The sequence below is a fragment of the Vagococcus changpingensis genome (assembly GCF_058211775.1).
This window is the reverse complement of record NZ_JBYVZB010000002.1, coordinates 346027-403697: the sequence shown is the minus strand read 5'-3', so window position 1 is coordinate 403697 and position 57671 is coordinate 346027. Positions and strand designations below refer to the sequence as shown.

Sequence of the window (57671 nt, the reverse complement as noted above, 5' to 3'; positions counted from 1 at the left end):
AATCTATCTTCTATCTCTATAGCAACGATAAGTATATCGCTTAATTCATACTTAACTTAGAACATCCAATGAAAAGAAAACTAAAAAACTTTGATTTTATTGACCTAAAATCAATTTTTATGCGAATTGTCTTTTTTTATAAAACAGATTATACTTGTTTCACTAGTATGTCTGATTTATTTTCTTGAAAGGAATGAAATCATTGATTGATTTATTACTTGAACCCAAAATAAAAATGACTATCTCTGTCATTAATATCATTTACAATCATTACGATTGGACACAAACGTCCTACCTATCTAAAGAATTAACGATTTCTGAAAGGACAGTCCAACATTACATAAAAGATATTTTAGAAAGAAAAAAAGAGTATGATTTAATAACAGATAATCAACTTTCTATTGATTATCTAAAAATGAAAGGAATAAAAATTACTGACTATTCAAATGACTTTGAAGATTTTAAAAAATTCGTTGTTCAAAGTAGTCAAACTATGATCCTATTAAATGACATCATTAATCAACAAATCGTCTCCGTAACAAACTATTGCCAAATGCATTTTTTAAGTGAAACAACAGTTAGAAAAAATCTCAAACGAATTAGAGAAACCTGTCATGTTTATGGAATTGATTTAGTTCATTTAAAATTAGTTGGTGATGAACGTAAAATAAGATATTTCATTGCTTTATTTGATACAATGGTTAATCGAAATGCTTATTTTTTACTCGACGGTATAAATTATGAGGAACTAAAACAGAACTTTGATGATTTTTTTAAAAAAGCAAATTTCCAAATATCTGGTGTTAAAAAGCAAAAAACGATCAATATTTTTTTAATTCATTTACAGAGGATTAGTTTTAGTCAACTTATTATCATTAGTGATAAATTAAATCGCTTTGTAGCTTCTCATCCTATCTATCCTTATGTTGAAGAATTATTCCAACATTATTACGTTTTTAATCAAAAAGAAATTGCTTATTTTTTCTATATTATGACACTTGATGAAGAGCTAAATAGAAAACAGAACACCAATCTTGTTTACAATTTTTTTAATGAAAATCAATTAGAACTAATGACGATAACTGATTTAATTTTTTGTGATTTATTTCCATTATTTCGCCCCTTATCAGATGAGGATATTTACTTAATAAAGAGAGATATTTTCTATACTGGTTTTGTTACAATGGTATTTAATCAATTAGTATTCGAATATAAATATGGTGTCACTGTTCACTATAATTTAGAACAATACCCTATTATCACTGCAAAATTTACAAAGGTTATCAAAAAACATTTGATTGAAACAGGCTTTATTTCGAATAGTCAACTAACGATTCTTTTACAACAATATTTTTTTCGTTTTCTTTATTTTGTGGATTCAGAACACCTATATAAAGTCGTATCGATTCATATAGAACCAGCGTTTGACTATCTGCACCAAAAGCAAATAAAAGACTATTTGGATTTATATTTTAATCATCAAATAAACTATCAAGACTCTTACTCAAAAAAGCAGACAGATATTGTCTTAACGCCATTTCATGAAACGAGTAAACATTCACTCTACAAAGATACACCCATTATTATGGTAAAATTTCCACTTAACCTAACCTTTCTTCAAAAAGTAGAGACTATCATTAAAGAAAAACAAAAAAAAGACGAAGAATGATTTCATTCTCCGCCTTTTTCTTTTGCGTACTGTTCAATGACTGCTTCAATTTCTAAAAACGTGGGATGTGTCAAATAATCTTTTTTTAAAAAATAAAATAAACGTTTATAATTCATACCCAATTCTTGATAGGGCATATGTTTAGGGACTGACACACGTGAAATAATACTTTTTCCAATCCCTTTTTCAAGTAATCTCACAATCATTTCATTATTTTTTACACATAAACGCTGTGGTTGAATGTTTTCTTGTAAAAAATATCGCTTGGTATAATGATATACACCTGAAATATCTTCCCGGCACAACCACAGATCACTCTCAAGATTACCAGCAATCACCAACTCATCTGTTAAAAACTCTTTTCGGCATACAGGACCTGTTTCCAATGGTTTTTCAATAAATCCAAAATGCGCTCGATGCTGTAAGACATTTTCCAGAACTTCTTCGGAATTATGCATATCAAGTTCAAAATATACCTCAGGAAATCTCTTAACTAACCGACTCATTAAATCAGGTAAGTAATAGATAGAAAAAGTATTCGATGCACTAATAACACATTTTACTGGATTATTTCCAACCTGTTTAATCAATCTCTTGGTTTCTAACCAGTCATCTTCTAAATTTAATAGCCTTGTATACAGGATAGTTGCTTCTTTTGTTGGAGACATCTCTTGTTTCGTTTTTCTAATAAACAATTTACAATTTAGTTCTTCTTCTAATTGTTTCATTTGACTAGAAACAGCTGGTTGTGAAATGAATAAATTTTCAGCCGCTTTTGTAAAGTTTCTCGTCTCATATGCTTCTTTAAATGTTAAAAACAATTTAAACATCTTTACACCTACTATTTGTTTTTATAATAGTTAATATTCTAACTATTTATTTTTAAAATGTAAACTAAACCAGTATAATCAAATTATGTTAACTTTGGAGGAATGAATATGAAACAATTGAAACAAACTATCTACCCTGGTCTTCTCTTATCCCTAGCGATTGCTAGCTTATCAAAAATACTCGCCATATGGTTACCGTCACTCGGAGCTGGAACCATTGCTATTTTATTAGGTATTTTATTAGGAAATCTTTTTTTTAATCAATCAGTTTGGCAAAAGGGAACTAAATTTTCAGAAAAAACACTATTGGAATTATCCATTGTTCTACTTGGAACTACCGTAACCTTTCAAACTATTGTACAAATTGGGGGTTCTGGTATTCTATTTATTATGTGTCAAATGACACTAACGATTCTATCAGCTTACTTTATTGGGAAAAAATTAAAATTTAACCAGACGATGTCATTACTGATGGCAGGAGGAAATGCTGTATGTGGTTCATCAGCTATTGGTGCAATCGCACCAGAAATTGGGGCTAAAGATAAAGAAAAAGGACAAATTATTACCTTAGTCAATTTATTAGGAACTGTGATGATGCTGACTCTTCCTATTATTGGTGGTACAGTTTTTACAGATAATGTGATGGCTAAAAGTGCCTTAATTGGTGGAACGCTTCAATCAGTCGGTCAAGTTATTGCCAGTGCCAATATGGTTAGTTCACAAGTTGTAGAAATGGCAACTTTATTTAAAATTTTACGGATCATGTTCTTAGTAGTCGTTGTATTTGCTTTTGGAAAAATTGCTAACCAATCAACAGACAACAACCTAACAATACAAGAAAAGGCTAAGAAAAAATTTCCGCTTCCTTGGTATATCATTGGCTTTATCATTTGTTGTGTCTTAAATAGTGTCATTCATTTTCCAACTATATTAAGCCAAACAACGCACTCAATTAGTGGCTGGTTTGAAATTACTGCTTTAGCAGCTATTGGATTACGTATTAACGCAAAAGAATTTTTTAAAGAAGGCCCTCGATTTTTAGCGTATGCTGGAAGTGTAGGAATTGTTCAAACGATTGTTGCCATTACTTTAATAAAATTATTATCCATTTAATAAATAAAAAGCAAGCCCTAAAATCATAGGAGCTTGCTTTTTGATTTAAACAATTGTCGCACCAAGCGTATTTTTAAAATGGCCTAAAGCCCATTTATGGCCAACCTGATCAAAGCTTTGGACAGCTTTTTCGTGAATTACAATATTGTATCCTAAATTATAAGCATCGATAGCGGTATGTAACACACAAATATCTGTACACACTCCTACTAAATGAACTGTATCGATTTTTCTTTCTCTTAATCGAATATCTAAATCTGTGCCACTAAAAGCTGAATAGTGACGCTTATCTATCCAATACACCGTATCTTTTTCCTTATTTTTTTGATACACATCATTTAATCCTTGATACAATTCTCTTCCTTTTGTTCCAATAATATTATGAGGAGGAAATAAAGTGTTCTCTGGATGATACTTATCTGTGTCATCATGACAATCAATAGCAAAAACAACGTAATTTCCATCGTCAATAAATTGGTTAGTTAAACGGACCATCTCTGTTTCAATGGCTTGACCGAATTCACCAGTCGTTAATTTTCCATCACTTGCAACAAAATCATTTGTATAATCTATTGATATCAAAGCTTTCATGTCTTCTCTCCTTAGTTTAATTGTTTCACTAATTCAACGACCATTTCAGCAGATTTTTTTCCTGCTTCAATAATAAACTCATCAAAATTTACACTAGCATTTTCATCGCCTACATCACTAATGGCACGAATCACAACAAATGGACACTTATATTGATGCGCCACTTGAGCAATCGCCGCGCCTTCCATCTCATTAGCTAAAACGTCAGGAAAATGTTTTTTTATGTGGGCTATTTGTTCTTGACTATGGACAAAGGTATCTCCTGAAACAATCAACCCAATGTGTGTTGCTAATTGCTTATCCTCAGCTGCTTTTATCGCTACACTCATGAGTTGATTACTTGCTTCATAAAATAATGGCATCTGTGGCATTTGCCCATATTCATAACCAAATGCTGTAACGTCCGAATCAAAATAAGCTAATTTATCAGAAATGACAATATCTCCAATCGATAAACCTTTACCAATACCACCAGCAGATCCTGAATTAATTAAACAATCAACATGATAATGACTAATTAGTAACGTCGCTGTTAACCCAGCTAAAACTTTGCCTATACCTGATTGTGTTACTACAATTTCATGTGTTCCAATACTTCCTGAATAAAATGACACACCTGCTTCATGCCATTCTTTTTTATTTTCTAGTTGGTTTTTTAATAACACAACTTCTTGTTCCATTGCCCCAATGATTCCAATTTTCATACATAAACTCCCTTACAGTTTAAAAATAGCATACAACATAATGACTAATAAGATGACGATAATCACAATCGCTCGGTTTAACCATGTATTACGTTGTTCGTTTTTATTATGTTCTCTTACACGACTTCTTGTTAAAATTTGTTTTGACGTTGTTTCTACTTTCTTTTGTTTTTCTTTCGACATGATAAACTCCTTATTTCATTTGCATTTCCCATAATAGAATAGCATATAATGTCTTAGCATCACAAATTGTACCAAGACGAATGTACTCTTTCACTTCCTCTAAAGATAACTCCACGATATCTAAAAATTCATCCTCATCTCTTGGTAAAGGATTATCGGCTTTTTTGATACCATTAGCTTGAAATAAGACCATTCTTTCATTACAAAAACCTGGAGATGTAACAAAATCGGCCACTTCAACCATTGAATCACATTGATAAAAGGTTTCTTCCTCTAGTTCACGCTTAGCTGTTTCTAACGGGTTATCTTCATATGCTTCAATTTTTCCTGCTGGTATTTCTAAAATACTTTTTTCTATTGCTTTACGAAATTGTTTGACTAACACAATGCGATTCATCGGTGTAATGGCTAAAATACCAACTGCTCCTTTATGAAAAACCAATTCACGTTTTGATGTTTTCCCATTAGGTAATTCAACCGTATCAACACACACATCAATCACTGATCCTTTGAATACCTCTTTTCTTTCGAGCGTTTCTTCATTAAATTTATCTTTCATTCATGCCTGCTCCTTGTCAATTCACTTATTTATGTTTATGATACCTTTAAAGAGTCGTTATTTCAACAAAACTCGCTGTATCCTTAATACTTATTTATAAATCAAACTTAGGACTGATAATGTTTTTACTTCCTTATGCTAAACTAATACTATACAAAAAATACTTGAAAAGAGGAGTGACAAAATGAAGAGAATGAAATACACAATCGTCGGTGTTATTGGTTTTTTAATAGGAATGTGCGTTTTAACGGATATTAATGAAAATCTTGGTACCGTATTTATCTTAATTGCTATAAGTTGGATAATTTATCGAAAGATTTCTAAACGAAAAAACAAAGAAGTCGTTCCTGAACTGACTAGAGAAAAACAAGAACATTATTATGAAGCTGGCATGTCTGACAAAGAGATTGTTTTTTTTAGAACAACGCTATCAGAAACAAAAGGACAAATTGATCAATTAGAAAAAAACTTCTATAATATTCCGAAGCTAAATGCCATTAACTTGAGATATGACACATTGAAAGTAGCAAAAGCGATGTTCAAAGAAATTGTTAAAGAACCTAAAAAACTTCATTTGGCAGATAAATTTTTGTATACTCATTTGCCTAATCTGGTTGAAATGACGAATAAATATGCAGACATTTCTAATCATGAAATCAAAAGTAAAGCGACATATGATACACTAAATAATAGTATTGGTGCAATCGAAAATGTCTCTCGTCTTATCATAGAAGATTATGAAAATTTTGTTTCAGATGATATCGAAGATTTAGAAGTAGAAATTTCAATTGCCAAACAAAATGCTAATAAAGAAGCCTTTAAACACAATATATCTGATGATCAGGAGGAATTGTAATGTCGGATGAATTAAAAAAAGCTGAACCCATTGATAATACTTTAGATGATTTACTAAGTAATCCATTTTCAGAATTGGAACAATCTGACTTATTAAATCAGGCTGAAAAAAAACAACAAGTAACAAAAGCCCAAACGTCAACAAAAGTCATTGATAGACTATCAGATGAACGAAAACAACAAGCACAAGAATTAGCCAATCAAATCGATACAAATGATAGCCAATCCATTTTAAGCTATGGTGTTGCGGCACAACAAAAATTAAGTGAATTTTCACATACCATGTTGAATCATGTTCAAACACAAGATATTGGTCCAATGGGAGATTCTCTAACTGAATTAATGTATCGTTTAAATGAAGCAAGTCCTAGTGAACTTGAAGCAAAAGATGGCAATCTATTTAAACGCATGTTTGGAAAGGTAAAGCAATCCATTTATGAAACAACAGCAAAATATCAAAAAATTGGTGCTCAGATTGATAAAATAGCTGTTAAACTAGATCATGAAAAAAATGGATTACTTGAAGATAATAGCATGTTAGAACAACTCTATCATAAAAATAAGGACTACTTTGATGCCTTGAATATCTATATTGCAGCTGGGGAATTAAAAATTGAAGAACTTCAAACAAAAACGATTCCAGAAGCAATGGCTTTAGCTGAAAAAACTGGTGACCAAATGGATACACAAATTGTGAATGACTTAAACCAATTTGTTGATCGTCTTGAAAAAAGAACATACGACTTAAAACTAGCGAGACAGATTACGATTCAACAAGCACCACAAATTCGTTTGATTCAAAATACAAATCAAGCACTAGCTGAGAAAATACAAGCTTCTATTAATACAGCCATTCCTTTATGGAAAAATCAAGTGGCGATTGCTTTAACTCTTTTAAGGCAAAAAGATGCGGTTACAGCTCAGCGTCAAGTATCTGAAACAACAAATGATTTGTTAGCTAAAAATTCTGAAATGCTAAAAATTTCAGCTATTGAAACAGCAAAAGAAAACGAACGTGGCATTGTTGATATTGAGACACTACAAAAGACACAAAATGATTTAATTGAAACCATCCAAGAAACACTTAAAATTCAACAAGAAGGCAAAGAAAAACGCCGTAATGCTGAATTAGAATTAGCGATGATGGAAGAAGATTTAAAAAATAAATTACTTGATATGTCAGGTAATAACTAATAAAAAAGTCCATACTTCTCATAAAGAGAAATATGGACTTTTTTATATAACCTCTTCTTCTAATTTTTGACAATCTGGACAAATACCATACATTTCTAAACGATGATCATTTATCTTAAAACCAGTTAATTTTTCAGTAGCCGCTTCAACATCACCCAAGCCAGGATAATTAACATCTACTACTTTTTTACACTTTTCACAAATGGCATGATAATGTTTCTCCGTTGTAAAATCAAACCGACTTGAAGAATCACCATATGTCATTTCGATAACAAAACCAATCTCAGTAAACAATCTTAAATTGTTATAAACAGTCGCCACACTCATGTTTGGAAAACGATGTTCCAACTCTTTATAGATATCATCTGCCGTAGGGTGTGTGTGACTTTCGATTAGATATTCCAAAATAGCGTATCTCTGTGGCGTTATTCTTATATCAGCTGCTTTTAACTTTTCAATCGCTTCGTCAACTAAGTGATCCTTTGACATATAGCATCATCCTCACAAATTATATTAATTCCATTCTACTACTCTTTATTGATTTTCGCAAGATACTCATCTATGAGACTTTTCTTCATCAAAAAGTAGAATATAAATAAAGATGCACAAAACACCAACAACTAAAAAAATATCTGCTACATTAAAAATTGGAAATCTAATAAACTCTGTTTGAAACATATCCACCACATACCCTTGTCTAAATCGGTCAATGAAATTACCAATAGTTCCACCAATGACAAAACTTAGCCCCACTGTTAACCATTTATTTTTATATCTATGTTTATATAGTAGGTAAGAAAAAATACCTAAAGCAATCACTCCAACTAATAAAAAAAACCACATATGGCCTTCAAATATACTCCAGGCTCCTCCTTCATTTCTGATATGGGTAATGGATAAAATAGGATTAGTCATCGTTGTATCATACAAATCTAAATGTTGTACCACCATCAATTTAGTTAATTGATCTAAAATAATACTCCCTATAATAATAAAAATATAAAGAAACATTGGTTCATCTCCCTCATCGATAAATAATATCTTGTAATCTAGTTAAACAATAAGTACAGTATATAACATTTTTTTGAAAGAACAAACTTTATTTCTAGATGCTTTTGTATAAATTTTTGTTATTTGACGAATATTCGTTCTAAACGTATAATAATCAGTATGAGACAAGAAAAAACCTGGAGGAATGTGAAATGAAACAAGGTTTAGTGAAATGGTTTGATGTAAAAAAGGGATATGGATTCATTATTTACGATCAAGATGAGGAAATCTTTGTTCATTTTACTGCAATAGAACAGGATGGGTTTAAAACACTTTTTGAAGGACAACAAGTTAAATTTGATATTAAAGAAGGAGCTCGCGGCTTACAAGCATCGAACGTTTCTGTTATAGATGAAAAAAAATGAGTTGATTAATCGTCAACTCATTTTTTATACCCATTTACCATGCAAGATAACTGGGCTGACTCTTCTAAATGATGAATAAAATTCGTTTTAGATGATGGAAGCATTAAATAAGAACGTTCATGTTGATTTGTGACTAGTGTAAAGCCATATTTCCCCACTAACACTTTTTTTATTTTACTAATATCTATCGTGTATTCATTTTTTTTTAATACCGCATTCACTTTAATCTGCTCTTGAGTTAAGATTAATTTTCTCCTTGTTCCTAAATAGAAAAAAAATAAAAAAATAAAAAATGTCACAATACTAAATAGATTAATCCGCCCTTGTTCTTCTAATAAACCGATCATACTGGCAAAAAATAATACAAAGGTCAACGACCAATAAATCACTGTATCAGCTAGTATTGGTTGGTATCTATATATGTGAATTTTATTCTCACTCATCACTAACCTCCGTTACAATCACTTTACTCTAGGATATAATCTTAACACAATATATACGAATAAAAAAATGAAATGAGGAATTTTATGATAAAAATTAATACTGATGCTTCAACACATCCTAAATACCAAGTAAGTGCTGGTTGTTTTATTATAAAAAAAGAAAATCAGACAATCGTAGAAACATTTCCTTTAGATGCGACAGATAACCATATAGCAGAATTTCAGACCATGATTCTATCTTTAGAATACTGTCTACAAAATAATTGGCAAAAAGACTTAATTTTTATTTATTCTGACAGTAGGATTGTGGTTGAATCATTTCATAAACGTTATGTAAAAAATGATCGCTTTCTACCTTTATTATCAAAATTACTTGTTTTAAGTCAGGAATTTAGCGATTTAATGATTGAATGGATTCCACAAGAATCAAATAAAATGGCTGACCATCATGCTAAACAAGCACTAAAAAAAGAATTAAAACGTCAAAAAAAGAGTCCTAAATAATTAGCTAGGTATATCGCTATTTTTTTGCTAAAATAAAGTATCAAAGAAAGGGGTATATTCATGAGTGTCCTGTTAATCATTTTATATTTAATCAACTTACTATTTGCTCTGTTTTTAATATTTTATAGAGAGCGTGATACTAGTGTTACTTGGGCGTGGTTATTAGTCTTTATGTTTATCCCATTTTTAGGATTTATTTTATATTTATTTTTTGGTCTTGGGCTAAGTAAAAAGGAACGATATGAAATTAAAAATCAAATTACAATGGATTTTAGCTCGCTAGATGATATTTACGATCCAACATCGCAATTATATGATGATACACCTTCAGATAATAAATATGCTCAGCTTGCCTACTTCATGTCTAATTTAAATTATACACCTTTAACGCACCATAACAACGTCACCATATTAACCGATGGAGAGAAAAAATTAGAAGCATTATTAAATGATATTAAACACGCTAAAACGTTTATCCATATTGAATATTATGCTTTTGTGACAGACAAAACGGGTATGAGAGTAGTTGATCTATTAACTGAAAAGGTAAAAGAAGGGGTAGAAGTTTGCCTATTATATGATGAATTAGGCTCTAAAGGAGTTAAGAAAACAAAGTTTTCTAAATTAATTGAAGCTGGTGGACGAATCCAAACTTTTGTTACCAGTGAGAAGGCTATTTTAAAATTTCGTGTCAACTATCATGACCATCGAAAAATCGCTGTAATCGATGGAAAAATTAGTTATGTTGGTGGATTTAATATCGCAGATCAGTACGTTGAAACAACTAAAAAATTTGGCTACTGGCGTGACACCCATCTTAGAATTGACGGCCCCGCTACTTCTATCTTAGAATTACGCTTTTTATCCGATTGGAATGTTTCCGTCCCTGATGATAAAAAACTTATTGGAAAGCTTGATTATTTATATCATGAAAAACCAAATGAGAAAGCCACAACTGATATTCAAATTATTGCTAGTGGACCACATGATGAGAAGCAACAAATTAAATTAGCTTTTACAAAACTTATCACCAGTGCTAAAAAACGGATTTGGATTCAAACACCATACTTTATACCAGATGATACAATTCTTGATGCTTTAAAAATTGCTAAACAGTCCGGTGTAGATGTACGAATTATGATTCCAAATAAACCAGATCATCCTTTTATCTATAGGGCAACACAATATTTTGCTCAAGTGATTATGAAACATGATGTTGATGTCTTTATTTATGAAGGTGGATTTCTTCATTCTAAAGTTCTTATTATGGATGATGAAGTAAGCATCGTGGGTTCAGCTAATCAAGATATTCGCAGTTATAAACTGAATTTTGAAGCGAGTGCTGTTATGTATGATAAATCTATCAATAGTGCTTTATCTCATTATTTTACAGAAGACTTAAAGCAATCCAAAGAATTAACACAGCAAATGATTGATGACATGTCTATTTGGTTGAAATTCAAACAAAAAACAGCACGATTATTTTCACCAATTATGTAATAAAAAATAAGTGATAACAATTATTTTTTTTTAATTGTTATCACTTATTTTTTATTACTAAGAGTCATAAATAGAAGCACCCAAATTTAGAGTCTTTTTTGTTAAGACTAGTTTAATCAGACATAAGTTGTTATACTAGTTGAGATATTACCAGACAAGGAGGAAATACTATGCCTCGTTTAGAGTTTTCGTATATGAAATTAAAGCACCTAAGCACTCGGTACATTAACCAACACCTTTCGAGTATCCAAATTATTTTTCTATATTATGTGTTAATTACAACTGTCGCTTACTTTTTACTTAATTTAACATTTTTCCATCAAGATAATGCTAATTATTCAACCTTTGATATGATTTTTATGGCTATTAGTACGGTTAGTGTGACAGGCTTAAGTACTTTCAATATTAATGAAGTATTTAACCAACGTGGGATTATTTTACTTGAAATTCTCTTTCAAATAGGTGGCTTTGGTATTATGATGGTGTCAACTTTTTTCTTCATTTTATCAAAGAAGAAAATTTCTCTAAAGCGTCGACAATTAATCATGACTGATATGAACTCTCCAAAGCTTAGCGGAAGTATTCGATTAATCAAAAATACTATGCTGACTGTATTAGTCATACAATTGCTATTTGGTCTTGTTTTTTCTACCCATTTTTATTTTGCCGAACATCATCTTGATTTAGTTGATTCGTTGTTCCATGGATTTTATCAATCCATCTCAGCAGTAACAAACTCTGGGTTTGATGTAACAGGTGAGTCGGTCACCCCTTATAAAAACGACTTTTTCTTTTTACCTATTTTGATGCTACTTATTATGATTGGCGGGATTGGGTTTCCAGTCTTAATGGAAGTAAAAGAGTGGTTATTTTATAGAAGAGACAATCATAAGTTACCTTTTCGTTTTTCCCTATTCAGTCGATTAGCGATTAGTATCTATATTGTATTATTTATCGTTGGAACAATTTTAATCTATTTATTAGAAAAAAACCATTTATTTATTGATATGAGCGAACAACAAAAATGGCTGACGTCTATGTTCTATTCTACTACCACACGAAATGCTGGTTTACAATTAAATAATCTAAATGATTTTCAAACACCTACCCTATTACTTTTTTCAATGCTAATGTTCATTGGTTGTAGCCCCAGTTCTGTTGGTGGTGGTGTGCGAACAACAACCGTTGCGATATTAGGATTATATATGTATAGCTTTATAAAAGGACAAGAAAATGTCACTATATTTAATAGAAGAATTGATCGAACAGACATAAAAAAAGCCATCGTTGTGTTTAATTTATCTGTCTTTATGTGTTTTTTGTCTATTATGATACTAACGATTACAGAAAATGAAACAATGATTGCGTTAATTGTAGAAGTCGCTTCTGCCTTTGGAACAACAGGATTATCACTAGGCATTACCTCTTCTCTTTCCCCAATTGGTAAAATTGTTATTGCCATTTTAATGTTTGTTGGACGTATTGGCATGCTTTACACCTTAATGATTTTTATTCCAAAAGAAAAACATGACCGTGGCTATATTTATCCAACTGAAAAAATTATTATTGGCTAATGTCACTACTTAGAACATATTTTTTCATGTTCTAAGTAGTTTTTGTTATCTTATCATAGAATCTTATGTATTTTTTTAATCTTTCAATTCTTATTTTATGGTATCATGATTAAGTTAATGTATACACAGGAGGAATGTATATGAGTTTTAAAAGTGGATTAGCGACAACTGTTGGTAAATCTTCACAATGGCTATTAAAAACGTTTTTCAAAGGTGGCAGTAGCTTACCTGGAAAATTGGCTTTAAAAATAGATCCAACAATTCTTTCAAGTTTAGCAAAAGACTATGATGTGATTGTTGTGACAGGAACAAACGGTAAAACATTAACTACTGCTTTAACCGTTAATATATTAAAAGAGGAATTCGATTCTGTTGTTACGAACACAACAGGAGCAAATATGTTACAAGGTATTGTATCAACCTTCCTTCAAGGAAAGAAAAATAAGCATGGCAAAAACGTCGCTGTTTTAGAAATCGACGAAGCCAGTTTAAATAAAGTGACAGAATTTTTAACACCTGAGTTATTCTTATTTACCAATATTTTTCGCGATCAGATGGATCGCTATGGGGAAATTTACACGACTTATCAATTAATCGTTGATGGGGCGAAAAAAGCACCAAATGCACCTATTTTAATGAATGGTGATTTACCGATATTTAACTCTATCGACACTATCAACCCAAGAGAATATTATGGATTTAGTCATGCTGATGATGAAGAACAGATGGCTCATTATAATACTGATGGTGTTCTGTGTCCTCATTGCCATCACATTCTTCACTATAAAATGATTACTTACAGTAACTTGGGTGATTATTATTGTCCAAATTGTGACTTTAAACGTCCTGCACTTAATGTTTCTTTGACTGATATTAAGCACATGACCAATGTCTCTTCTACTTTTACTATTGATTCACATGATTATCAAATTGAAGTAGGTGGGATGTATAATATATACAATGCTCTAGCCGCTACTGCTGTTGCTAAGCACTATAATATTTCATCTGATAAAATTAAAAAAGGGCTATCTTACGATGAAAAAGTATTCGGTCGTCAAGAAGTTATTGAAATTGGCGATAAAAAGTGTACCCTTGTTTTAGTAAAAAATCCTGTTGGGTTAAATCAAGTGATTGATACGATGAAATTATCTCCTTACCCATTTTCACTTGCTGCACTACTAAATGCCAACTATGCTGATGGAATTGATGTTAGTTGGATTTGGGATAGTCAACTAGAAGAGTTAGGTGAATTAGATATTCCTAAAGTCATTTCTGGTGGAGAACGTCAGAGTGATATGTCACTTAGACTTAAAGTCGCAGGAATACAAGAAAATAACTTAATTGAAACCTCTTCACTAAATCAGGTGATTGAAGAAATCAAAACAGCTCCTACTGAACATGTTTATATTTTAGCTACTTATACTGCTGTATTAGGCTTAAGAAAAGAATTAATTCAGCAAGGTTTTATTAAGGAGGATGCCTAATATGTCAGACTTTCAATTAAATTTTTGCCATCTTTATGGAAATTTACTTAATACGTATGGTGATAATGGTAACCTACTTCTACTAAATTACTACGCAAAAAAATTAGGTATTTCGATAGAAACAGAAATTATCAGCGTCTTTGAAGACTTTGATGATACAAAATATGATTTCGTTTTTTTCGGTGGAGGGCAAGATTATGAACAAAAAATTGTTTCTGAAGACATCCAATCAAAAAAAGACTCTATCACTCGTTACATCGAAAACGATGGTGTCATGCTAGCTATTTGTGGAGGTTTCCAACTACTTGGTGAGTATTATATTGGGGCTAATGGAGAGAAAATTAATGGTATTTCTGCTCTTCCACACTATACTTTAAGTCAAGACAATAATCGTTTTATTGGTGATATCGAGATCTATAATAAGGAATTTAATGAAACTTATTATGGTTTTGAAAATCATAACGGTATGACTTTTTTAGGTGATGGTGAAAAAGCTCTTGGAACTGTTATTAAAGGCTATGGAAATAACGGACAAGATAAAACGGAAGGCGTTATTTATAAAAATGTCATGGGGTCATACTTCCATGGTCCACTACTAGCAAAAAACAAACAATTAGCACTTAGAATACTTAATATGGCTATGAAAAGAAAATATGAAATAACGTTTTCTTTGGATGATTTGAATTAGAACACAAGATAAAACTTGTGTTCTTTTTTCTTATAAACAGTATATTATTAGCATTCTTCTTACATTTTATGTATAATGATACTGTCATAATCTTAACAGGTTATGAAAGAATAGGAGTGAAAAAAATTGAAAATAGGCGTACCAAAAGAAATTAAGAACAATGAAAACCGTGTTGCTTTGACTCCACCATTTGTCAAAATTTTAGTGGAAAAGTCACATGAAGTATTCGTACAAACTCAAGCAGGAGTAGGTGCTGGCTTTGAAGACAGTGCATATGAAGAAATGGGTGCAACCATCGTTCAAAATCAAGAAGACGCGTGGGATGTTGATATGGTCCTAAAAGTTAAAGAACCATTAGCATCTGAATATCATTTATTCAAACCTAATCAAATTTTATTTACATATCTTCATTTAGCCCCTAATAAAGAATTAACTGATGCTTTACTAGAAAACAAGATTACAGCAATTGCTTATGAATCCGTTCGTTTACCCGATGGTTCATTGCCTTTATTAACACCAATGTCTGAGATTGCTGGTCGTATGGCGCCACAAACTGGTGCATACTTCTTACAATCTATTAACCAAGGTTCAGGTGTTTTATTGTCTTCTGTTCCTGGTGTTGAAAAAGGACAAGTCGTTATTATTGGTGGTGGTGTTGCTGGTATGAATGCTGCTAGAATTGCCATTGGTTTAGGTGCCAAAGTAAGAATTTTAGACATTAATCCACAACGATTAGCACAACTAGAAGATATTTTTGGAAATGACATTGAAACTGTTATTTCTAATTCTCATAACATTGAAAAATCAGTTAAAATAGCTGATTTAGTTATTGGTGCCGTTTTAATACCTGGACGTAAAGCACCAAAACTTGTTACTGAAAATATGATTAAACAAATGAAACCTGGTTCTGTTGTCATTGATATTGCAATTGACCAAGGTGGTATTTTTGAAACGACTGACCACGTAACAAGCCATGATAATCCAACTTATATTAGACATGACGTTGTTCATTATGCAGTTGCAAACATGCCTGGTGCAGTAGCTCGCACATCAACTCTTGCTTTAACAAATAATACGTTACCATATATTGTTAAGTTGGCTAATCAATCTTTAAAAGAAATTGTTGCAACTGACGAAGCTCTAAGAAATGGATTTAATACATACAATGGTAGTTTAAATTCAAACGTAATTGCTGAAGATCAAAATCGTTTAGATGACTATAAACCAATCACAGAATTATTATAATGAAACTAAAGACATCATGTTGATTTTGCAACATGATGTCTTTTTTATTATCTATTCTTTTTTCCAGGTTCTGATGCGATGATATCCATATCACCTTCTAATACCCATGTGTCAATATCATTGGGAATAATGAAATGCATTCCTTTTGAGAGTTCATACGTTTGATTAGCACCGATTTTTAAATAACCAAACCCTTCAATAACACTCGCTAATGTGTATGGTGCGTTAGATTTGATATCTAATATGCCATCGACATTCCATTCAAATACATCAAAATAATCTGATTCAATAAAGGTTGTTACACTTGATTGATTCTCATTTAATTGCGTTATTTCTAATTTAGGGTCAATATGAGGAATAGTCGTCACATCTAGTGATTGTTGAATATGTAATTCACGCGTGTTTCCATTGTCATCTGCTCTATCATAATCATATACGCGATAAGTTGTGTCACTGCTTTGTTGCGTTTCTAAAATCATAATCCCACTACCAATGGCATGAATGGTCCCACTAGGAACATAGAAAAAATCACCTTTTTTAACAGGTATACGTCTCAATAATTGATTCCACTCACCTGAGTCTATCATTTTTTTTAATTCTTCTTTTGATTTAGCATGATGACCATAAATAATTTCCGCTCCAGGTTCTGCACTAATGATATACCAACATTCCGTTTTTCCTAATTCTCCCTCATGACTTAACCCATAAAAATCATCAGGATGGACTTGAACAGATAAGTCATCTTCAGCATCTAAAATTTTAGTCAGTAATGGAAATACGTCTTCTTTTGGATTACCAAAAAGTTCCGGATGTTTTTTCCATAAATCATCTAACTTTTCTCCCTTGAACTCCCCATTTTTAACCGTACAAACACCATGAGGATGCGCACTAATTGCCCAACATTCCCCTATCGTTTTACTAGTTAATTCATAACCAAACTCAGTCGATAATTTTTCTCCACCCCAAATTTTTTCTTGGAATACTGGTTTTAAAAATAATGGTTCTGCCATCTTTTTCCCCTCACCTCATCTATATTGATAAAAATAGTATATCATTTCTTGTTTAATTCGTCTGTTCTTTTTGATAAACTTCAATTAATTCATCACGTTTTCTTAAATAATCTTGTCTATTATCATAAGGATGGACTCGATTTGATAAAAAAATAAAAGCCTCTTGTTCAATAATATCTATCAACATAAAAGTACCAGTATAACCAGTATGATATAATATCGGATGTTTTTTTTCTAAATGATACTTTAAATCCCAACCTAGTGAACGAGATAAATCGTTATTCGGTGTAAAATCATTTAATAATAACATCACTGTTTCTTCTTCTAAAAATACTTCTCCATTTGGTAGCCTTCCTTTATTTAACATCATTTGAACAAATTTAAAACTATCGTCAATATTACTAAATAACCCCGCACTGCCACAGTGTTCCTTTAATTGATATGCTTTTGGATCATGTACTTCTCCTTTAATTAAATCTCTATTTTTCGTTAACTCTGTTGGTGCACATAAAGAAGTGTTTATTTTACTAAAACCACTATGCACCATATTTAAGGGGATTAAAACTTCCTTTTCAAATATATTATGAACATTCTGTCTATAAATCTCTTCAAGCATAAATCCTATTAATAACGTTCCCGTATCTGTATATTTTTTTTCTCTGCCCATTTTTTTATAATCTACTGGTAACGTCAACAACGCCTCTTTTAATTCTTCAGCTGATAGCTCATCTCTATTGTCAATGTACCCTGAAATAGCTGAGGTATGTGTTAACAGATGTCTTAATGTCACCTTGTCTTCATGCCATATGGGTAAATACGTGTTAAAAGGCACATCAATATTTAGTTGATTTTGTTCAATTAATTTTAATACGACAGTATTAGTCATCATAACTTTCGTAAGTGATGCCATATCATATAAGACATTAGAGGTTGCTTTTTCTTTAACAGGTAAAAATTGTTTATACCCCGTACTTCCCCTTACAACATTATCTTGACTAAAAAACAAATAATTAGCACCTGGAATGATGCTTTCTTTACACAATGACTCAATAAATTGAATGGTTTTAGAATACATTCTATCTCCTTCTTATCCACAAAAAAGCTGATAATTCTAACTAGTCTTACCAGTAGAGATTATCAGCCTTATTACTATTTTTTGTTCTCTTTTTTAAATACAATAAACCACAAATGAATACCACTTGGATCATATAATCCAATAATTCTCTTGCCTTTATTATAGTAGAAGTCACTACCAAGTGTCTCAAGATTCTCCTTTAATGAAAGTAAATCCTCCATTGTTGGGACATCAAACGTTACATGGTCTACTCCTAAGTCAGTATCACGAATAACAGGTGACATGTCATTTGATTGTGATTCATTAATGGCTAGCTGGTGATGATAATCGTTAACTGACAATAAATGAGTTGAACTAAAATCATCATCTTTTATTTTGAATCCTAATGTCTCAGCATAAAAATTATAAACCATTTCTAAATCCGATACTGATAAATGAACATGTCCCACTTTTGTTTCATCTGGAACTGATGTGTATTCACCTTTCACATTGTTTAAACATTGTTGAATGTTTAATTCTTTTGTTACACCATCTATTTTACCATCTACCATTGGCCACTCATCTTTTGGCTTATCCCAACTAAATTCTAAACGATTATTTTCAGGATCACTGATATAAACTGACTCACAAAAACCATGATCACTTTCGCCTTCAATTGGATAATTTAATAACATGAGATGCTTAATAAAACGAGCAAGATCGTCTCGAGTTGGAAAAACAAACGATGTATGGTTTAATCCTGTCTGAATATTTGACCCTTCCACGCCATCTGGTGTCGAAATCAATCCCAGCAATTTTCTTTTCTGGCTACCAATACCTAAAATCGCCATATCATTTTCTTCATTAATCAAATCAAACCCAACAACTTGTTGGTAGAAACTTAACATTCTGTCAAAATCTTTTACCTTAATGGCAACAGAAGTTAATTTGGTGTTTGGATTTAATGAAAAGTTAACCATAATATTCATTTCCCCCTAAATTTTCGAATCAATGTCTTTTCCCTCAATATCACTTTACATTGTAACACCTTTTATCCAAGAAATTCCATTATTATATTCAGAAAATTAGATGAATATCATTTTCTTTATTAAATACTTACCCCTGTTGAAAATTGACTATTATACAATTCAGCATAGAAACCGGCTTTTTCAAGTAATTGATCATGATTTCCTGTTTCAACGATGTCCCCTTGATCCATCACAATAATATTATCTGCATCGCGAATCGTTGATAATCTGTGAGCCACAACAAAACTTGTACGACCTTCTAATAATCTATCCATTGCTTCTTGTATCAATATTTCAGTTCTTGTATCAACACTTGAAGTGGCTTCATCTAAAATTAAGACATCTGGATTAACTAAAAAAGCCCGAGCGATGGTGATTAACTGTCTTTGTCCTTGAGAAATATTTGATGCGTCTTCGTTTAACACGGTATCATATCCTTCTGGTAAACGACGAACAAATTCATCTACACGTGCTGCTTTTGCTGCACGAATAACATCTTCTTCACTAGCATCCATTTTTCCATAGCGAATGTTATCAACAATTGAACCAGTGAATAACCAAGTATCTTGTAAAACCATTGAAAAATGAGAACGTAGTTTTTCACGTTTAATATTACGAGTGTCTTTTCCTTGATACAAAATCGATCCACCTGAAACGTCATAAAAACGCTCAAGTAAATTGATGATGGTTGTTTTACCAGCACCTGTTGGTCCTACAATGGCAACTTTTTGTCCCTTAAATACATCTAAGTTAAAGTCTTTCATCAATAATTCACTATCATCATACCCAAATGCCATATGTTGGAATGACACAACTGCATCTGTTGGTTTAGCAAGTGAATCATCAACTGTTGCATCACTCATTTCCATTTCATCTAATACATCAAAAATACGTTCAGCCGAAGCAATTGTTGATTGGATTGTATTTAACAAATTCGCCATTTGACTTAGAGGTTGAGCAAATTGGTTAGTGTATTGCATAAAAGCTTGTACGTCCCCTAAAGGCATGTATCCATTTGCTACTTGAATCCCACCTAATACAGCAATAAAGACATAACTAATATTTTTTACAAAGTTCATCAATGGCATAATAATCGCTGAAATAAATTGCGATTTCCAACCAGATTCATATAACTGTTGATTTTGAATTTCAAATACATCTATATTATCTTTTTCATGATTAAAACTTTTAACAACTGCATGTCCACTATAGCTTTCTTCAATCTGATTGTTTAATAAACCTAAACTCGCTTGTTGTTTGCCAAAATAACGTTGAGATTTTGGTGCAATAATCATTGTGATGATTAAACTTAGTGGCACTGTCAACGCTGCAACAATTGTTAACTTCCAGCTGATTGTTAACATCATCCACAGTACCCCGAAAAACATTAAAATACTTGTTACAAACTGAGTTAACGTTTGTTGGAGGGTTGTAGCAATATTATCCATGTCGTTAATCGCACGAGACATAATATCACCATTTGAATGCGTGTCATAGTAAGAAACAGGGACACGTCCCATTTTTTCTTTAAATTCTTTTCTTAATTGATACACTGTTCGTTGAGAAATTCGTGTCATAATAAACTGTTGTAGAAAACTAAAAACAGCAGAAGCAATATACATCGCTAGAACAATCATTAAAATACTAGCAATTTTATCAAAATCGATATCGATTTTCCCTACTTTTCCACCACTCATCATCGTTTGTTTGGCTTTCATTAACCCAGAAAAAATTTCAGTTGTTGCTTCCCCTAATATTTTAGGGGTACGGATTTGAAATATTGTTGAGGCGGTAGCTAACACAAACACTAATGCTATTAAATACCATCGTTTTAACATATATGACATCAATCGTTTGGTTGTTTTCCAAAAATTCTTTGGTTTGGCTTTTTTTCCTTTTACTCCACCAGGTCCGTGCTGTCTCATGCTATTTCCTCCTTACTCAACTGTGATGAAATAATTTCTTGATAGGTATCATTTGTTGCTTTTAGCGTTTGGTGATCGCCACGACCTACCATGACACCATCATCTAATACGAGAATCGTATCAGCATCCACCACGGTACTAATTCTTTGCGCTACTATGACGACTACTGCTTCAGTAATCGACTCTTTCAATGCTTTTCTAAGAGCAGCATCTGTTTTAAAATCAAGTGCTGAGAAGGAATCATCAAATACATAAACTGACGCGTCTTTTATAAGTGCTCTAGCTATACATAGACGTTGACGCTGTCCACCTGAGAAGTTTGTTCCACCTTGCTCAACTTTACTATCCAAACCATCTGGTAATTCAGACACAAACTCTTTAGCTTGAGCAATTTCCAACGCTTCCCAAATTTCTTCATCAGTCGCGTTTTCTTTCCCATATTGCATATTTGTACGAATTGTCCCTGTAAATAGCACTGCTTTTTGTGGTACAAAACTGACTTTTTCTCTTAGTTCATGTTGCAAGACATCTTTTACATTGCATTCATCCACTAATATCTCACCTTCTGTTGTATCAAAGAAACGTGGAATTAAATTGACCAACGTCGATTTACCTGAACCAGTCCCTCCGATAATCGCAACCGTATCACCTTTTTTGGCGGTAAAATCAACATCAGATAAAGCAGGTTTTTCGGCACCACTGTAGCTATAACTAACTTCTTTAAATGTTAATGAACTATCTGAATTAAATGCTTTTGGTGAATCTGGATTTTTAATATCGTCTTTCATATCAAGTACTTCATTAATACGAACAGCTGATGCTTGAGCACGGGGTACAAATACAAAAATCATCGCCATCATCACAAAACTCATTAAAATTTGCATAGCATACGTCATAAACGCCATCATGTTCCCTACTTCAAGCGTTCCTTCCGCGATATTATGACCACCAAACCAAATAATAGATACATTTGTCACACTAATAATGAACGTAATCACAGGTAATAAGAATGACATCAGTGTATTTACCTTTATAGCAGTATTCGTGTAGTCTTTATTAGCATCATCAAAACGATGCTCTTCAAATTTTGTTTGATTAAATGCACGGATAACCCGTACACCTGTTAGTCCTTCACGAAATACTAAGTTCAGTCTATCTGTTTTTTGTTGTAAACTTTTAAATAATGGAATCGCAAAATACATTGTGACGCCCACAACTAATATAATCATTGGAATGACATATAAAAATATTTTTGTCAGTTCTCTGTCACGATAAAAAGCCAAAACACTTGCACCTATTAATGTGATCGGTGCATTAATCATGATTCTTAAGAACATTTGACTAACCATTTGAATTTGATTAACATCATTGGTTGTTCTGGTAATTAAAGACGCTGTTCCAATCTTGTCAAATTCACGTTGAGATGAATATTCTACTTTTTCATAAATCTCAGAACGCAATTTTTTTCCTAGTTTTTGCGCTTGTCTTGTGGCAATAAAGGTATTAGCAATAGATGCTAATATGCCGATAAATGAGATACCTATCATCACAAAACCAACGCGCCAGATGTATGAGATATCTCCCTTAGTAACACCATTATCAATAATATTTGACGTGAGCGTTGGTAAATACAAATCGCTCGTAATTTGAATTACGATGAATAAAATAGCCCCTAAAACTGCTGGTAGAGACATTCGTTTTATGATTCTTAACATGCTTCTATCCTCCTATTTATCTTCAATTACCCCGTAAGCTATCCAATCTAACTTCATATTAAACTCCGCTTTCGCTTTTTCAATATTTACTTTTTTTCCCATTTGTTCTGAACGATAAATTTCATTAATTGATGCGTGCATCGTATAAAACAATAATCTTAATAATACTTTTAATTCTTTTGCATTAGATATTTTTAAGTATGAATAATCAATATTTCCAATTAATTCTTCATATTGGTGATAACGTTGCTTTTTTCGACCTCTCAAATGTTTTTCTGTTTTTCGATCAATATTTAATTCATCAAAAATTTCACTTGAACGTTTGTAATCCATATACATAAAGATATTTTTTAATAACTTTGCATGATCACTTCTCAAAATCAAATAAATAAAATAATCAAAAAATTCTTGCATGGTTAAAAATAAGTTTCCTTTGTTTTCTTTAAATAATGCCATGAATGTTGTTTCAGGTTCTTTTACTAAATTATCACAAATGTAGTAAAAGACATCATCTTTATCTTCAAAATATTGATAAAAACTTCCTCTTGGTATACCAGCATACTTTACAATATTAGCGATTGATGCTTGATGGATTGGAACATCAGAAAATTCTTTTTCACATGCTGCAATAATTTTTTGCTGCTTTTCTTCTTCTAAACGAAAAAATGTGGGACTTGGCATAAATCTACCTCCTAACTGTTTTATGACACAGTGTCATTGTATATGACACTGTGTCATAAAACAATTAAAAACACTTCAAAATTCAAAATAGTTTCTTTATCTAAAAATGTCATTTATACTTTGTGTATTGATTTAGTAAAGGAGTTTCACATGACAAAAGAAATATACGATATTACAATTATTGGTGGTGGACCTGCTGGGATTTTCGCTGCTTTTTACGCTGGAATGAGACAAGCTAAAACTAAAATTATTGAATCTCTACCACAACTTGGAGGACAACTTAGTTTACTTTATCCGGAAAAGCTCATTTACGATGTAGCAGGGTTTCCAAATATAAAAGCACAACAATTAGTCGATCAATTAGTTGAACAAATTAAACCGTTTAATCAAACGATTTGTTTAGATGAAGAAGTGTTACAAATTGAAAAAGAAGATGACATGTTTAAACTTATTACAAAAAAAAGCACACATTATTCCAAAACGGTAATCATCGCTGCCGGTAATGGTGCGTTTCAACCAAAACGATTAACAACTGAGGGTCATGAGTATTATGAAGGAAAAGGACTACACTATTTTGTGACTGATATGGAACAATTTAGAGGAAAAGATATCATGATTTGTGGTGGTGGTGATTCTGCGGTTGATTGGGCATTGATGCTTGAAAATGTTGCTAAATCTGTCAAACTGGTACATCGTCGTCCAACGTTTAGAGCACATGAACATAGTATCAGCTTATTAGAACAATCCAGTGTCGAAATCGAAACGCCTTTTGTTATTCGAGAATTACATGGAGATGGAGAACACTTAACAGGTGTTACCCTATTTAATCCAAAAGAAGATGAATCAAAAACGATTGACGTATCTGATTTACTCGTTAATTACGGTTTTTCTTCTTCACTAGGGCCAATAAAGAATTGGCCAATTGAATTAACACGTCAATCAATTGTAACGGATTCTGCTACTAGAACGTCTGTTGATGGTATTTTTGCGATTGGGGATATTTCGACGTATGATGGGAAAGTTGAACTTATCGCAACTGGATTTGGTGAAGCACCGATTGCCGTTAACCACGCAGTAAACCACATAAATCCTAAAGAACGTATTCAACCAATGCATAGTACTAGTTTATTTGACCAATAGTTCATGCTTGTTACAACTCTGACACTAGGTTATACTAGTTAACAATACAAATTAAGAAGGTGACATAATGACAATAAAAAAAGAAACGCTAAAAAAAATGTCTCGACAATTATTATTAGATCGTGGTGTAACAATTAAAGACATCGCAGAGCTAGTTTACTTTCTACAAGAAAAATACGTACAAGATTTAACTCTTGATATGTGTTTAGAAAACGTTGAGGCTGTTTTAAATAAACGAGAAGTTCAAAATGCTATTTTGACAGGGATTCAACTTGATATCGCTGCAGAAAATCATCAAGTGCTAGAACCTTTACAAGAAATTCTTGAAACAGATGAAGGTTTATATGGAATTGATGAAATATTAGCATTATCTATTGTTAATATATATGGTTCCATTGGTTTTACTAACTATGGTTACATAGATAAAGTCAAACCAGGTATTTTAGAAAAATTGAATTCACATGAAGGAAATCAAGTTCATACCTTTTTAGATGATATTGTCGGAGCTATCGCAGCTGCTGCAGCAAGTCGTCTAGCTCACTCTGAACCCGATCGACTAAACGAAAACCAGTGATACTTTACGCATCACTGGTTTTTTTTTAATTCTTTTTTTCCTTTAATAAGTAATATCATTAAAAAGAAAATAAATAAAACAAAAAACAAAATAAAACAATGGAAAAAATAGTCCTGAGGCAAAACTAAAATAATAGGATCTATCTCAGGGTAAAAAATCCAGGCATCGTTATTAAAGAAAACTTCATGAAATAAGACAAAAAATTGATTGAAAGCAACAACCATAAAAAAAGCCAATGCTCCTAAACTTAGTAAAATACCCTGTATCATTGTAGTAAGAGTCCAAACCATCTTATCTTTAAATAAATGGTATAAATATTTTAGGCTTGGCACTAACGTAATCAACAATATAGCATAGTTCATTTGAAATAACCGTTTAACCTCAAAAAAATGAAATGCCCCTTCAGATGAAGTTGGAAAATCTTTCATCGATAGTGTTTTTACCCAAAAGAAGTTTAAATATCGCATCAAATCATCATAGTTAGATAAAATAGTTTGTTTACTATATTCTGTGTACTCTGTAATGCCTAAATAATGAATATCAAATACGTATAACCATCTAGCATTAATCGTCAACGTAATCGCTAGACTTAATAAAAATAGAATTAAGACAACCCTGTTTACTATCTCCTTTGATTTTACCACTAACTATACCTGCCATTCATCTAAAGAATCAATGACCTTTGTAGGAGCAATAGGAAGTGTTACCACATCTTCTTTTTTTGTAAATCCTGTTAAAACTAATAATGTATCTATATCATTATCAATTCCTGCTCGGATATCCGTTTCATAATTATCGCCCACCATCATGACTTCATTCGCAGCTAATTTTAACCGCTCTAAAGCTTTTTCCATCATAATGGCTTCTGGTTTCCCGATATAAGTTGCACTTTTTTGCGTTGCTGTCTCAATTCCTGCAATCAAACTTCCAGCTCCTGGCATCAGACCACGATGAGTTGGAATATTCTTGTCAGGGTTTGTGCCAATAAAGTGTGCCCCTTTTTGAATAGCTAGTGTCGCAACTGCTAATTTTTCATAGGTTAAATCTGTATCAAGAGCCACAACCACATAATCAGGATGTTCCTCATCTAACACAAAACCTGAAGAAAAGATGGCCTCTTTTAATCCCTCTTCACCAATCACATACACTTTTTTTCCTAAGCCCTTATCTTTCATATAATCAACTGTAGCTAGACTTGCTGTATATATGGTATCAGTAGAAACATCAATGTCAAAAGAGTCTTGTAATCTTTTTTTTACTACATGAGGTGTCTTAGTTGTATTGTTGGTTACAAATAAAAAAGGAATATTCTTTTCTTTTAGCCGATCAACAAATCGCTTACCAGCCTTAATTGGCTTGTCTCCTAAATAAATGGTACCATCTAAATCGATTAAATAGCCTTTATAAGTCATTTTTTCTCTCCTAATCTTCTTTTTTCTTTATTTTAAAGTGACGTTCTTTAGTGCCTTCTTTACTTTTAGGTGGTTTATTATTTTTTTTATTAGTCGATTGACTGTTTCTTGATTGATTGCTTCCTTTAGGTTTTGATTTTTTATTATTTTTAGTGTCATACTTTTTTTCACTAGTATGTGCTTGATTTTTATTTTTAGACGATTTAAAGGTGGAAGAACGCCCCTTTCGTTTAAAATCTCCAATTTGCTCAATAACAAAATAGGCACATCCAAAATTACAAAATTCATATAAGTAATCATTTAATGTATTAATTTTAGCATCAAGCGGTGCGCTCTTAAAATCATCTTTAAAAAAACCACGCAATCTTAATTGATCATAACCCCAATCACCAACAATATAATCATATTTTGATAAAACTTCATTATATCGTTTAATAACTGTTTCATAATCAAATCCATCTCGATATTCTTTTACCAATCGATATGTCCCATCAGCTAATGGGAAAGAATCTGGATGATAATTTTCTAACATCTCCAAAAGAACTTCATCTACTTCCTCTGGTTGAACGTCGATATCTTCTGCTTCTTCTATTTTTTTATTTTTTTTCGCCATCATTCTTACCTCTATCTTTTAATCATCATTTTGTTTATTTAAGTACATTGCCACACTATTTCTTAAAAAACTAGGTCCTAATATTTCAATTTCGCCTGCTATTTCGATGGTAGGAAAAAATGGTATAAATGCTAAATGGTCAACTGTCACAAAACTATAAAATCTATCCATTTCAATTGGCTTTCCTAACCAAAATCCTTCATGTGTTTTTTCATTATAATTAAAGCCATCATACCATGTTTCACCAAAATATTTGCCTCTAAATTTCATGCCGATAATAGGAAATTTAAGTAAAAAGTCACGATTTTTCACAACCTCTTTAGCCAATCTAATTAAGTCTTTTCCTTGTAGTGTTACCTTTATTAAATTCATTGGGTGAGGTAAACAATCATGTAGGTCTTTTTCATCTATCTCTCCTGGTCCTAAATCTGTCAGAAATAATCCAGAATTAACCATCGCCACGTCACATCCACTGCTTTTTTCCATGGCCTTTAAGGCTATTTTTATTAAAGAATCTCGTTTATTTAGCTTACCCGTCACGTTGCCCACATGCCTACTTTCTAATAACTGATCCCCCTGATTCTTGTAACTAGTAATTTCATTTATATCCGAAATCTCTTGTGATAATAGATTTATATCAATCGTTTTAGCTGTTTTTTTCATAATTTTTCCATTATGACATTCAATCGATACATCTCCTACATATTCTCCAAACTTACCTGCGGCACATAATAATACACCATTTTCGATTAATCCCTTTGGTAATAGATGATGCGTATGTGCTCCTAAAATAATATCAATTTGTGGATATTCATTTGCCATTTTCTTATCATCCATAATACCTAAATGGGATAATAAAATGATAATGTCTACTTTTTCGGAAAGCTCATCAATCATCTGTTTTGCGGCTACAAATGGATCAACCACATCCCAACCAAATGGACTATAACTCAGTACCATTGGTGCCGTTAAACCAAACACTCCTATTTTTACCTTTTGAGTAGTTTCCACAATAGTGTAAGGTTTTGCCCAAGTTGGATAATCATGAGTTAATTTATCTTTTAAATTACTTAAAACAATAGGAAAATTTGCTTGTTTATATAGATGATTTAATACTCTCTTACTATTTGTAATACCTTCATTATTTCCAATTGTGACAGCATCATAGTAAACTTGATTCATCAAATTTACATTTGCTATGCCATCTGTTGCTTCAGTTAAAGAGTGTACTCTATCCAGAAAATCTCCCACATCAAATCTAAAAACATTGCTTCCTTGATTTTCATAATTTTTAGTTTCCTCATTTAGCCAACGACGAATTTTAGGCCATCTTTCTAAATGTGAATGTATATCATTTGTATGTAATAAATGAATAATCTCTTTCATGACTAGCATCCCTTCTCATATCTTTTATACTATCATATCTCACTAAAATTGGGTATTATGATAACTAAAGGAGTCGATTATATGGCTTATAAAATTAATAACTGTTTTTTAGATATTGAACAAAAAAATCAAAAAATATCACGTATCCATTTTATCCATCCTACAGACGTATCAAATATTAATAAACCTACTGATTCCATAATAATTCAATGTTTAATTGAACTACATGAATTTTTATCATACAATAGAAAACAATTTACTGTACCACTAGACTTAAATACAGGAACAGCTTTTCAACAAAAAGTTTGGTCGACACTGTTAGATATTCCTTATGGTCAAACATGTACCTACAAAGATATCGCCATAAAAATAAATCAACCAAGATCCTATCAAGCTGTCGGCCAAGCTTGTAAAAAAAATCCTATTCCAATAATTATTCCCTGTCATCGAGTCATCAGTCAATCAGGACAATTAACAGGCTACTTTGGAACATCTGAATTTGGCTTAACGATTAAACAATCACTTATTACATTAGAAAAAGGAAATCACGAATGATTTCCTTTTTCTAGATTGTATATAATGTTTGCATATCTTTAGAAAATGTTGTTGGAAGTTTTAAAATATCTGTAAAATAATTTTCTACGCTACCAAAATGTTGGTTAATTAATTCAAAGGCATAATCAAGGTAATCTTTATTAACGGTTAACATCACTAACATATTAGCCAATTGTTTAGTTGAGGCTCCTTTTTCTTTCAATTCATTTAAAATGGCATCATTTGCCGCTTTTCTAGAATCATTTGTTTTTAAATAATCTTCATCTATTGCCTCTTTGGATACATTTAGACTAGATAATATCAAAGCAGCTGCAAATCCTGTTCGGTCTTTTCCAGCAAAACAATGAAATAATGTTGCTTCATTTGGCTTAGTCAAAAAATCACTTAAAAATTTAGAGTAACCTTTTTGTGCATCTTTTGATAAAACAAGCTCTTCATAAATCGTCATCATCGCTTGTTGAGGATTATATTTAGGATTTAATAATTCTTCCAGACCAGCTCCTTGATTAGCTGTTTGACCTAAAATATCAATATGCTCATAAGATACACCGCTTATAGTATCATCAGGACTTTGACTAACCTCAGTATCCCCTCTAAAATCAACAATTTTTTTTAAACTGTATATCTTAACTAATTCTTTTTTATCTTCTGCTGAAATCTGGACTATTTCACCACTTCTTAAAAATTGATGATTGACTACTTTTTTATTATCTAAGGTTACAATACCGCCTAAATCTCTAAAATTAACTAATGTATCCATTCTATTCCTCCTAAAAAAATCATTTAATATGCTGCATCTTACAGTCTACCAAATTTACGTTTTTTTTTAGTAAGGTTAATTTCGAATTTTTTTCAAAAAAATATAAAAAAGTGATGAAGTTATTCACCACTTACAGTTGTCATTTGATCTGCTACATACTCAACTTTAATACTTTTAGCTATTTCTTTTAAATCTAGTATTTCCTTATTAGTTAATTTATCTTTTCCAAACATCGTTACTGAAAAAATAACATCTCCTGTTCTCCCCTTATACATCAGAGCTTTTTTATCTTTAGATGGCTGAAGAACTTCTTCCATCACTCCTAAATATTGAACAGGTTCTTCTTCTCCCCACTTAACACCATCTAATACATAACCTGAGATATCACCATACATTTTTTGAGTATTGTCAAACGCATCTATTTGAATATAAGTATTTCGATTATTTTCCTGTTGAAAAGTTCCCCATAATGTTTGTTGACTAAATTTTCCTTCAGATAATACGTCATATTTTTCATTATTAAAACTAATTTTAGAGTGACCTACAAGCATATTATTAACAACTGTACTGCGCTTCCTTTTTTTATCTTTAATTACCATACCAACCGTACTCTCAGTTGTTTCTTTTGTATTGCTTTTTTTATTTCCACAACCACTTAGACCAACTAAAAATAGAAGTAGTATTAAGTATTTTATATTTTTCATTGGTTCTCCTATTAAATATGTTTTTCTTTACTATAACAAATTTAGTCTAAAAAATAAATACTACCACTCCTTTGGACTCCATAATAAGCCATCTATCTCAGCTTTTGCTTGTTCAATTCGTTTATATTGTTCGCTTAAAATATCTTCTAACTCATTTAAAAAAGCACTCACCTCATATGTTTGAGTTTCCCCTTTTAATAGAGATAATTCATTTAGCAACCATTCTTTCTCATTCACTACTCATCCCTCATTTCTTCAAGAGACATTAATAGACTATCCAATTCTAGACGGTTATCTTCTAATGCATCCCGTATTGACGTTAATCTATTTTCTTCATCTTTAATAACTCGCTTCTTTTCTAATTCAATTAGACGTTCAATAGCCCAATTCTCTCTAATTAAAAATCGACTATCATTTTCTTTGGTCACATAATGTTGGTAGTTAATTAACAATTTTTTTTTATCTTTTTCATTTAAGTAAGAAAATAACGGAATCGAAAAAGGTGGCAGATATGTCATTTGACACTTATAAGCTATTGCCTGAAAAGGTCTTAATAGTTCAGAAATAGTGAAATGTTCAGATGCTCCTGCTTGAAAAGACGATAATTTCTGTCCCATATTAACAACAATTCCTAGCTCTTTTCCCTTTAAAGAATCTTTATACAATGATTTTGTTAATACTTTTTCCAACCATTTATACAAAATATCGGGAGCGGCATACCAATACATTGGAAATTGAAAAATAATTCTATCTTGTTTTTTTAATAGTTTTTGTACCTCAACTAAATTAAATGTTTTTAAATCTTCCTGTATATCGTATATTTTTACTGTTTCTAAAGAAGAACAGCTCTCTTTTAAAAATGATTGCAACCCCGATTCATGTGAATTTGGGTGGGCAATAACTACTAAAGTTTTCATATATTTCTCCTAATCTAAAACATTCTCATAAAAAGACCATCTGTTTATTTCAGATGGTCTGTCAATTGACTATGTATTTGATGCATCAAAAATTGCATGTAGCGTTTGTCTTAAATGAAAATCAAACTCCATGTCACTTTCTTGATAACTCAATCCTTCTGTTAGTGCTCTTGAAAAACTAGCAATCATATCATGATTTTCACTTAATTTTTTGTCCGCTTCTGTTTGTCTTAAACCACTGGAAGAAGCCAACATTCTTACAATATTTGGATAATCTAATAAATCATGATAAAAATCTGCTTCTGTCGGTAACGTCAATTTCAACATGATTTTCACGTCATTATCTAATTGACTTAATTCCTCTCTTAATGCATTTTTCAAATAAACTTCTGCTTGCTTTTTGTCTGGAATATGTAACTCAATATCAGGCTCTAACATTGGTAAATAACCTAGTGCATACACTTTTTTTGCTAAATCAAATTGTTGTTTGACCAGTTGCTTTATGCCCTCTTCATTAGCTGAACAAATTAATGAACGGTATTTAAATCCAATAAAAGGGAAGTTTTTTGCTTTTTCCACAAGCACATCAAATTCTGTTAACTCATCCATCAATTGGACGCCCTCTCTAAGAGGAGCTAAACCTTGATCAATTTTCAAAAACGGCAACATACCTTTCTTATGCCACAAATAGTTTGGTACAGGTTCTGAAAAAATAGTTCTTTCTAATGCATCTTTGTATAAAATAACACCTAATACATATTTTGACGAAAACTCATCACTAATAATCATACGTGTGCGCATATCATGAATAATGTTATGCATCTCTTCAGATGTTTGATACGTTTCATCTGGCACACCATACTGTCTTAAAGCACCTGGAGTACTCAAATCACCCTGATCCATCGCTGCAATAAATCCTGGATGTGTCTTTACAATAGTTAATGTTTTTTCATCTAGCATGTCACATTCTCCTTTAATTTTAATATGCTCATTATAATACATAACACACAAAAATTTAAATTAAAATTTGAAAATTTTCAAAAATACTTTTCTTAAAAAAGAGGTATCTTAACCTATCAAAACAGTTTCTTTTGGATAATTAAACTTATTACCTAGTTCATTTAATTCTTTTCTTAATAAAGCATACATGACTGTATAGAGTCCTACTCGACCAATAAACATCAAACACATAATAAGTAGTTTACCAAATAGAGTCAAATGAGGTGTTAATCCCATTGTTAAACCAACTGTTGCAAATGCTGAAACTACTTCAAACAAGACATACTCTATCCCAGAATGTTGTGGACTATATTCTGTCATAGATAATACCAACGCACTTAGTAAACATAATAAACTCGCAAAGAAAAATAAGACAAAAGATTTCATCACAATATTTCGTGGAATAGAACGCTCTTGCCATTCTGCTTCATCTCGGCCTTTTAATGTACTGACTAATTGAATCAAAAGAACCCCTAATGTTGTTGTTTTGATTCCTCCAGCTGTTGAACCGGATGTTCCGCCAATAAACATTAAAACTATTGTTAAAATGAGACCTGCATAACTCATTGAACCATAGTCAATTGAAGCAAATCCTGCTGTACGAGGTGTCACACTTAAGAAAAATGAATTAGTAAGCTGTTTTACAAACGACATCTCATAAAATCTATCCGTAATAGAAAATAGAACTGTTCCACCAATCAACAAACTTAACGTAACCATCAAAGCAATTTTGGTATGTAGAGAAAAGCGACGATGATCTTGCCAATGAATTAAGTCGTACCATACAATAAATCCAAATCCACCCGAAATAATAAGTCCAGAAATAACTAATAACACATAAGGATTCTGTTGATAACCCAATAAACTATCACCAAATAAATCAAATCCTGCATTACAAAAGGCAGAAACAGCATGAAATATACTATAAAATATCCCACGTTTCACTCCATATTCAGGTATAAACTGAAATCCTAATAAAATGACACCTAATAACTGAACACTAACAGAAAATTTCACCACAAATTTAAGTAATTTTACTACGCCACCATGGTTATTTAAATTAAGCATCTCTTTAATAACTAAACGCGACTGCAATGACACTCTTTTTCGAAACATCATGGCCACGATTAATGCAATCGACATAAATCCTAAACCACCAATTTCAATCAAAATCATCATAACAATATGCCCAAAAGGACTAAGTACTTGTGAAATATTAATAGGAGTTAATCCGGTGACGCACACAGATGATGTCGCAACAAATAGTGCATCAATATAAGTCAACTGCTTCCCTGTTTGATGACTTATCGGTAAAAATAATAGAAAAGATCCAATAAAAATAATAATTAAAAACATCAGGGTGATAAATTGGACCGTATTGATTCTTCTTAATCCTTTTTTATGACTTTCCATGTAATATGTTCTCCTCTAAACTAATCATATTGACTTATTGTACCCTTTGCCCTACACTTTCTCAACAAAAAAAGTTACAGAATCATCTGTAACTTTTAAAAATTTATGCTTCAATTTCATAAACGTTGAAATATAAATCACGCATATAATCAATCAAGTATTGTGGATTTAAATTTTCTCCAGTGGCTTCAACTATTAGTTCAGTTGGTTTTTTTGAGCTTCCATATTGATGGATATGTTCAGTTAACCACTCTCTAATGGATGAATAATCATCACTTGATAAAACGTTTTCTACATCAATATCTTTGTTCATAGCATGATAAAGTTGCGCCGCATACATATAACCTAGAGCATAAGATGGGAAGTAACCAAAACTTCCACCTGCCCAATGAACATCTTGTAAGACACCTTCTGTATCATTTCCAGGACGAATACCTAAGTATTCTTCATATTTATCATTCCAAACTTTTGGCAAATCTTTCACTTCTAAGTCGCCATTGAAAAGCATTTTTTCAATTTCATAACGAATAATAATATGAAGTGGGTAAGTGAGTGAATCTGACTCAATTCTCACTAAACTTGGTTGCGTTAATTTCAATCCTTTGTAGAAATCTTCAGTCGAAACATCTGCAAAGGTATCACCAGTTAATTGTTTTAATAAATCAAATTGTTTGTACCAAAAGGCTTGGCTTCCCCCAATGATGATTTCATTAAACAATGATTGTGACTCATGAATTCCCATCGACGTTCCACCTGCAAGTGGTGTGTAGTCAAATTTGGCATCAACATTTTGTTCATACATCCCATGACCTGCTTCATGTATCACACCTAAAGTTGCCATAATAAAGTCATTATCATCCCAACGTGTTGTAATACGCGCATCATTACGATTCAGATTTAACATAAATGGATGAACCGTATCATCTAAACGACCTCTAGAAAAATCATAGCCTAATTGTTCCACAACTTGTGTCACAAAGTTTTTTTGGATTTCTTTTGGCACTGTGCGGTTAATAAAATCCGTGTTAGGTGCTGTCCCTTTTTCTTCTAATTCTTTGCGAATCGACATAATTCCTTCTTTTACTTGGTCAAATACATTATCTAATACTTCAACTGTAATACCAGGTTCGTATTGATTTAGTAAGACATCGTAGTCTGTGGCTTCATTTTTACGCCACAATGGAATGAATTCTTTCGTCATTGCTACAATGTCGGTTAAAATTGGCTCGAAAATTGAAAAATCTTGTTTCTCACGAGCTGTTACCCATACACTATGAGCATTTGATAGTAAACGAGAAAACTCTTGAAAACGATCAGCTGGAATATTATTGTTTAAATCATAGTTCTCTTTTGTTTTTTCAAATACTTGTTTCCCAAAATCCGATAATTCTTCTGGATGATCTGAAAAATACTCCATGTATTTTCTCATTGTCTCATTTGTTGATTTATCAAAAGCCATACCTGCTAAATAACTAGACATTTCAGCACGATAAGACGCACCTTTTTCTGGCATACCTGTTTGACTATCCCATTCAGCTAGACCAACCGCTTCATTTAATAAAGCAATTTCTTTCAAATAAGCTAAAAATTCTTGTTCTTGACTCATATTAGTTTGCTCCTTCATTTTTTGGCTTTCTTGGTGGGCGAGTTCCCCAGTATTGGAATAAATCTGTTCGTAACGCGCCATTGTATAGTTTACGTTTTTTCGTGGCTTTTGCCCCGTAAAAACTTTCAAACTGTAAATCACTTGTTAAGATATATTTACTCCACGTTTTAAGTGGACGATAAACGTCTCCCATTTGTTTATATAATTCTCTTACCGCATCTTCTTCTCCTAGACGTTCACCATACGGAGGATTAGCAACGATTACACCATACTCTTTATCTGTGGTAAAATCACGCAATTGCATTTGTTTAAAGGTAATATCTTCACCCAAACCAATTTCTTCCGCATTTTTCTTAGCAATGTCAATCATTTTTGGATCAATATCTGTCCCTAAAATATCTAATTCTGTTTCATAATCAACTTGTGCATCCGCTTCAGCTCGTAATGTTTCCATGACAGATTCATCTACCCATGGCCATGTTTCAAATAAAAATTCACGGTTAAATCCAGGCGCCATATTTCGACCGATTAGAGCTGCCTCAATACAAAACGTTCCAGACCCACAAACTGGATCATAAAATGGTCTATCTTTTCGCCAAGTTGTTAAAGAAATAATGGCCGCTGCCATATTTTCTTTTAATGGTGCGCCACCTTTTTCTAGACGATAACCACGCTTAAACAAACTTGGCCCCGTTGTATCAATTGTTAACGTCACTTTATCTTTTAAAAGTGCCACCTCAATTGGAAATTGTGCCCCTGTTTCTGGTAAGCGACCATATCTTGAGTAATAGTCACTCAAACGATTAACAATTGCTTTTTTAGTCAAAGCTTGGCAATCTGACACACTAAATAACGTTGATTTGATTGATTTTCCTGATACTGGAAAATTAGCATCCATTGGTAAAAAATCTTCCCAAGGCAAGGCTTTAACTTGATCGAATAATGATTCAAATGTTTTAGCTTCAAACTCACCGATAACAATTTTAATTCTATCTGCTGTTCTTAACCATAAATTTGCTCGACCAATGGTTTCAATATCTCCATAAAAAATGGCTCTACCATTTTCTACCTCACATTCAATTCCCATATCTCTTAGTTCTCGTCCAACAAGTGCCTCAATACCACTAGCTGCTGTTGCTATTAATTTATATTCTGTCATATTTGTAACTCCAATTAACTTTATTTTAGAAAAAAAGCCTTCCATCAAACTGGAAGGCACCCTGATGTTGTAATTTTCTATAAGCCATGTTCTGTATTGATTACTGCCAGGTAACACTAATCAACGATAATCATCTGTCTACAGAAATTTTTCTGTCCCATCCCTAAGTTCATTTCCTTGGGATAGGTGCCCCTACCATTGTTTGGGTTGCTCGCTCGAGGGGTTTACCCGTTCCACTGATTTTATTTCTAAAATCACTTCGTCACTGTGGCACTTTCAAGGATACTCTAGCATAGCATAAACCTTAGCTATTTTTCCTGCCGTTACCTCTTTAAAAAGAAGTACCTTAATTTATGGTTTCATTAAGCACGAACACTACAGACATCTCAGTCTGTGCGAGCATGGACTTTCCTCACCTTACTTAAAGTAAACTGCGATTATCCGAAAATTACAATTTATTATATTTTAATACCGACGTGTTGCTCCTAAGTCTTCATTGTCTAAAAATTTTTGAGCAACTGAAGATAAAGACTCACGAGCTTGCTCATTCATACTAACAGAAGATGAACTAGAAGGTTGTTCTAATTTTTTACCAAAAACTTCTTTTTCCAAATTAGATAATCGTTTTAATATATCAAAATTTGTCACAGAAGATGGATTTGGCACTTCTTGTTTCATACGAGATAACGTTGCCTGACTTTGTGTTAATTGGTCTACTTTGTTAACCAAACGATGATTTTCTTCTTTTAATGCTAATAATTCTTGATTGTATGTTTCATAATCTTTAATAATGGTATCCAAAAATTCGTCAACTTCAACTGGATCGTAACCACGAACTTTTGATTTAAATTCTTTTTGCAAAATATCTTTTGCTGATAAATTTAATTTAGTCACTTATTACACCTCATCTACATATCATTTTTAAATACTTTCTAAATCACTGAGTGTTATAAAAAATTTATCTGATGAAAAAGATTAGATAAATATTTCCCTCCATATTATACTATAATCAGTTTTATATTGTAACACAACTGTTTTAATAAAAATATTAAAATTTTAACTAATTTGTTGAACATTCTAATAAGATTCTTCGTTTTTCTTTTCATTGTATTTCAAGGTTTGATATAATAAACAAAGGAGTGTGGTATTTTGACTATTAATTACCCTAACGGTATCCCAAAGCGTTACCAAAAAGAAGAAAAAATAAAAAAAAAGCAAAAACCATCTTTTTCTAATCGTGGCATGTCTTTTGAAGAATTCATCAATCAAAGCAATTTATACTATTTATCCAAAGAAATGGCAGTTGTTCACAAAAAACCGACCCCTATCCAAATTGTTCATGTTAATTATCCCAACAGAAGTGCTGCTGTTATTACTGAAGCTTATTTTAGAGAAGCTTCTACAACAGATTATAATGGTGTTTACAAAGGTAGGTATCTTGATTTTGAGGCAAAAGAAACAAAAAATAAAACATCTTTTCCACTTCATAATTTTCATGCACATCAGATTAAGCATATGAAACAATGTATTAACCATCATGGTATCGTTTTTGTCCTTATTTGGTTTTCTTCGTTGCAACGATGTTTTTTTCTTTCTGCCAACCACGTCATTGATTATTGGGAAAATAGTGACACGCAACGAAAGTCTTTACCATTAAAAATGATAGAAAATTATGGGTATGAAATACAATTAGGTGTTGCGCCAATTGTTCCTTATCTTTCAATTATTGATCACTATATATTAAAAGGAGATTCTATTTATGAAAAATAGTTTTAACGGAAAAAAAGAGCCACAAAAAAGACAAAAAAGGAATGTTAAAAAAGGGATACTTATTTTCCTAGCTGTCTTACTTGCTCTAATCGTTATACCCGTCATCGGCGGAGCTGGATTATTCTTTTATTACGCGAAGGATGCACCTACCCTCGACTATAAAAAATTAGAGGATACACGTTCTTCAAAAATTTATGCGATGAACGGAGATATGATTTTAGAAATTGGGGAGAAAAAACGTGAAATTATTGAACCAAATCAAATTCCTCCAATGTTAAAAGAAGCCATTATTTCTATCGAAGATAAACGTTTCGAAAAACATAAAGGAGTTGACCCTATTCGGATTGCTGGAGCTGCTATTTCAAACATAAAAGGAACTAGCCGACAAGGTGGTAGTACTTTAACACAACAGTTAATTAAACTGTCTTTCTTCTCAACTAAAAAGGAAGATCAAACAATTAAGCGAAAAGCCCAAGAAGCATGGCTATCAGTTAAATTAGAACAAAAAAAATCAAAAGATGAAATACTAACTTACTATATTAACAGAGTTTATATGGCAAATGGTATATACGGAATGCAGACAGCCGCAAAAAACTATTTCAATAAAAATCTAGATGAACTATCATTAGCCCAGTATGCTCTTTTAGCTGGTATGCCACAAGCTCCAATTGATTATGACCCATACACTCATCCAGATATGGCAAAAAAAAGACGTGATTTAGTTTTAAGTGAGATGTTAAAAGATAAAATTATTTCTCAAAAAGAATATGAAGAAGCTAAAGGAACAAAAGTAGAAGATGGTCTAATGCCATTAAAGAAAGATTCTACCACGCAAGTTGTGACAGATAACTACGTTAAACAAGTCATTGATGAAGTACAATCAAAAACAAATAAAAATGTGTATACTGATGGATTAGATATCTATACAAATATGGATTTAGATGCACAAACTTATTTATATAATCTCGTAAATAGTGATGAATCTGCTATTAATTTTCCTGATGATGAATTTCAAGCAACTGCTACTTTAATTGATGTAAAAAATGGTGATGTCCGCGCACAAATTGGTGGACGAAAATTAGGTGATGGTGCTCTAAATGATAATAAAGCAGTCACAGCTAAACGAAATATTGGGTCAACAGCTAAACCCCTGGTAGCTTATGCTCCAACCATCGAAGATTTAAATTATGGATCTGGTCAAATTTATGCCGATATGCCCTATCAATATTCTGACGGAACTGAGGTATACGATTATGATCGTTCATATCGTGGAAACTTAACTATGAGAGAATCTCTCGTTGATTCTAGAAATATTCCTGCTTTAAAAGCGTTGAAAGAAGTAGGCGATGATAAGTCAAAAGACTTTATTTCAAGTTTAGGTTTAACAAATAAAGTTTATGAAGGAACTGCTATTGGATTCGAATCTTCTTCTGAAAAACTTGCATTAGCATACGCTGCGTTTGCTAATGGTGGAATCTATTATGAACCAAGCTATATTAACAAAGTTGTATATTCTGATGGAACTGAAGAATCTTTTGATTCCAAAGGAAAACGTGCAATGAAGGAATCAACTGCTTTTATCATTACTGATATGTTAAAAGATGTCATTAACCGTGGTACTGGTACTCAGGCACAAATAAATGGTGTGGTTCAAGCTGGGAAGACTGGAACGAGTAATTATGATGACGATGTGCTTTACAAAGTAAAGGGTGAGGGAAGTCCGGATATTACATTTGTCGGATATACACCAAAATATTCCCTAGCTGTTTGGACAGGATATGACGATTATTTCCAACCCATCACTTTATATAATCAACAATTAGCTATGGATATTTACAGGGAATTTATGTCTTATCTTTACCAAAATATTGAACCAACAGACTGGAAGCAACCTTCTAACGTAGTAAGAATTGGAAATGAGGTTTATGTTAAAGGTTACACACAACAAACTCAACCAAGTTACAATTACTATAAACAATCAGAAGGAGTAACTAATTATAACTACTATCAACAAGAAGAATCTAAAGCAACAAAACCTTCAGCTAGCAAAGAAGAGACTAAATCTGAAAAAAAAGAGGAAACGCCTGAAGCAACTAAAGAAAAACCAACAACTAATGACAACAACCAAAATAACGGTAATCAGAATAACAATGATGGTCAAAATAATGAGACGAATAATAGCGAAGAAAACAATGCATCCTCCCCTACAACCTCTCAATCTCATAATAATAATTAATAAATACCTTATAATGATTTTACAAGTAAAATCATTATAAGGTATTTTTATTTTTTCATATTTTTTTGTCCTTCAGCACATAAATCTAATAACAAACATCCTTCACATTTTGGTTTTCTAGCTGTACAGTGGTAACGACCAAATAGAATCATCGTATGATGAGTATCTATCCAACGTTCTTCGGGTACTTTTTTCATCAATGTTTCTTCCACTTCATCAACTGTGGCAGACTGCTTACAAATTCTTAACCGTTTACTAACTCGTTCGACATGCGTGTCAACTGCTATAGAAGGAACATTAAATATATCTCCAGCCACCACATTGGCTGTCTTTCTCCCTACTCCGGGTAAACTCATTAATTCCTTCTTTGTACGAGGAACTTCTCCATCAAATTTATCAACTAACATCTGAGATGTTTTAATAATATTTTTAGCTTTTGTCTTATAAAGTCCAATTGTTCTAATACGCCTCATCACATCTTCTAGTGGTGCTTTAGCTAAATCTTTTGCTGTTGGGTATGCCTCAAATAAAAAAGGTGTCGCTTTATTTACTGACACATCTGTTGCTTGAGCACTTAATATCACTGCAATCAAGTACTGAAATGGGGTATCATGATTTAATTCCCCTTTAGCATTTGGATAGAGTTCTTTCATCAAATCAATGGCTTCTATCGTTCTTTTTTTAGATAACATATCTTCTCCTATTTATCATGTGGATTTAGCCAATTATACATCGGTATTTCTGGCAGTTTCTCATCAGTCGTTGTCAGTTTTTTTTCATCTATTTCTTTTAAACGCTGTTTTTGATCCTTTTGTATTGCTTGTTTAGAATGCAAATTTTTTCTTTCCCAATTTAATAAAATTCGGTCCATATACTTTAAACTATAAGCTTGATTTAGTATGGCTTCACGAAGAGCTAATTCAATTAACTCAACGGAATATTTATCCTCATTTAGCCACTGTTGGATAGTCTCCATTTCAATTGGTGATAAAGATCTACCAAATTCTTGTTCAAACTTATTAAATAAATTTACTTTTTTATCTTCTTGAATTTTTTCTGTTGTCTGAACTGCTTCTTGATTCATAACATTTTCTATCTTTTCATAGACTAACGTTAAATCATAGCGATCTTCTGTTTTGCCAAATTCATTACGACTCGTTTCAATAGATAAAACGCCTTTTGTCATTAATTGTTGAACCATTTGATAGCCTATTTCATTTGTTATGCCCATATATTGTGACATGATATCCATTGTTGGAAAATCATTTCCTTTTTGACTACATTGTAATAATTGTAAATAAAACACCAATTCAGAGTCCGTCATACCAATTTTTTTATAATATTTAAACAATAAATTTGAAACAGTTGTTGTCCCTGAATTTAAGTAATAATCTAGTGATAACATTTGCCCACCCCTTCTTTTAAAGTATAACAAATAAAAAATAAAAAAACAGAACACTGCCTTAAAAAAGAAGTTCAACCTATCAGTTAACTATTAAAACAATACGCATCATGTGTTTTTTTACTTTTCTGAATATTTATGATTATTGGAACGATTTTATGACGTAACAATTATTTTGGTTTCTCCCTACATTAACACAAAGAAAGATACATCATTTGTTTAAATTCGATTCATAATTTACATCAAAATAATATCACCATTTTAAAACCTTTATTATTAGTCACTCAATAGGTGCTAATCTACTTTCTAATATCTGTACTTTCAATTATTATTTAAAATACCTTTTGACCATTTATTATACACAAAACAAAAAAGACGACTCACGTAAGTCGTCCTTTCTATCTATATTTTAGGCAGTGATACTTTTCTATACTGCTCTAGAATGTCATCATGTAATTCTTGAACTGTTTTTATTGTCGAAATTGTCCCAATAATTTGTCCAGCCATCACCGAACCATTCACCATGTCACCTTCTTTAACAGCTTTATACAAGGAGCCTATGGTTAAAGCTTCTAATTCATCTCTTGATACTTCCTTATCCTCTAATTCTAAATAGTGACTTGTCATCTCGTTGCGGATGTTTCTTACAGGGGCCCCATTTTTTCGACCTGTCACAACGGTTGATGCTTCATTAGATAAAAGGATTTGTTCTTTATACGCATCTGAGACTGGGCACTCTTTTGTTGCTAGATAAACTGTTCCCATTTGGACTCCCTTTGCACCTAATGCTAACGCTGCAGCTAATGACTGGCCATTCGATAATCCTCCTGCAGCCACAACTGGAATACTCAACGCTTGTGTTGCCGCAGACACTAGTGGAAATGTACAAACTTCTCCAATATGTCCTCCTGCTTCCATCCCTTCGACAATCACAGCATCCGCTCCTAATTTTTCCATCTTTAAGGCAATGTCAACATTTGGAACAACAGGTATGACAATAACGCCTGCTTCTTTTAAACGTTTCATATATGGTTTTGGTGTTCCTGCACCTGAGGTAATAATTTTAACCCCTTCTTCAATCACTACATCAATAATGTCATCTCGGTTTTCCATCATCAACATCACATTAACCGCAAATGGCTTATCTGTTAGTTTTTGCGTTTTTCGGACTTCTTCTCTTACTTGTTCCGTTGTCATACCACCAGAAGCAATAACACCAAGTCCTCCTGCTTCTGATACGGCACTAACTAATTCTGATGTCGATATTTTGGCCATTGCTCCTTGAATAATTGGGTATTTTATTCCTAATAACTCATTAATTAACATCGCAATATTCCTCTTTCCTTCATATTACTTTTAATAAAGTTAATAGTACCTGTTATTGTTAACGATTTCAAATCACTTTTTCTTAAGGACTCTATTATTAAAAATAATACATGATAAATTGTTTGTTTATAGCACAAATAAAAAAACTTTGCTATTTCTCAAAAAATACTATATATTTATATTTACTGATAAATAATAAGTAAAATATAAATAAATTGAGGAAATTATATGTCACATGTATTAGTTATTAAAGCACACCCCTTAACAACAGATGATTCTCGTACCCTTAAAGTATTAGATGCCTTTTTGACATCTTACAAAGAAAGTCACCCAACAGATATGGTTGAATTTGTTGATGTTTATGATGATTTCATACCAGAAATTGATAAAGATATCTTAACTGGTTGGACTAATTTAAGAGAAGGAAAAGAAATTACGGAAGAACAAGCCAAAAAAATTGAACGTTTTTCTGAATTGACAGAACAATTTCTGAATTCAGATAAAATTATCGTAGCTAATCCTTTATGGAATTTAAATATTCCAACTAAATTAAAAGCATGGATTGATACCATCGTTGTTGCAGGCAAGACGTTTAAATACACTGAAACTGGTAAAATCCCCTTGGTTCCAGGGAAAAAGATGTTGCATATTCAAGCAAGTGGGGGCATTCACTCTGGTGAAGATACTTCCTCTAAATATGTCAAAGAAATCTTTAACTTTGTTGGCGTAGAAGAAACAGATTCTATTATCATTGAGGGATTAGACTATCAACCAGACAAATCTGATGACATCTTGGCATCTATTATTGAAAACACAAAAGAATTAGCTAAAGCCTTCTAAAAAAATGGTTACATCATAACTAATTGATGTAACCATTTTTTAAATTTTACTCAAAGAAAAAAACCTTCTGTCTGACGGTTTTAAACTATTATTTCTCTTTATAATACGACATTGGCCATTTATCAAAGAAAGTATTCATAAATAGCATTGGCATCATATAAACGAATTGACCACCTAGAATACCTAGCATAGGATGCTCTAATCCTAAATGATTTCCTCCAAAAGGCCATAAATGAAGTGTTTTAAGCCAAAGTATTCCTAATACTGAGCCAATAGTTATCACAATGATTAATTGAATAACAATACGTTGATAATAGTTAAGTTAATACAAATATTTTCCATAACCTTCTCTCTTATATTTATTTTATTATATTCTCGCAAAATATAAGTTTAATTTATAATGATTGGTAACCGATTATAAATTACAGAATATTATGGAATATTATGGAATCTAATAGTTATTTTAATAGGTTTGTCCTATTGACAATTGGAAAAAGAGATTTTTTCACAAAAAAAAGACCAGAATATGTAGTCTGATCTCTTTTAAATCTTATTATTTTGTACCAAATAAACGGTCACCAGCATCCCCTAAACCAGGAACAATGTAACCTTCTTCATTTAATTTTTCATCTAAACCGGCAGTATAGATATCAACATCTGGATGAGCTTCTTGAAGAGCTTTGACACCTTCAGGAGCAGCTACTAAACAAACAAATTTAATATTTGTTGCGCCACGACGTTTTAATAAATCAATTGCCATAATAGCTGAGCCACCTGTTGCTAACATTGGGTCTACAACAAATAATTGTCTTTCAGCAATATCTGCTGGTAATTTAACAAAATATTCAACTGGTTCTAAAGTATCATGGTCACGATACAAACCCACATGTCCAACTTTAGCTGCTGGTATTAATTCTAACATACCATCAACCATTCCAATACCTGCTCTTAAGATTGGGATAATCGCTACTTTCTTACCAGTTAACGTTTTTTGTACTGACGTTCCCATTGGTGTTTCAATTTCAATGTCTTCTAATGGCATATCACGAGATACCTCATAAGCCATTAACATAGCAATCTCATCAACAACTTCTCTGAAAACCTTTGTTCCACAATTTTTTTCTCTGATAATTGTTAACTTGTGTTGGATTAACGGATGATCTATCACTTGAAATTTTCCCATAATGCGATTCTCCTTTTAAATTTTATTCTTATCTATTGTAGCCGAAAAAAAGGGAATTGACTAGTCAATTCCCTAAAAATTTTATTTATAAAGTGGGTGGCTCTTTAATAATTCTGCTACTTCTTTTCTTACTTTCTCTAACACACTTTCTTCTCCATGATAAGTTAGTGCTTCAACAATTAATTCAGCTACTTTTTTAGCATCTTCTTCTTTAAATCCACGTGTTGTAATTGCGGGTGTCCCAATACGGATACCACTTGTTACAAATGGACTTTGGCTCTCAAATGGAATGGTATTTTTATTAACTGTAATATGTACACTATCTAAAATAGCTTCTGCTTCTTTACCAGTTAACTCAAACCCTGTCACATCTATTAATAATAAATGATTATCTGTATCCCCACTAATTAAACGAGCTCCTGGTGTTTGATTGATTACACGAGCCATAGCCTTAGCATTTGCTAATACTTGTTTACTATAATCTTTAAATTCTGGTAATAGCGCTTCTCTAAATGCCGCAGCTTTTCCTGCTATAACATGCTCTAATGGACCCCCTTGAATACCTGGGAAAATAGCACTATTTATCTTTTTAGCTAATTCTGGAGAGTTAGTTAAAATAAGGCCACCTCTAGGACCTCTTAATGTTTTATGAGTCGTTGATGTCACAATATCTGCATACGGAACTGGATTTTGATGGAGACCTGTTGCAACAAGTCCAGCAATATGAGCCATATCAACCATTAATTTAGCTCCAACACTATCTGCTATTTCTCTAAATTTCTTGAAATCAATGTCTCTAGAGTATGCACTTGCTCCAGCTACAATCAGTTTTGGTTGATGTTTTCTTGCTAAAATTCTCACCACTTCATAGTCGATAACTTCTGTCACTGGATCTACACCATATGACACAAAGTTATATGTTTTACCACTAAAGTTTACTGGAGAGCCATGCGTTAAATGCCCTCCTGCTGTTAGGTCCATTCCCATAATAGTATCCCCATCTTCAACTAAAGACAAGTAGGCTGCAGTGTTAGCTTGTGAACCTGAATGAGCCTGAACATTAGCAAAATCAGCTTGAAATAAATCTTTCGCACGATCAATCGCTAAATTTTCTACCACATCAATAAATTCGCATCCACCATAATATCTGCGTCCAGGATATCCTTCTGCATATTTATTTGTTAATACACTTCCTTGGGCTGCCATAACAGCCTCAGATACAAAATTTTCTGAAGCAATTAGCTCTATTGTTTCTTGTTGTCTTTGTTTTTCATTCGCTATAGCATCCCACAAAACAGCATCTTCTTTTTTATAATCCATATGCAAACACACTCCCGATTTTTTATACTATTGTACCATATTTCTTTATGATTACTATTATTTTCTAAAAAATGTTTGATTTGCTGCTTTTTTTAGTCGATTCATATAACCCATATTTTGGCTTACTTCAGGATACCCTTCTGCTAAAATTACACCATTATATCCTAATAATTCAGCATCGAGGGCCCTTAATCCACCAAACAAATGATGCATAGCAGATTTAACATCTTTTTTGTCTGATAGTATATAATGAGCAAATACCGAATAATCCACTAAACGACTCACTATTTCTTTATTAGATAAAATAGCAACTGTTTTATTTAATTGTTGGTAATATTCAACCGCTTCTTCCCAATTATCTAATTCACTATCTATCATTACCACTGGTGTGTCAGGAGAATAATGTTTGTATTTCATACCTGGCGATTTTGGGGCGTTGTGTTCATCAATTAAGTGTGTATCTATCGCTATTTCACCAATAACTTCTTCAATCTCTTCTTTTGTAATCGCTCCTGGTCTTAAAATAGTCGGCATGTTAGGATTGCTCATATCTAACACAGTCGATTCTATCCCAACCTCACATTCACCGTCATCTAGTATCCCTTCAATCTTTCCGCTTAAATCATTCAATACGTGAATGGCAGTAGTTGGACTTGGTTTACCTGATGTATTAGCACTTGGACCAACTAGTGGTGTAGCTGACTGACGAATCAATTCCAGTGTGACAAAGTTATTAGGCATTCTAAAAGCAGCTGTATTTAAATTAGCTGTTACACTGGTTGATAAATTATTGTTCTGTGCTAAATTAAAAATAAGCGTTAATGGTCCTGGCCAGAATATCTTCATCAACTGTAAAGCTTTATCAGGAATAGTATCAACATATTCTTCTACCATCTCTTTTGAATTCACATGAACAATCAAAGGGTTATCACTGGGACGTCCCTTAGCTAGATAGACTTTTTTCACCGCTTCTGTATTGGTTGCGTCTGCTCCCAATCCATAAACGGTTTCAGTTGGAAATGAGATGAGTCCCCCTTGCTTAATAATTTTTGCTGCTTCTTTTATTTCATCATGATGATATACTGTTGTACCCATCTTTACACTTCCTTTTAGTAAACTTTAACGATTCGGTCATGTCCTGACATATCTTTTACAATTTCTACTATTTTATTAGGGAAATACTCTTGAAATATCTGTGCTACGCTACTTCCTTGTTTATATCCTATCTCTAAATAAATCTTTCCATCACTTGTTAATAATTGCGTTGCTTCTTTTGCTAGTTTTTCATAAATAGCCAACCCGTTATCGTTAGCAAATAACGCTAATTTTGGTTCATAATTTCTTACTGATTCATCCATTTCTTCCCATTCATCAACACTAATATAAGGTGGATTAGATAATATAATATCAAACATCTGATTTGCTACTGGTTCAAGGGTATTTCCTTCATAAAACTCAATGTCAGTTTCTAAATATTTGGCATTTTTTTGTGCTATTTCCAATGCTTCGGGTGATAAATCAATCGCCCTAACCGTCCAATTAGGTCTGTTCTTTTTCAAACTAATGGCAATAATACCTGTTCCTGTTCCAACATCCACCACAACTTTGTTTTGAAAATCATTTTCTGTTAAACAATATTCTACCAGTTCTTCTGTTTCTGGTCTTGGAATTAAGGTGTCTTCTGACACTAAAAAGCGTTCACCATAAAATTCACATGAGCCAATCAAATATTGGGGTGGGTAATCTTGACTGACCTTTTCTAAATCATTTGATAATCTGTCCAATAAATCTTGGGGAACATCTTTTTTAAAATGTAACAACAAGTCTGTTTTTGTCCATTGATTATACTCAAGTAATAAATATTCAGCAATTGAAGCGTCTTTATCATGTGCTTCTAAAAAAGAAGAAGCCCATTTCAGGACTTCAAAATATGTAATAGGCTTATCCATTTAATTTCTCCAATTGAGCTGTTTGATCATAAATAATTAAAGCATCTACAATTTCGTCTAATTTTCCTGCTAAGATTTGATCTAATTTTTGAATCGTTAAGCCAATTCGGTGATCAGTGACACGATTTTGTGGAAAATTATAAGTGCGAATACGTTCAGAGCGATCCCCTGTACCAACAGCCGATTTACGATTTGCATCATACTCACTACGACTTTCTTGTTGTAATTGGTCATACACTCTAGCACGTAATACCTTCATTGCTTTTTCTCTGTTTTTTAACTGAGAACGCTCATCCTGCATCGCAACAACAATGCCTGTTGGGATATGTGTCAAACGCACAGCAGAGGCAGTCTTATTAACGTGCTGTCCACCAGCTCCACTTGCATGATAAATATCCACACGAATGTCTTTATCTTCTAAATCTAATTCAACTTCTTCTGCTTCTGGTAACACAACAACTGTTGCCGTTGATGTATGCACTCGACCTTGTGATTCAGTTGATGGGACACGTTGTACACGATGTGCACCACTTTCGTATTTTAACTTAGAAAAAACACTATTACCAGTAATCATCACAGTCACTTCTTTGTAACCACCAATATCAGTGATATTAGCGTCCATCACCTCAAATGTCCAACCTTGATTTTGAGAGTAACTTTGATACATTTCAAACAAATCACCTGCAAATAATGCCGCTTCATCTCCACCAGCAGCGCCACGAATTTCTAAAATGATATTTTTATCATCATTAGGGTCTTTTGGTAATAAAAGAATCTTAATCCGTTCTTCTAATTCTTCTTTTTCTGTTTTTAACTCTGACAACTCTTCTTTTGCCATTTCTTGCATCTCATCATCAAGTTTCTCACCTAATAATTCTTCTGTATCCGAAATTCCTTCTATCACTTCTTTATAACGACGGTAAACTTCTACTGTTTCACGTGTTCCTGCTTCTTCTTTAGATAGCTCCATGAAGCGTTTCGTGTCACTGACGACATCTGGGTCACTTAATAACTCCGCTAATTCTTCATAACGGTCTTCGATTGATTGTAATTGATCAAACATTTTCTTCATCCTTTCGATTTGACAACGGCGGATTCACATAATGCTTACGACAAACTGGGTAATAAGCTTCATTGCCACCTATTTGAATTTGTTCACCTGTATAAACAGGTTTATTGTTATCCATTCTTAGATTCATTGTGGCTTTTTTATGACAAAACCAACAAATTGTTTTTAATTCTTCTATTTTATCTGCGTATAATAATAAATACTTAGAGCCCTCAAACAACTCATTTTTAAAATCATTTTTAAGTCCAAATGCCATTACTGGAATATCTAATTCATCCACAATTTTAGCAAATTGAACCACATGAGCTTGTTCTAAAAATTGAGACTCATCTACTAGGATACAGTATGGTTTATCAGTCATCTTTTTTACTATATCATAAACATTGGTTTCATGGAAAATCGGAATAGCCTCTCGTCGTAATCCAATGCGACTGGATATAACACCAATCTCATCTCTTGTATCCAATCCACTGGTCATCAAAACGACTGGTTTATTTTGTTCTTCATAGTTGTGAGCAACCTTTAAAATTTCAATCGTTTTCCCACTATTCATCGCACCATATTTAAAAAATAATTGAGCCATTTATTTTACTCTCCTTAGTTTATCCTATGATAGTATACTGTAAATTTAGAAAAAAATCATCCAATCAAATACTTTTTTACTATTTATAATAGATTTTTTCATAGAGAGTTTTTTTAATAATCTGTCTGATTCAACCTTGATAGTAAGATAAACCAAACTAGACAGAATAAAACACCTTGTAATGTGTTTACCTCTAAACTATATAATAACATAAATAAAAGACCTGAAAATAATTCCCACAATGTACTAGCATGACCAATATGATTAAAGCAATATAAACAGCGACCTTTCAAGAAACAATAAGAAAACACTGGAACTAATTCAGACCACCTTAACTCATGTTGGCAATAAGAACAATGAGACCTAGGTAGGACAATGGATTCCTGTTTAGATACTCTCTCACCCACTAATACAAAAAAAGAAGCCAAAGATGCCCCTAAGAAAAACAATAAGCTTGATAAAACCATTCAATCATCACACCCTTCTTTCTATAAACATTCGAAAAAAGAAAAGAGCTCTCTTAAAAGAACTCTTTTTTAGCGTTGATATTTTTGTAAATCTTGCTCATACTTTGTAACGTTTGATTTGTTTACTTTTCTCAAACGTCCTTTAATTGGTTTTGTTTGAAGTGTTTTTAATACCAAATCACCTTTACCATTTAAAATGTCGACAAAAGTTGAAATATCTAATAAATCGATCACACCAATATCATCTGCAGTCATACCATCAATTTGACATAAGGCTCCAACAATATCACCGGCACGCATTTTTTGCTTTTTCCCTGCATTAATATGAATTTTCATAATGTCTTCATTAAAAGACAACCCTTTTTCTTTACGTAATTTTGGAGATTCTAATTGTCTATCTAAAAATGGACGTTTCATCTCTTTTACTAACTCTTGATTGGGACAACGCATTTCTTCAAGACTATCGCCTTGTTTAGCCAAAATCGCTTTAAAAGAGGATTTATCTTTCGAATTGACAAATGATATAGCTTTCCCACTTTTTTCAAAACGAGCTGTACGGCCGATTCGATGCGTATAGGTTTCAACTTTATCAGGAATATCATAATTCACAACTAGCTTAATGTCTGATACGTCAATCCCTCTAGCTGCGACATCTGTTGCGACTAAACAATGAATGTATCCACGTTTGTAATCTTTTATCACACGTGTTCGATCTCGTTGCTCCATCCCACCATGTAACATCTCACAATTAACACCTAGATTTTTTAGTTGCTTCGTTAACTCTTCAACCATAACCTTTGTATTACAAAAAATAATACTTGTCTCAGGATTCTCAACAATCAATGTATCTTTAAACTGCGCATTTTTTTCATCATCAGCTGTCCATTGATAGTATTGTGAAATACGTTTCTTCTGGTCATCCGTTTTTTTTATTTCAACATATACTGGATTATGTAGGTACTTTTTAGATAATCGTTTCACCGCATCTGGCATTGTAGCAGAGAATAGCGCCGTATTTCTTTTTTTAGGTAATCTCGGCATGATTTGATCTAATTGCTCGATAAATCCCATCGCAAACATTTCATCTGCTTCATCTATAATCACTTGATTGATTTTACTTAGGTTGATTGTTTTTTGCATGATATGGTCATACAACCGACCAGGTGTTGCAACTACAATATGTGTTCGTTGTTTCAATTGTTTAACCTGCATTTGAAAAGAACTTTTTCCAAATAAACTCACGACTTTTAATCGCTTATAACGACCTATATTAAATAATTCCTCTTGAATTTGTGTCGCCAATTCTCTAGTTGGCGTTAGAATTAACACTTGAGGGTATCGTTCTTCCCACTCTACTGTATCACAAACAGGAATACCAAAAGCGGCTGTCTTCCCACTACCTGTTTGAGATTGTACCACCATATCTTTTTTTTCAAGAAGTAATGGTACCACTTCTTTCTGAACTTCTGTGGGGGTTGTATAACCTAAAACATCTAATGCCTCAATTATCGACTCATCAATACCAAATAGATTAAATTTATTTTTTACCATGTTAACATCCTTCATAAATAAGCCACTCGCCTATTTTCTTTATTTTAGCTTTATCAGTGTAACATGTTTTATCTAAATTACTAGCACTATTAGTTTATTTTCACCATTTTAAAAACATCTAGCAATAAATAACAATGAATAGCTACAGAAATTGGTTTTAATAATATAATCGTTTTAATATAATCTTTTAAAGATATCTTTGTAAACCCAGAAGCTAGACACGCTAAATCATCTGGACCAAATGGCATCAGAAACACAATAATTAACATCCAAATAGTGTGTTTATTTCCGACATCAACTAGCCTTTCTAAACGGGGCATATTTTTATCTGATGTGATTGATAAAACAAATTTTCTACCATATTTACGCACAAGTAAGAATAATATGATTTCTCCTATTACTAATCCAGCTGAAGCATACAATACACCAAGAACAGGACCAAAAGATAAAATCCCAGCAACATCACTTACCCCACCAGGAATAATCGGCACAATTGGTTGAATGATTTGAATTAAAATAAAGATAACTGGACCAAAAAAGCCAAATCGATGAACAAATTTTTTCAAGATGACCGGATTTTGAAATAAATTATATTTAAAAGCAAAAAAATGGCAACAATCACTATTACTAATCCTACAATAAATATGGCTTTGCTTAGTTTTTTCATTTAATCACCTCTACTTATTTATTCTTTTCATTTAAACATTTAAATAATAAATAAATATGATTGTTTTATAACTATTTTTGTCTAATAAAAAAATCAACCACATAAGTGATTGATTTTTTATTCTTATACAGTTAAACCAATATTTTTTTCTTTCGCTTGTTCAACCATCTTTTGCGCCACGTATACATCTAGTACAGCTGAACCAACTGTTTTGAAAATAGTAATGTCTTCATCATGTTCTCTACCAGTTAATTTACCTAAACCAAGCTCTCCTAATTCACCAGCATATTTATCTTTTGATAGATAGCCATCTTCTAGTGGTTGCATAAAGTCGCCTGCTTCTTGTAACACACCGTCCATTGTATCAAAGATAATTAAGTCAGATTCTTTAATGATTTCTCGTGGAATTTCGCACATATCATGTGTGTATGCTCCCACTCCATTTATATGAGCTCCTTTTTTCACCCACTCACTAGAGAATGTCGGACGTTTAGATGTTGTTACGCTTGTAATGATGTCAGCACCCTCAACGCATTCTTGTGCTGTTTGAGTTGGAATCATTGTAACCTTAAATTTTTCTGCCATTTCTTTTGCAAATACAGAGGCTCTTTCAAAATCAATATCAAAGATACGTACTTCTGTTAAGTCTCTTGCTGTCAACATCGCCCATAATTGACTTTCAGCTTGTCCACCTGTTCCAATCAGTGCCCCTATTTTTGCATCTTTTCTCGCCAAAAGTTCTGTTGCAGCTCCTTGCACAGCCCCTGTTCTTAATTGTGTTAAATAAGTGCCATCAAGCATCGCATTCACAATCCCTGTTTCCGCATCAAGAACGACCATTGTCGCTGGAACACTTGGGATATTTTTTTCAATATTTTTTGGGTAAACCGACACAATTTTAACACCTAATGCATCTTTTCCACTGTCACATTCAACATAACCAGGCATATAAAGACTTTGTCCCTCTGCTTTTGGTACTGGAATATTTGTTCGTAACGGAATACTTGCCCGACCTTCTGAATAAATTTTTAATGCCTCTAGTGATGCATCCATTGCCGCTCTCATATCAAAACATTTTTCAATATCTTCTTTTTTCAAAAATAACATACTCTTTTCCCCCTTAAGCTGTTTGTGATCCTTTTTTAAGTTGTGCTGCTAACATTGAATATGAGCTATATAAAAGAACAAAGATAACAACCCATTTCAACATATAAGTATTTAGTGATTTCACTAAAAAGACTGCTACCAATACCCCTAGAACACCAAATATTGACGTAAATAATGTGATTTTACGGCTATATTCACCAAATTTAATGAATTGAACACTTCCGATTGGCACTGAGAAGGTACACGCTCCCATCATAATTGGGAAAGCGGCAATTGGATCCATTCCTAATAAGTAAACTGTAACCATTGTCAAAGCATATGACCCAATCCCAATATTATTTAATGCCCCATATACAAATAATAAAAACGCTGCTAGGACTAGTTTACCACCATATAACTCTGTTGCTGTCCCATTTGATTGAATCCAATTAACTTGTCCCGCAAAAATTAAGAATGCGGCAATAATTAACCCAACACCAACGAATTTTTTTATGGTATCTTCAGGTAATTTTACAACAAATTTTGGTCCAATATAAGCACCAATAACTTGTGCCACAATACAAATGGCTAATGTTTTAATCCCAACATTTACCCCTGAAATATATGATAATGCCATTGCTGCTACAGGTATAACACATTGTGTGTTTAATGTTCCTGGTAATTTTTTCATATTTACCCAACCTAATTTTGGATAAAGAACGGTTCCTATTGCAAAATCTGAAATACCAAATGTTGATAGGAAAAACATGATAAATGATGTAAAAGGCAACCATTTTACATTCGCTTTTTCTTCTTTAAATTCTTCTTTATGACTCATTAAATCTTTCACAAAAGTAAAAGCGAAAAATCCATTGACTAATATAATTAATGTTAATAAAACTGTTCTGACCATAACTATTCCCCCTTAAATATTGAACGCACTTTTTCAAACTCGTGACCATATTTACTACGCAATTCTTGAGGCAATTCTTCAATAATTTTCAATGTATAAGCATCATGTTTAATGTATTCTTTTGATAAACTAACCATCGCATTATTTTTTGTCCACGTGACGTCTGTTTGACTTGTTTCTTCTGATAATGTACCAAACACCACTTCTTTTTCATCTCGAACAATGTTAATCCACCTAGATCCAAAGTCTTTTAATTTTTCTTCTTCAAACCCATGTTGATAATAATGATTTAATGGCAGATTATAATGATGTTCTGTATCAAATAGAATCACCACACACTCGTCTAATCGTTTCTCAGCTTCTTGTAATAAAAATAATAGCTCGTTACTGATATCTTGTTTCCATATTTGAACCAACAAACTTTTTTTAGAGTGCTTGATTAAATGCTCAACTTTTTCCAAAACATGAGAATACCCTTCAATTTTCCATAATAACTCTTCTTCTTCAGCTTCTTTTATCTCGCCTAATTGCTTATCCAAAACAGCTAAATCCTGTTTGACATCCTTTTCTAAGCGTTCAATAAATTCATCTGAAGATATCGCTCGATACAACTTTGGTTCTGATTTATTCACAATAACTAAATTTTTTTTCAATAACTTTTCTAAAATGTTATACACTTTTGAGCGTGGTACACCAGATTGTTTACTTATTTCATAACCTGTTAGCTTATCTTGTTCCAACAGTGTGGTGTACACTAATGTCTCCATCTCAGAAAAATGATATTTTTTCATTATTTGTATTATTGTTTCCATAATTTTTTCAACCTCTTTTTTAGTAGCTACCTTAGTAACTACTATATCATAAAATAACGTTTACACAATCTATTTGTGATATTTTTAACATTAAATAAACCCTTTTTATAATGTTTTCACAAGATTAAATTTGATTAAAATGCTTATAAAAGAACTTTAATCACAAATATTAAAATAAAAATTTCACGAACAAAAAAACTCAAATCAATTTGATTTGAGTTTTTTAAATAAGACATTAAGATAATATCAGTGCATCATCTGTCAATGATTTTCCACTATTTTTTTGAAATAAATCCATTAAGTCTTGGACCTTCAACCCTTCTCTTTCTTTTTGATTGATATCCACGACAATTTTCCCTTCATGTAACATGACTAAGCGATTTCCATATTTTATAGCATCTTCCATGTTATGTGTAATCATTAATGTTATAACATTTTTATCTATACTAATGTTTGAAGAGAGGGGGATTTATCATGACCTACTACAAAAAAATAATATTAGCACTTATTTTAATCGCCTGTATTGCAACACCAATGTCTCTTTACCACAAGTACCAAGGTGGTACATACTATTATACAAAAGTTACGAAAGAACCTTCTAAGACTAAAGAGGCACTAGATGATAGAGAGATTAAACAGGGTTCAATCTATGCTTATAATCTTGCTAGTTTTGACGATAAAGGAACGGAAAAAGAACTTGAATTTGATGCTTACAAAGATAAACCATTAAAAGAACATGCTTATTTAAAAATAAAAGTAAATGATATTAAAGGCGTTCTTACTTGGGAATAAACTCAAAAAGATAATATTTCAACTAAAGCAAAAGAAAAATTAAATAAAAAAAAGAATAACCATACACCTTATAATTGAAGTTTAATGGTTACTCTTTTTTTATTATATTTATTTTCTTCTTAACATAATGTACTGTTAATCAATTAAAATACCACTCAATATTTACTTAGTAGAAAAACAAAAAATTTATTTACTTACTTGTGTTTTCTTTATAAATGAACGTGGTATTTTAGATTTAAACACCATTTTTTTTCCAGTAGTGGGATGACTAAATACTAATGTCGTAGCATGCAATCCTAACCGTTTCAATGGATTACTCGTTGCGCCATATTTTTTATCGCCAACAATAGGATGACCAATACTTTCCATATGAACTCGAATTTGATTTTTCCGTCCAGTTTCAAGTGACACTTCCAACAAACTATAATCATTATTTTGTCGCGTTACTTTATAATGGGTAATCGCTTTTTTCCCGCCATTGTCATTCGGACTTGAATAAACTT

At 32.3% G+C, this 57671-nt stretch carries 61 protein-coding genes, 1 other RNA gene and 1 pseudogene (1 of these 63 running past the window's edge); 18 read left to right on the top strand and 45 right to left on the bottom strand.

Translation table 11 applies throughout. The features are described 5' to 3' along the window. Window positions 1-202 precede the first annotated feature (202 nt). Window positions 203-1669, top strand: a complete 1467-nt coding sequence (locus tag AC37UB_RS06440; RefSeq protein WP_490685468.1) for a helix-turn-helix domain-containing protein — start codon at window positions 203-205, stop codon at window positions 1667-1669. Window positions 1670-1671: 2 nt separating this feature from the next. Here the strand turns inward: AC37UB_RS06440 and AC37UB_RS06435 are convergent, their stop codons facing one another. Beyond that, window positions 1672-2499, bottom strand: coding sequence for a LysR family transcriptional regulator (locus AC37UB_RS06435; protein ID WP_490685467.1), 828 nt, complete (start codon window positions 2497-2499; stop codon window positions 1672-1674). A 108-nt stretch (window positions 2500-2607) separates the two neighbouring features. Between AC37UB_RS06435 and AC37UB_RS06430 the strand changes: the two genes are divergently transcribed. Beyond that, on the top strand, window positions 2608-3612 hold the full coding sequence (locus AC37UB_RS06430; protein WP_241699377.1) for a YeiH family protein: 1005 nt from the start codon (window positions 2608-2610) through the stop codon (window positions 3610-3612). Between the two features lie 45 nt (window positions 3613-3657). Here the strand turns inward: AC37UB_RS06430 and AC37UB_RS06425 are convergent, their stop codons facing one another. Genes AC37UB_RS06425 through AC37UB_RS06410 form a run of 4 tightly spaced genes read right to left on the bottom strand, consistent with a single transcriptional unit; the run spans window position 3658 to window position 5649 of the window. Continuing rightward, window positions 3658-4203 carry a cysteine hydrolase family protein gene (locus tag AC37UB_RS06425; protein ID WP_241699376.1) on the bottom strand — a complete coding sequence of 182 codons (546 nt, stop codon included), beginning with the start codon at window positions 4201-4203 and terminating at the stop codon, window positions 3658-3660. A gap of 11 nt (window positions 4204-4214) precedes the next feature. Beyond that, window positions 4215-4907, bottom strand: coding sequence for a 5'-methylthioadenosine/adenosylhomocysteine nucleosidase (locus AC37UB_RS06420; RefSeq protein WP_117972731.1), 693 nt, complete (start codon window positions 4905-4907; stop codon window positions 4215-4217). 12 nt (window positions 4908-4919) lie between these two features. Next, window positions 4920-5090: a hypothetical protein gene (locus AC37UB_RS06415; protein ID WP_490685466.1), complete on the bottom strand. Its 171-nt coding sequence runs from the start codon at window positions 5088-5090 to the stop codon at window positions 4920-4922. Between the two features lie 10 nt (window positions 5091-5100). Beyond that, window positions 5101-5649 carry an NUDIX hydrolase gene (locus tag AC37UB_RS06410; RefSeq protein WP_242094254.1) on the bottom strand — a complete coding sequence of 183 codons (549 nt, stop codon included), beginning with the start codon at window positions 5647-5649 and terminating at the stop codon, window positions 5101-5103. A 184-nt stretch (window positions 5650-5833) separates the two neighbouring features. Between AC37UB_RS06410 and AC37UB_RS06405 the strand changes: the two genes are divergently transcribed. Together AC37UB_RS06405 and AC37UB_RS06400 are read left to right on the top strand one after the other, a co-directional pair. After that, window positions 5834-6505, top strand: a complete 672-nt coding sequence (locus tag AC37UB_RS06405; protein ID WP_490685465.1) for a 5-bromo-4-chloroindolyl phosphate hydrolysis family protein — start codon at window positions 5834-5836, stop codon at window positions 6503-6505. Then, complete coding sequence (locus tag AC37UB_RS06400; protein ID WP_117972728.1) at window positions 6505-7698, top strand: toxic anion resistance protein; 1194 nt, start codon at window positions 6505-6507, stop codon at window positions 7696-7698. Before AC37UB_RS06405 ends, AC37UB_RS06400 begins: the two co-directional genes overlap by 1 nt. Window positions 7699-7740: 42 nt before the next feature. Here the strand turns inward: AC37UB_RS06400 and perR are convergent, their stop codons facing one another. Both perR and lspA read right to left on the bottom strand, forming a co-directional pair. After that, the gene (gene perR, locus AC37UB_RS06395; RefSeq protein ID WP_117972727.1) at window positions 7741-8187 is read right to left on the bottom strand and encodes a peroxide-responsive transcriptional repressor PerR; all 447 of its coding nucleotides are present in this window, start codon (window positions 8185-8187) and stop codon (window positions 7741-7743) included. 66 nt (window positions 8188-8253) lie between these two features. Further along, the gene (lspA, locus tag AC37UB_RS06390) at window positions 8254-8709 is read right to left on the bottom strand and encodes a signal peptidase II (protein ID WP_490685464.1); all 456 of its coding nucleotides are present in this window, start codon (window positions 8707-8709) and stop codon (window positions 8254-8256) included. Between the two features lie 191 nt (window positions 8710-8900). Between lspA and AC37UB_RS06385 the strand changes: the two genes are divergently transcribed. Beyond that, window positions 8901-9113: a cold-shock protein gene (locus AC37UB_RS06385; RefSeq protein WP_117972725.1), complete on the top strand. Its 213-nt coding sequence runs from the start codon at window positions 8901-8903 to the stop codon at window positions 9111-9113. A gap of 17 nt (window positions 9114-9130) precedes the next feature. Here AC37UB_RS06385 and AC37UB_RS06380 read toward each other — a convergent pair whose 3' ends face one another. After that, window positions 9131-9556, bottom strand: coding sequence for an EbsA family protein (locus AC37UB_RS06380; RefSeq protein WP_117972724.1), 426 nt, complete (start codon window positions 9554-9556; stop codon window positions 9131-9133). Window positions 9557-9640: 84 nt separating this feature from the next. Here AC37UB_RS06380 and AC37UB_RS06375 point away from each other — a divergent pair, with 84 nt between their 5' ends. From AC37UB_RS06375 to ald, 6 genes are all read left to right on the top strand, one after another. Further along, window positions 9641-10060, top strand: a complete 420-nt coding sequence (locus AC37UB_RS06375) for a ribonuclease HI family protein (RefSeq protein ID WP_158559393.1) — start codon at window positions 9641-9643, stop codon at window positions 10058-10060. Between the two features lie 60 nt (window positions 10061-10120). Then, entirely contained in the window at window positions 10121-11560 is a 1440-nt protein-coding gene (cls, locus tag AC37UB_RS06370) for a cardiolipin synthase (RefSeq protein ID WP_490685463.1), read from the top strand. Between the two features lie 170 nt (window positions 11561-11730). Then, complete coding sequence (locus tag AC37UB_RS06365) at window positions 11731-13134, top strand: TrkH family potassium uptake protein (RefSeq protein ID WP_371821043.1); 1404 nt, start codon at window positions 11731-11733, stop codon at window positions 13132-13134. A gap of 140 nt (window positions 13135-13274) precedes the next feature. After that, window positions 13275-14618 (top strand): MurT ligase domain-containing protein, encoded by a 1344-nt coding sequence (locus AC37UB_RS06360; RefSeq protein WP_490685462.1) that lies wholly within the window; start codon window positions 13275-13277, stop codon window positions 14616-14618. 1 nt (window position 14619) lies between these two features. Further along, window positions 14620-15306, top strand: a complete 687-nt coding sequence (locus AC37UB_RS06355) for a type 1 glutamine amidotransferase (protein ID WP_117972720.1) — start codon at window positions 14620-14622, stop codon at window positions 15304-15306. 126 nt (window positions 15307-15432) lie between these two features. Further along, window positions 15433-16551, top strand: coding sequence for an alanine dehydrogenase (gene ald / locus AC37UB_RS06350; protein ID WP_117972719.1), 1119 nt, complete (start codon window positions 15433-15435; stop codon window positions 16549-16551). Window positions 16552-16598: 47 nt separating this feature from the next. On the opposite strand, the gene manA is transcribed toward ald, so the two are convergent. From manA to AC37UB_RS06320, 6 genes are all read right to left on the bottom strand, one after another. After that, window positions 16599-17561, bottom strand: coding sequence for a mannose-6-phosphate isomerase, class I (gene manA, locus AC37UB_RS06345; protein ID WP_117972718.1), 963 nt, complete (start codon window positions 17559-17561; stop codon window positions 16599-16601). A 52-nt stretch (window positions 17562-17613) separates the two neighbouring features. Further along, a complete protein-coding gene (locus tag AC37UB_RS06340; RefSeq protein WP_117972717.1) occupies window positions 17614-18636 on the bottom strand; it encodes a serine hydrolase domain-containing protein in 1023 nt (340 codons plus the stop codon). A gap of 74 nt (window positions 18637-18710) precedes the next feature. Next, window positions 18711-19595 carry a VOC family protein gene (locus AC37UB_RS06335; RefSeq protein WP_158559391.1) on the bottom strand — a complete coding sequence of 295 codons (885 nt, stop codon included), beginning with the start codon at window positions 19593-19595 and terminating at the stop codon, window positions 18711-18713. A 128-nt stretch (window positions 19596-19723) separates the two neighbouring features. Further along, window positions 19724-21568, bottom strand: a complete 1845-nt coding sequence (locus tag AC37UB_RS06330) for an ABC transporter ATP-binding protein (protein ID WP_117972715.1) — start codon at window positions 21566-21568, stop codon at window positions 19724-19726. Further along, window positions 21565-23283, bottom strand: a complete 1719-nt coding sequence (locus AC37UB_RS06325; RefSeq protein WP_490685461.1) for an ABC transporter ATP-binding protein — start codon at window positions 23281-23283, stop codon at window positions 21565-21567. Before AC37UB_RS06325 ends, AC37UB_RS06330 begins: the two co-directional genes overlap by 4 nt. A 12-nt stretch (window positions 23284-23295) precedes the next feature. Further along, the gene (locus AC37UB_RS06320) at window positions 23296-23964 is read right to left on the bottom strand and encodes a TetR/AcrR family transcriptional regulator (RefSeq protein WP_117972713.1); all 669 of its coding nucleotides are present in this window, start codon (window positions 23962-23964) and stop codon (window positions 23296-23298) included. Window positions 23965-24114: 150 nt separating this feature from the next. Between AC37UB_RS06320 and AC37UB_RS06315 the strand changes: the two genes are divergently transcribed. Both AC37UB_RS06315 and AC37UB_RS06310 read left to right on the top strand, forming a co-directional pair. Then, on the top strand, window positions 24115-25104 hold the full coding sequence (locus tag AC37UB_RS06315; RefSeq protein ID WP_490685460.1) for an NAD(P)/FAD-dependent oxidoreductase: 990 nt from the start codon (window positions 24115-24117) through the stop codon (window positions 25102-25104). A 67-nt stretch (window positions 25105-25171) separates the two neighbouring features. After that, complete coding sequence (locus AC37UB_RS06310; RefSeq protein WP_071457198.1) at window positions 25172-25678, top strand: phosphatidylglycerophosphatase A family protein; 507 nt, start codon at window positions 25172-25174, stop codon at window positions 25676-25678. An 11-nt stretch (window positions 25679-25689) separates the two neighbouring features. Here AC37UB_RS06310 and AC37UB_RS06305 read toward each other — a convergent pair whose 3' ends face one another. Genes AC37UB_RS06305 through AC37UB_RS06290 form a run of 4 tightly spaced genes read right to left on the bottom strand, consistent with a single transcriptional unit; the run spans window position 25690 to window position 29089 of the window. Further along, on the bottom strand, window positions 25690-26322 hold the full coding sequence (locus AC37UB_RS06305; RefSeq protein ID WP_117972711.1) for a TIGR01906 family membrane protein: 633 nt from the start codon (window positions 26320-26322) through the stop codon (window positions 25690-25692). A gap of 3 nt (window positions 26323-26325) precedes the next feature. Then, a complete protein-coding gene (locus AC37UB_RS06300; protein WP_241699365.1) occupies window positions 26326-27090 on the bottom strand; it encodes a TIGR01457 family HAD-type hydrolase in 765 nt (254 codons plus the stop codon). Between the two features lie 10 nt (window positions 27091-27100). Beyond that, window positions 27101-27703 carry a YutD family protein gene (locus tag AC37UB_RS06295; RefSeq protein ID WP_241699364.1) on the bottom strand — a complete coding sequence of 201 codons (603 nt, stop codon included), beginning with the start codon at window positions 27701-27703 and terminating at the stop codon, window positions 27101-27103. Window positions 27704-27721: 18 nt separating this feature from the next. Next, window positions 27722-29089 (bottom strand): bifunctional metallophosphatase/5'-nucleotidase, encoded by a 1368-nt coding sequence (locus AC37UB_RS06290; RefSeq protein WP_490685459.1) that lies wholly within the window; start codon window positions 29087-29089, stop codon window positions 27722-27724. An 81-nt stretch (window positions 29090-29170) separates the two neighbouring features. Here AC37UB_RS06290 and AC37UB_RS06285 point away from each other — a divergent pair, with 81 nt between their 5' ends. After that, complete coding sequence (locus tag AC37UB_RS06285; RefSeq protein ID WP_117972707.1) at window positions 29171-29644, top strand: methylated-DNA--[protein]-cysteine S-methyltransferase; 474 nt, start codon at window positions 29171-29173, stop codon at window positions 29642-29644. Between the two features lie 10 nt (window positions 29645-29654). Here the strand turns inward: AC37UB_RS06285 and AC37UB_RS06280 are convergent, their stop codons facing one another. From AC37UB_RS06280 to gpsB, 10 genes are all read right to left on the bottom strand, one after another. Further along, complete coding sequence (locus AC37UB_RS06280) at window positions 29655-30404, bottom strand: tyrosine-protein phosphatase (protein WP_490685458.1); 750 nt, start codon at window positions 30402-30404, stop codon at window positions 29655-29657. Window positions 30405-30523: 119 nt separating this feature from the next. Then, window positions 30524-31108, bottom strand: a complete 585-nt coding sequence (locus tag AC37UB_RS06275; RefSeq protein WP_490685457.1) for a hypothetical protein — start codon at window positions 31106-31108, stop codon at window positions 30524-30526. A 60-nt stretch (window positions 31109-31168) separates the two neighbouring features. Further along, the gene (locus AC37UB_RS06270) at window positions 31169-31345 is read right to left on the bottom strand and encodes a hypothetical protein (protein ID WP_241699360.1); all 177 of its coding nucleotides are present in this window, start codon (window positions 31343-31345) and stop codon (window positions 31169-31171) included. Then, window positions 31345-32025 (bottom strand): NAD(P)H-dependent oxidoreductase, encoded by a 681-nt coding sequence (locus tag AC37UB_RS06265; RefSeq protein ID WP_241699359.1) that lies wholly within the window; start codon window positions 32023-32025, stop codon window positions 31345-31347. The genes AC37UB_RS06270 and AC37UB_RS06265 overlap by 1 nt, the downstream gene beginning before the upstream one ends. Window positions 32026-32094: 69 nt before the next feature. Beyond that, window positions 32095-32985: a beta/alpha barrel domain-containing protein gene (locus AC37UB_RS06260; RefSeq protein ID WP_490685456.1), complete on the bottom strand. Its 891-nt coding sequence runs from the start codon at window positions 32983-32985 to the stop codon at window positions 32095-32097. Window positions 32986-33093: 108 nt separating this feature from the next. After that, the gene (locus AC37UB_RS06255; protein WP_117972702.1) at window positions 33094-34437 is read right to left on the bottom strand and encodes a TrkH family potassium uptake protein; all 1344 of its coding nucleotides are present in this window, start codon (window positions 34435-34437) and stop codon (window positions 33094-33096) included. Window positions 34438-34540: 103 nt separating this feature from the next. Continuing rightward, on the bottom strand, window positions 34541-36043 hold the full coding sequence (locus AC37UB_RS06250; protein ID WP_117972701.1) for a carboxypeptidase M32: 1503 nt from the start codon (window positions 36041-36043) through the stop codon (window positions 34541-34543). A gap of 1 nt (window position 36044) precedes the next feature. Then, window positions 36045-37202 carry a THUMP domain-containing class I SAM-dependent RNA methyltransferase gene (locus tag AC37UB_RS06245; protein WP_117972782.1) on the bottom strand — a complete coding sequence of 386 codons (1158 nt, stop codon included), beginning with the start codon at window positions 37200-37202 and terminating at the stop codon, window positions 36045-36047. A 75-nt stretch (window positions 37203-37277) separates the two neighbouring features. Then, window positions 37278-37651, bottom strand: an RNA gene (gene rnpB / locus AC37UB_RS06240) — RNase P RNA component class B. Window positions 37652-37667: 16 nt separating this feature from the next. Continuing rightward, the gene (gpsB, locus tag AC37UB_RS06235; RefSeq protein ID WP_117972700.1) at window positions 37668-38096 is read right to left on the bottom strand and encodes a cell division regulator GpsB; all 429 of its coding nucleotides are present in this window, start codon (window positions 38094-38096) and stop codon (window positions 37668-37670) included. Between the two features lie 255 nt (window positions 38097-38351). Between gpsB and recU the strand changes: the two genes are divergently transcribed. Continuing rightward, a complete protein-coding gene (gene recU / locus AC37UB_RS06230) occupies window positions 38352-38972 on the top strand; it encodes a Holliday junction resolvase RecU (protein WP_117972699.1) in 621 nt (206 codons plus the stop codon). Then, complete coding sequence (locus AC37UB_RS06225; RefSeq protein ID WP_490685455.1) at window positions 38962-41208, top strand: PBP1A family penicillin-binding protein; 2247 nt, start codon at window positions 38962-38964, stop codon at window positions 41206-41208. The genes recU and AC37UB_RS06225 overlap by 11 nt, the downstream gene beginning before the upstream one ends. A gap of 47 nt (window positions 41209-41255) precedes the next feature. Here AC37UB_RS06225 and nth read toward each other — a convergent pair whose 3' ends face one another. From nth to AC37UB_RS06210, 3 genes are all read right to left on the bottom strand, one after another. Next, window positions 41256-41900, bottom strand: coding sequence for an endonuclease III (nth, locus tag AC37UB_RS06220; RefSeq protein WP_117972697.1), 645 nt, complete (start codon window positions 41898-41900; stop codon window positions 41256-41258). Between the two features lie 8 nt (window positions 41901-41908). After that, on the bottom strand, window positions 41909-42613 hold the full coding sequence (locus tag AC37UB_RS06215) for a DnaD domain-containing protein (protein ID WP_117972696.1): 705 nt from the start codon (window positions 42611-42613) through the stop codon (window positions 41909-41911). Between the two features lie 399 nt (window positions 42614-43012). Further along, the gene (locus AC37UB_RS06210; RefSeq protein WP_117972695.1) at window positions 43013-43936 is read right to left on the bottom strand and encodes a nitronate monooxygenase; all 924 of its coding nucleotides are present in this window, start codon (window positions 43934-43936) and stop codon (window positions 43013-43015) included. Window positions 43937-44164: 228 nt separating this feature from the next. Between AC37UB_RS06210 and AC37UB_RS06205 the strand changes: the two genes are divergently transcribed. Further along, complete coding sequence (locus tag AC37UB_RS06205; protein ID WP_117972694.1) at window positions 44165-44776, top strand: FMN-dependent NADH-azoreductase; 612 nt, start codon at window positions 44165-44167, stop codon at window positions 44774-44776. Between the two features lie 553 nt (window positions 44777-45329). On the opposite strand, the gene upp is transcribed toward AC37UB_RS06205, so the two are convergent. The 13 genes and pseudogenes from upp to AC37UB_RS06140 all read right to left on the bottom strand — a co-directional run. Next, on the bottom strand, window positions 45330-45959 hold the full coding sequence (gene upp, locus AC37UB_RS06200) for a uracil phosphoribosyltransferase (RefSeq protein WP_117972693.1): 630 nt from the start codon (window positions 45957-45959) through the stop codon (window positions 45330-45332). Between the two features lie 81 nt (window positions 45960-46040). Further along, window positions 46041-47279, bottom strand: coding sequence for a serine hydroxymethyltransferase (gene glyA / locus AC37UB_RS06195; RefSeq protein WP_117972692.1), 1239 nt, complete (start codon window positions 47277-47279; stop codon window positions 46041-46043). Between the two features lie 57 nt (window positions 47280-47336). Further along, entirely contained in the window at window positions 47337-48374 is a 1038-nt protein-coding gene (locus tag AC37UB_RS06190; RefSeq protein ID WP_117972691.1) for an L-threonylcarbamoyladenylate synthase, read from the bottom strand. A gap of 14 nt (window positions 48375-48388) precedes the next feature. Next, a complete protein-coding gene (gene prmC / locus AC37UB_RS06185) occupies window positions 48389-49228 on the bottom strand; it encodes a peptide chain release factor N(5)-glutamine methyltransferase (protein ID WP_490685454.1) in 840 nt (279 codons plus the stop codon). After that, a complete protein-coding gene (gene prfA, locus AC37UB_RS06180; protein WP_117972689.1) occupies window positions 49221-50291 on the bottom strand; it encodes a peptide chain release factor 1 in 1071 nt (356 codons plus the stop codon). Before prfA ends, prmC begins: the two co-directional genes overlap by 8 nt. Then, complete coding sequence (locus AC37UB_RS06175) at window positions 50284-50880, bottom strand: thymidine kinase (protein ID WP_117972688.1); 597 nt, start codon at window positions 50878-50880, stop codon at window positions 50284-50286. Before AC37UB_RS06175 ends, prfA begins: the two co-directional genes overlap by 8 nt. Before the next feature lie 113 nt (window positions 50881-50993). After that, entirely contained in the window at window positions 50994-51347 is a 354-nt protein-coding gene (locus tag AC37UB_RS06170; RefSeq protein WP_117972687.1) for a prepilin peptidase, read from the bottom strand. Between the two features lie 69 nt (window positions 51348-51416). After that, entirely contained in the window at window positions 51417-52898 is a 1482-nt protein-coding gene (locus AC37UB_RS06165; RefSeq protein WP_117972686.1) for a DEAD/DEAH box helicase, read from the bottom strand. A gap of 89 nt (window positions 52899-52987) precedes the next feature. Next, complete coding sequence (locus tag AC37UB_RS06160; RefSeq protein ID WP_158559387.1) at window positions 52988-53464, bottom strand: TVP38/TMEM64 family protein; 477 nt, start codon at window positions 53462-53464, stop codon at window positions 52988-52990. 224 nt (window positions 53465-53688) lie between these two features. Then, window positions 53689-54672: an ornithine cyclodeaminase family protein gene (locus AC37UB_RS06155; RefSeq protein ID WP_117972684.1), complete on the bottom strand. Its 984-nt coding sequence runs from the start codon at window positions 54670-54672 to the stop codon at window positions 53689-53691. Between the two features lie 13 nt (window positions 54673-54685). Next, a complete protein-coding gene (locus AC37UB_RS06150) occupies window positions 54686-55564 on the bottom strand; it encodes a sulfite exporter TauE/SafE family protein (RefSeq protein ID WP_117972683.1) in 879 nt (292 codons plus the stop codon). A gap of 2 nt (window positions 55565-55566) precedes the next feature. Then, a complete protein-coding gene (locus tag AC37UB_RS06145) occupies window positions 55567-56376 on the bottom strand; it encodes a TrmB family transcriptional regulator (RefSeq protein WP_117972682.1) in 810 nt (269 codons plus the stop codon). Between the two features lie 235 nt (window positions 56377-56611). Then, window positions 56612-56806, bottom strand: a pseudogene (locus tag AC37UB_RS06140) (ABC transporter ATP-binding protein); the annotation flags it as partial. Between the two features lie 44 nt (window positions 56807-56850). Here AC37UB_RS06140 and AC37UB_RS06135 point away from each other — a divergent pair. After that, window positions 56851-57168 (top strand): YxeA family protein, encoded by a 318-nt coding sequence (locus AC37UB_RS06135; RefSeq protein WP_117972681.1) that lies wholly within the window; start codon window positions 56851-56853, stop codon window positions 57166-57168. A 186-nt stretch (window positions 57169-57354) separates the two neighbouring features. Here AC37UB_RS06135 and AC37UB_RS06130 read toward each other — a convergent pair whose 3' ends face one another. Then, window positions 57355-57671, bottom strand: the final stretch of a protein-coding gene (locus AC37UB_RS06130; protein WP_117972680.1) for an RluA family pseudouridine synthase. The gene runs 604 nt beyond the window's last position; 317 of the gene's 921 nt are visible here — the last part of the coding sequence; its start codon lies beyond the right edge, outside the window — the gene reads right to left on this strand; it ends in the stop codon at window positions 57355-57357.

Coding starts and splice junctions, on each gene's coding strand:
- AC37UB_RS06375 (WP_158559393.1), top strand. CDS start 9,641: ATGATAAAAATTAATACTGATGCTTCAACACATCCTAAATACCAAGTA.
- AC37UB_RS06365 (WP_371821043.1), top strand. CDS start 11,731: ATGCCTCGTTTAGAGTTTTCGTATATGAAATTAAAGCACCTAAGCACT.
- AC37UB_RS06260 (WP_490685456.1), bottom strand. CDS start 32,985: ATGCTAGATGAAAAAACATTAACTATTGTAAAGACACATCCAGGATTT.
- AC37UB_RS06285 (WP_117972707.1), top strand. CDS start 29,171: ATGGCTTATAAAATTAATAACTGTTTTTTAGATATTGAACAAAAAAAT.
- AC37UB_RS06340 (WP_117972717.1), bottom strand. CDS start 18,636: ATGTATTCTAAAACCATTCAATTTATTGAGTCATTGTGTAAAGAAAGC.
- AC37UB_RS06145 (WP_117972682.1), bottom strand. CDS start 56,376: ATGGAAACAATAATACAAATAATGAAAAAATATCATTTTTCTGAGATG.
- AC37UB_RS06330 (WP_117972715.1), bottom strand. CDS start 21,568: ATGAGACAGCACGGACCTGGTGGAGTAAAAGGAAAAAAAGCCAAACCA.
- AC37UB_RS06385 (WP_117972725.1), top strand. CDS start 8,901: ATGAAACAAGGTTTAGTGAAATGGTTTGATGTAAAAAAGGGATATGGA.
- cls (WP_490685463.1), top strand. CDS start 10,121: ATGAGTGTCCTGTTAATCATTTTATATTTAATCAACTTACTATTTGCT.
- AC37UB_RS06210 (WP_117972695.1), bottom strand. CDS start 43,936: ATGTTAATTAATGAGTTATTAGGAATAAAATACCCAATTATTCAAGGA.
- manA (WP_117972718.1), bottom strand. CDS start 17,561: ATGGCAGAACCATTATTTTTAAAACCAGTATTCCAAGAAAAAATTTGG.
- AC37UB_RS06165 (WP_117972686.1), bottom strand. CDS start 52,898: ATGGTAAAAAATAAATTTAATCTATTTGGTATTGATGAGTCGATAATT.
- AC37UB_RS06400 (WP_117972728.1), top strand. CDS start 6,505: ATGTCGGATGAATTAAAAAAAGCTGAACCCATTGATAATACTTTAGAT.
- AC37UB_RS06215 (WP_117972696.1), bottom strand. CDS start 42,613: ATGTTATCACTAGATTATTACTTAAATTCAGGGACAACAACTGTTTCA.
- AC37UB_RS06355 (WP_117972720.1), top strand. CDS start 14,620: ATGTCAGACTTTCAATTAAATTTTTGCCATCTTTATGGAAATTTACTT.
- AC37UB_RS06425 (WP_241699376.1), bottom strand. CDS start 4,203: ATGAAAGCTTTGATATCAATAGATTATACAAATGATTTTGTTGCAAGT.
- AC37UB_RS06280 (WP_490685458.1), bottom strand. CDS start 30,404: ATGGATACATTAGTTAATTTTAGAGATTTAGGCGGTATTGTAACCTTA.
- upp (WP_117972693.1), bottom strand. CDS start 45,959: ATGGGAAAATTTCAAGTGATAGATCATCCGTTAATCCAACACAAGTTA.
- prfA (WP_117972689.1), bottom strand. CDS start 50,291: ATGTTTGATCAATTACAATCAATCGAAGACCGTTATGAAGAATTAGCG.
- AC37UB_RS06360 (WP_490685462.1), top strand. CDS start 13,275: ATGAGTTTTAAAAGTGGATTAGCGACAACTGTTGGTAAATCTTCACAA.
- AC37UB_RS06150 (WP_117972683.1), bottom strand. CDS start 55,564: ATGGTCAGAACAGTTTTATTAACATTAATTATATTAGTCAATGGATTT.
- AC37UB_RS06405 (WP_490685465.1), top strand. CDS start 5,834: ATGAAGAGAATGAAATACACAATCGTCGGTGTTATTGGTTTTTTAATA.
- nth (WP_117972697.1), bottom strand. CDS start 41,900: ATGTTATCTAAAAAAAGAACGATAGAAGCCATTGATTTGATGAAAGAA.
- AC37UB_RS06225 (WP_490685455.1), top strand. CDS start 38,962: ATGAAAAATAGTTTTAACGGAAAAAAAGAGCCACAAAAAAGACAAAAA.
- AC37UB_RS06315 (WP_490685460.1), top strand. CDS start 24,115: ATGACAAAAGAAATATACGATATTACAATTATTGGTGGTGGACCTGCT.
- AC37UB_RS06250 (WP_117972701.1), bottom strand. CDS start 36,043: ATGAGTCAAGAACAAGAATTTTTAGCTTATTTGAAAGAAATTGCTTTA.
- AC37UB_RS06175 (WP_117972688.1), bottom strand. CDS start 50,880: ATGGCTCAATTATTTTTTAAATATGGTGCGATGAATAGTGGGAAAACG.
- AC37UB_RS06420 (WP_117972731.1), bottom strand. CDS start 4,907: ATGAAAATTGGAATCATTGGGGCAATGGAACAAGAAGTTGTGTTATTA.
- AC37UB_RS06290 (WP_490685459.1), bottom strand. CDS start 29,089: ATGAAAGAGATTATTCATTTATTACATACAAATGATATACATTCACAT.
- AC37UB_RS06170 (WP_117972687.1), bottom strand. CDS start 51,347: ATGGTTTTATCAAGCTTATTGTTTTTCTTAGGGGCATCTTTGGCTTCT.
- AC37UB_RS06205 (WP_117972694.1), top strand. CDS start 44,165: ATGTCACATGTATTAGTTATTAAAGCACACCCCTTAACAACAGATGAT.
- AC37UB_RS06255 (WP_117972702.1), bottom strand. CDS start 34,437: ATGGAAAGTCATAAAAAAGGATTAAGAAGAATCAATACGGTCCAATTT.
- AC37UB_RS06325 (WP_490685461.1), bottom strand. CDS start 23,283: ATGTTAAGAATCATAAAACGAATGTCTCTACCAGCAGTTTTAGGGGCT.
- AC37UB_RS06265 (WP_241699359.1), bottom strand. CDS start 32,025: ATGAAAACTTTAGTAGTTATTGCCCACCCAAATTCACATGAATCGGGG.
- AC37UB_RS06430 (WP_241699377.1), top strand. CDS start 2,608: ATGAAACAATTGAAACAAACTATCTACCCTGGTCTTCTCTTATCCCTA.
- AC37UB_RS06155 (WP_117972684.1), bottom strand. CDS start 54,672: ATGTTATTTTTGAAAAAAGAAGATATTGAAAAATGTTTTGATATGAGA.
- AC37UB_RS06435 (WP_490685467.1), bottom strand. CDS start 2,499: ATGTTTAAATTGTTTTTAACATTTAAAGAAGCATATGAGACGAGAAAC.
- prmC (WP_490685454.1), bottom strand. CDS start 49,228: ATGGATAAGCCTATTACATATTTTGAAGTCCTGAAATGGGCTTCTTCT.
- AC37UB_RS06275 (WP_490685457.1), bottom strand. CDS start 31,108: ATGAAAAATATAAAATACTTAATACTACTTCTATTTTTAGTTGGTCTA.
- glyA (WP_117972692.1), bottom strand. CDS start 47,279: ATGGATTATAAAAAAGAAGATGCTGTTTTGTGGGATGCTATAGCGAAT.
- AC37UB_RS06135 (WP_117972681.1), top strand. CDS start 56,851: ATGACCTACTACAAAAAAATAATATTAGCACTTATTTTAATCGCCTGT.
- AC37UB_RS06310 (WP_071457198.1), top strand. CDS start 25,172: ATGACAATAAAAAAAGAAACGCTAAAAAAAATGTCTCGACAATTATTA.
- perR (WP_117972727.1), bottom strand. CDS start 8,187: ATGTCAAAGGATCACTTAGTTGACGAAGCGATTGAAAAGTTAAAAGCA.
- AC37UB_RS06245 (WP_117972782.1), bottom strand. CDS start 37,202: ATGACAGAATATAAATTAATAGCAACAGCAGCTAGTGGTATTGAGGCA.
- AC37UB_RS06380 (WP_117972724.1), bottom strand. CDS start 9,556: ATGAGTGAGAATAAAATTCACATATATAGATACCAACCAATACTAGCT.
- AC37UB_RS06295 (WP_241699364.1), bottom strand. CDS start 27,703: ATGGCGAAAAAAAATAAAAAAATAGAAGAAGCAGAAGATATCGACGTT.
- AC37UB_RS06190 (WP_117972691.1), bottom strand. CDS start 48,374: ATGGGTACAACAGTATATCATCATGATGAAATAAAAGAAGCAGCAAAA.
- AC37UB_RS06320 (WP_117972713.1), bottom strand. CDS start 23,964: ATGCCAAGTCCCACATTTTTTCGTTTAGAAGAAGAAAAGCAGCAAAAA.
- lspA (WP_490685464.1), bottom strand. CDS start 8,709: ATGTTTCTTTATATTTTTATTATTATAGGGAGTATTATTTTAGATCAA.
- AC37UB_RS06300 (WP_241699365.1), bottom strand. CDS start 27,090: ATGACTTATAAAGGCTATTTAATCGATTTAGATGGTACCATTTATTTA.
- AC37UB_RS06410 (WP_242094254.1), bottom strand. CDS start 5,649: ATGAAAGATAAATTTAATGAAGAAACGCTCGAAAGAAAAGAGGTATTC.
- AC37UB_RS06335 (WP_158559391.1), bottom strand. CDS start 19,595: ATGGTTAACTTTTCATTAAATCCAAACACCAAATTAACTTCTGTTGCC.
- AC37UB_RS06415 (WP_490685466.1), bottom strand. CDS start 5,090: ATGTCGAAAGAAAAACAAAAGAAAGTAGAAACAACGTCAAAACAAATT.